The sequence below is a fragment of the Flavobacterium selenitireducens genome (assembly GCF_014748335.1).
GTDB classification, from domain to species: Bacteria; Bacteroidota; Bacteroidia; order Flavobacteriales; family Flavobacteriaceae; genus Flavobacterium; species Flavobacterium selenitireducens.
In genome coordinates this window covers 115,343-173,013 of record NZ_JAAVIY010000008.1, presented here as the reverse complement: position 1 = coordinate 173,013, position 57,671 = coordinate 115,343, and the positions used below count along the sequence as shown (strand labels likewise).

The following is a 57,671-nucleotide window of genomic DNA, read 5'->3' as shown; positions in this document are numbered from 1 at the left end:
TCGTGATTTGGTATCCGATCAATCCGAATCCCGAATCTGGAGTGGTCTCAGTTCCAGCAGGAACAGTAAACTCACGGAAGTTACCTGAAGCGGTAGACAACACGGAAAGTTTGAACTCCATTGCATTCTTAAGGGCGCGGTCCGTCGTCATCGTGATTTCGATCGGTTGGCCTTCAACTACATTTGTAGAAGAAACGGTAAACGTGACGTTTGCTTTTTCCGTACGCATCGTCTCAGTCGCATTGTCATCGTCGTTACAAGAAGCCAACGACATCAGCAATGCAGCTGCGAACATGAATTTATATCCTAATATTTTTTTCATTTCTTTATTATTATTTATTAGTCGGCTCTAGTGTAAGTGCTCACAACAGTAACGATACCGGTAGCTCCACCATAGTTAACCTGATAACGGATTTTGAATTGGTTGTCACTCATTACAACACCTTGAAGACCAGCAAATTCGCCTGAGTCGAAAGGCACACCAACCACGTTGTTAGGATAAGCGCCTTGGAACAATCCCTGTGATGGAACCGTAATCTCACCGCACAATACTTCAAAGTTGAAACCTTGAGGTCCTGCAATCTGGTTAGGCGTCAAAGTCGCTGTATTCTCAGTTACGAAATAGTTGACATCTACCTCATCAATTTGCTGATCAGTTTGGTTAAGAACCTGCCCTGTAGACTCTCTCAATGTACTTACATTGTAATTTCCTTCAAGGTCAGCCAAACATCCTACAAAGTTTACCGTAACAAGCCTGTTGTTGTAAGAAACGATATTTCCGTCTCCCGAAACCTGCGTAAGTTCAATTACAAGTCGAGTCGAAACGTCAGCGTTCAAATCACCTGTGTTGATAATGACAGGGAATTGAGTGAAGTTCTGTCCCGCAGGAATTGAAATGGTTCCTGTAGCATCCGGCAAATCGTACTCCAACCCTTCAGTTGCAGTAGATCCACCCGGTTCTGTTCCCGGAACAACACGCCAATTGATAACAAGCGGCTCATCTGAAGGGTTACCTTCGTTTCCGCCAATCAACACAATTGGCACTTCGCGTTGAACCGGACCTTCATCAGCAAAATAGCTGAACGTAGCGGAACTAGATGGGAATCCAACAATAAACTGATCATCCGGCTGAAGATTAGGACCTAGTGGTAGATCGTCATCCGAACATGCAATAGCTCCCGCCATTACAATTGCCAATGCTAATAACTTTTTCATCTTTATCAATTTTTTTATATTAATCTACGAACCAAAACGGACCTTGCGTGAATATCGCGTCCAAAGATAGAGGCGGTACATTTGCAGAGTTACCCACGATTTCAGAGTTCGGGTACAACAATCTTCTCATTCTGTTTGCTCTTGGAGGAATCTGACCGTTTGGCACTCCTGTTCCAGCTAGAGGAATTTCGTCGATGAATCCTGTACGTGTGTATTCGATGAATACTTCCATCGCGTTAACATGTGTTAGCGCAACGTTCTTTTGGTACATGATGGCTCTTAGGTTTTGCTCTTGTGTAAATCCTACGTTGAAGCCTTTGTTAGGGATACCGGAAATACTGCTGATGTAAGTTCCAGGCGCAACAGCCATTTGGTTGAAAGATGCAGCAACTCCAAGATTAAACAAAGCTCCAGCATCACCAGGAATGAAACCTCTCAATGCAGCCTCAGATTGCAACAAATAGCTTTCTGCAGCCAACATCATGTATCCGTCCATTGCAGCGCTTGATGTAGCAGCCGGTCCGAACTGGGAAATTGGGTTAGGCGCAGTTCCACCGTTGGTAGCTGAACTATCACCCTGAAGAACACCAACTACGTTACCTCCAATTAGCGTAAAAATTCTGCTTCTACGTGGGTCCGGAGCACTGGCATCATTCAAGTTATCTACGAAATAGCGAGACGCTGCAAACTGACGATAGAAGTTAGTTGGCTCACCGTTGATATCGCGCCACAAGTTGTAGTAAGGGTTCATTTGCTCAACATTCGAGTTTGAATACCCTGGATTGATCGTAGCATCAGTCGTTAGGAACGTCGCATCCTGTAGTTCAGAAAACTCCTGAGCAAGGTAAGCGGTAGTTTCGCCATCCGTCATTTCTGACTGACGCAAGAGGATACGCAATTTCAATGTGTTGGCGAATGTTTTCCAAGCGCCCATGTTACCTCCAAAAATGACATCTTCCGCACCAACTTGAATTGTAGCAGAAACCGGGTTGTCGATCGTATTGATCGCGTCCTCGATTTGAACTACCAAGTCACGGTATATCGCTTGGTCGTCATCGTATTCAGGAGTAAGGTTGTTACTTCCTTTGTGAGCTTCCGTGTAAGGAATATCACCGTACAAATCGACAAGATACTGGAAGTAAAAAGCCTTTAGGATTTTAGCGATTGCTTTGTGATTCTCGTAATTAGCAGCCGGGTGCTCGATAATGTTGGTAAAGTTCGCCGTGTTCACGTAGAGTCCGTCCCAAATACCTGCATACGTGTTATTCGTAAGAGACAAAGAGAATTCCTCCGGGTTTGTTACTGCGAATGCGTTTACGTTATATCCCCAGTTGTTCAAAAACAAGTTTCCGAATTGGTTTCCTGTACGGGCCAGTGTTCGGTAGGTCTGGGTTTGAGCCGCAGACAATGACAGGTTTGGAGTAACCTGGTCTCCTGTAGGGTTATCAACAGGAGAGTTCACGTCGAGATAGTCTTCGCAAGAGAAAAATGCGAAAGCTAAAGCAGGAACTATATATTTTAATTTTTTCATTGCGTTTTTATTAGAATGTTACGTTAATAGAGAAACCGTAAGTTCTTGTGTTAGGATATTGACCTGGTACAGCAAGACCGATGTCATTTCCAGACGATCTTGTTTGCTCAGGATCACTATAATTACGATTCTCTTTAGGAAGTACGATAAACGGGTTACGCGCGTTAACTCCCAATCTCAATTGTGCAAGACCCAAACGGTCCAATGTTTCTTTTTGGAAAGAATAGCTCAAAGACAACTCACGAACTTTAAATGCAGTAGCGTCCAAAACAAAGTTTTCAGCAGTTTCCGCATACTCATCCTGGTAGTACGAAATGTAGTTACCGTAAGTAGTACCTCCAGTCAAGATGTTTGTATTCGGAACTGAGTTTCCAGAACCATCAAGTGTTACGGAGTTAGGGAAAACAAATCCTGTACGTCCGTTAACGGCTGAGTCATACAAGTGACCTGACCATGACATCCATTGTTTTGTACCAGACCAGAACTGGTGACCTGTTCTGTAATCCATTGTAGCAGACAATTGGAAACCTTTGAACTGCAAAGACGTATTGTATCCCAAGATATAATCTGGAGTAGACTTACCAAGATTGATGTATTCAGTAGTCTTGACAGGATTTCCTGTAGCAGCATCAATGATGATACGACCTTCTCCGTCACGCTCATACCCGATACCTTTGATCAAAGGATACTCTTCTCCTTTAACAGCAAATACACCAACGCCATTTGCAGCGATGTTCGTGATAGGCACTTCATCAGCTTGGTCGCTTACCTTATCTACTTTAGTGATCGCTCTAGACCAGCTCAAACGGTTTGTCCACTTTAGACCAAGATTACCGAAGTCTTTAGTATCGATAGGTGTGAAGCCCAAGTCGATCTCACCACCAGTAACGTGTGATTCCCCGATGTTAGTTCTAAGCGAGGTAAGACCAGATGTGAATGAAGGCGCAATGTTCGTGATCAAATCTTCGTTATCAGAACGGAAGTATGCTGCATCAAGCGTCAAACGGCCACCGAAAAATTCAAGGTTGATACCGATTTCCTTACTTGTATAAATCTCCGGTCTCAAATAGCGGAACGAAACACTTTGATCTTGTATGAAGGAGTTTAGGTCGCCAAACGCATATCCGGTACCTTGAACATAGTTATCAAAGATGTCAGCGAAAGCAATACCACCGTCATTACCATTTCTTACGATGTTGGCATAGATTTTCGCACGGTTAAGGATACGATTGTCCTTAAGAGCCTCGAATGCTTCGGTCGGAACGAAAGACAAACCAGCCGATGGATAAAAGAAGTTGTTCTCAGATTCGTCCAAACGAGATGTCCAGTCATTACGTGCCGTCAAGTTGAGGAACAAGAAGTTTCCGTAATCCAAATCGACGTTGGCAAACAAAGCAGCTGTACGGATACGCGTACGCTCATTGGTGGCACGCGGAATACCTTGTACGTTACCTACGTTGTAAACTCCAGGAACAGTAAGGTTGTCACCACCAACAGAAACCGAGCTGAAATAGTTGTCCTGAACGTTGTTACCGACGTTGAACTTAAGCCCAAGCTTTTCTGTTAGATCGTAATCAAAATTCAAGATAAAGTCAGCATAGATGTTTCTCGCAGCAGAGTTAGTCGCGTCAAATGTAGAAACAACGGTATGGTTACCACCTCCGATTTGCAACTGATCCGTATAACCATTTGTGTAATTCAACTGGTTGGTATTGATGGTATTGATATTAAAGGTGTAACGAGCATTGATGTTGTCGTTAAACTTATATCCCAATTCCATTACACCGCGAAAACGATCCTGACGTTGCTCGTTGCGGATATTCTCTTGAGACCAATATGGGCTGTTGTAGTAAGACGTCCAGTGGTACTGGTTGAATGGTCTTGCAAAACGCTCAATAGGAATATTGGAAGCCGCCTGCAAAAGTTCAGTGTACAATGCTGAAGTAGTAGTTTCAACTTTTTGGGATGTATAGCTGGCGTTTCCGTCAATGCTCCATTTACCCAATTTTTTACCTGCCCTGAAAATAAAGGCATTTCTGTTTAGCTCATCACCATCAACAACGAAATTCGTGTTTTGACGGTTAGCGATGAAGCTTGCATAACCATTCTCATCTCCGGCAACAATACTCAAACCGTTCTGCATGATGGTTCCAGTCTGGAAAAACTCCTTGATATTATCTTTGATGCCTCGGTAAGGAGCCATAATGTAGCTTCCGTCAGCTTGAGCCAAACCAGTTGGTCTTGGCACGCCGTCGAATTCAGCACCCCAGCCACCGTTTTCATAGTTGATATGCTGACCGCTCCAGCCTTGTCCATAACGCATCTGACGTTGTGGCACAAATGAAACCTCTTCAAAATCGATAGATGATGTAAGGTTAACGGTAGGCTTAGAACCTTTTGCTCCTTTTTTAGTTGTCACGACAATTACACCGTTCCCACCTTGCTGTCCGTAAAGAGCAGCTCCCTGAGCACCTTTAATAACGTTTACGCTCTCGATCATATCCGGAGGCAATTGTTGGTAAGCCGCCAACGAAGAGATCGCGTTATCGATAACAACCAAAGCTTGGTTCTCACCAGTCAATGATCGGTTACCACGAAGTACGACACGCGTAGTGGCGTTAGCACCACTATTTGTAGTGTTGATCTGCAAACCAGACACTTTACCAACCAACGCCAATACAGCGTTTGGCTGCGCCGCCTTGGTCAACTCGTCGTTTTTGACAACCTGTTGAGCTGTAGTAATCGCATTGGCTTTCTTTTGGATACCCAAAGCCCCTGTAACGATAACTTCTCCAAGTGCGATTCCGCCTTCAGAAAGTTTAGCGTTGACCGTGTTGCTCGCTCCAACTTTCACTTCCTGATCGGACATACCGACGAAAGAGAAAACAAGAGTCTGCCCTTGATCAACTTTGATGGAATACTTACCATCAACGTCAGTTTGAACGCCAGCTTTGGTTTCTTTAACCACAACGTTGGCACCCGGAAGCGGACCTGAATTATCAGAAACCGTACCAGTGACAGTCTTTCCCTGAGCAAAAGAAAGCTGCATAGTTAACGCTAAAACAAGCGTAAAAATCCATTTAAACTTCGATCTCATATTAAATTTATTTGAGTTAGTTATTCCGCAAACTTCACAATTATTTCTTAATTAAACAAATATTACTTCGGATTAATATTATTTATTTTCAGTGAAATGACCACAAACAGTGGCATTTTTGCAAATAACTGTTACCAAGATGCCAACTTTTCGGAAAGGTTGCGTCATTTTTCTATTTTTGCTGAAATTTTAAATTAATGTTAATCAGGAGGTTCTCAGATCATTTGCACGAAGCCGGCACAGACGAAGCCGGACGCGGATGCCTATCCGGTCCTGTAACCGCTGCGGCCGTCATGCTTCCTGACAACTTCAGCAACGACCTGCTCAATGATTCCAAGCAATTGACCGAGAAACAACGGCAATACTTGCGACCTATGATTGAGGATCAGGCACTGTGTTTTTCGGTAACGCATCTCGACCACACCATAATTGACGAAATCAACATCCTCAACGCATCAATAAAGGCGATGCAGGAATGCGTATTGAAACTCACTCCGACACCATTACATATTATCGTAGATGGAAACCGCTTCAAAAAGGTTGGAAACATACCGCACGATTGTATCGTAAAAGGCGATAGCAAATACCTGAGTATAGCGGCGGCCTCTATTTTGGCCAAAACGTATCGGGACGAGTATATGGAACAGCTTCACGAAGAATTTCCGATGTACAACTGGAAACAAAACAAAGGCTACCCGACCTCAGAGCACCGCGATGCCATCAGGAACCACGGCATTACCAAATACCACCGCACTTCGTTCAGGCTTCTGCCCGATCAATTGGCTTTGGATTTTGAGGAGGACCTGAGTTTTGAAGGAGTTCGGCTGAGAATAACGCACTGAAATGTGTCAATATCCTGGACTTCACTTCGTCCATGTCAATTTCCGGAACGCCTAATTCCACATTCAGGGAAGTAACACCCTTACCGCGGATCCCGCAAGGTACGATATTGTCGAAGTAACCCAAATCCGCATTGACGTTCAAAGCGAAACCATGCATCGTTACCCAACGTGAAGCGCGAACGCCGAACGCACAGATTTTCCTCGCAAAAGGAGTTCCAACGCAGAGCCACACACCGGTTTCCCCTTCGCTTCTTTCCCCTTTGAGTCCATAGTCGCCCAAAGTCAGGATTATCGTTTCTTCAAGCAAGCGCAAATATTTGTGGATGTCGGTAAAGAAATTCTCAAGATCGAGGATCGGATACCCGACGATTTGTCCCGGACCGTGATACGTAATGTCGCCTCCGCGGTTGATTTTATAAAAAGTGGCACCTTTCGCTTCGAGCTGCGCCTCATTCAAAAGCAAATTTTGAAGATCGCCGCTTTTTCCCAACGTATAAACATGCGGATGTTCGACATACAAAAAGTAATTGGGCGTATCAAGATTCATCCCCTCGTTCTTATTGCGAAGTTTCACATCGACGATTGACTGGAACAACGACTCCTGATAGTCCCAGGTTTCTTTGTAATCCTTGCGACCCAATTCCTGCAAAATCACTTTTTTATTCATGAGGCAAAGGTACGAACAAACCGGCAAAGTTGGGTTTGGTTGCGAATTTTGCAGATTGTCCAAACCGACAAAAATTTAAGATTTTGTACAGTTTTTCTGTATGGCGACGGGTTGAAATCGCGTTATGTTTCGGATGGGTGAAGGCGGCAACTTTACGAATCGCCGCCATTTAACGGGGAGCAGAAATCTAAGTTTCAAAAATTCCGGACATTGTCTATCTTTGCCGCCTAAAAATTACGTAGTAAAATGGCATTATCAGAACAGGAAATACTGAGACGCGAAGCCCTTACGGAAATGCGCAACATGGGAATTGAGCCTTATCCGGCTGAACTTTTCAATGTAACGGCGCTTTCCAAACAAATCCAGTACGATTTCGACGCTTTCGACGGCAAAGAAGTTACCCTTGCCGGACGCCTCATGGGCAAGCGCATCATGGGCAAAGCATCGTTTGCCGAGCTAAAGGATTCCGAAGGCCGCATCCAGGTCTATATTTCCAGGGACGATATTTCAGACGACGAGGAAAAGACGGCCTACAATGTCATTTTCAAAAAACTTCTCGACATAGGCGATTTCATCGGCGTAACCGGAAAAGTTTTCAAGACACAGGTCGGGGAAATTTCGGTTCACGTCACATCGTTGAAAGTGCTTGCCAAGGCGCTTCGTCCGCTACCTGTCGTCAAGACCGATGCCGATGGAAATATCCACGACGCTTTCGCGGATGCCGAACAACGCTACCGTCGCCGCTATGTCGACCTCACCGTAAACGACCACGTCAAGGAAACCTTTGTCAAGCGGACGAAATTGTTCAACGCGATGCGCTCTTTCTTTAACGACCAAGGTTATCTCGAGGTGGAAACACCAATTTTGCAACCGATTCCGGGTGGCGCCTCGGCACGCCCGTTCGTGACGCATCACAATTCCCTCGACATTCCTTTATATATGAGGATCGCAAACGAGCTTTATCTCAAAAGGCTCATCGTCGGCGGATTCGACGGCGTTTACGAATTTTCGAAAAACTTCCGCAACGAAGGCATGGACAGGACCCATAATCCGGAATTTACCGCGATGGAAATCTACGTCGCTTACAAAGACTACAACTGGATGATGGATTTTACTGAACGCCTACTCGAACATTGCGCAACGGCGGTCAACGGCACATCCAAAACGACGTTTGGCGAACACGAAGTCGATTTCAAGGCGCCGTACGCCAGGGTCACAATGACTGATGCGATCATCAAATACACAGGATTCGACATTTCGGGCAAATCGGAACAGGAACTTTTCGAAGCCGCCAGATCGATGGGAATCGAGGTCGACGAAACAATGGGGAAAGGAAAGCTCATCGACGAGATCTTCGGAGCCAAATGCGAAGGCAACTTCATCCAGCCAACGTTCATCACGGATTACCCGAAAGAAATGTCGCCGCTGTGCAAATCCCACCGCGACAATCCCGAACTGACGGAACGCTTCGAACTTATGGTGTGCGGAAAGGAAATTGCCAACGCTTATTCGGAATTGAACGATCCTATCGACCAACGCGAACGCTTCGAAGCCCAATTGCAGCTTGCAGAACGCGGGGACGAGGAAGCCGGACAATTCATCGACCACGACTTTTTGCGCGCGCTTGAATATGGAATGCCGCCTACCTCGGGAATGGGAATCGGGATGGACCGCCTGATCATGTTTCTTACCGACAACGCATCGATACAGGAGGTATTGTTTTTCCCGCAAATGCGCCCTGAGAAAAAAGCGGTACAGTTGACAGACGAAGAAAAACTGGTTTCCGAAATACTCAAAACAACAAAGTCGCTCGCTTTGGATGCGCTAAAAACACAAGCCGGTTTGAGCGGAAAAAAATGGGACGCCGCGATGAAAGGCCTTTCCAAGCACGGACTGGTAAAAGTAGTCGTGGAGGGCGATACCAAGACCGTCATTTTCCAACAGTAGATTTTCGAAAACCACCTATATATCGGCAGATTAGAACTTTAACGTTTTAATCTGCCGATTTCGTTTACATTTGCGCCCAATAAAAACAGTTCATGAAAAAGATATTTGTTTGGTCGGTAGCGTTGTTTGCTCCTATCGCGATCCAAGCCCAGGCCTTCAGCTGGAACAATGCCGAAAGCGCGCGCAACGAAACGGCGAGCGAAGTCTCCCATGTCTACGACAACAACCGTCTTTACCGGATCGTTTCGCGTTACAACGACAACCTTTTCAATCGGGACGTTTCCGTCGATATGTATTCGGGCAGCAACTTCAGACGCGATAACAGCTTCAACCTCAGTGTCGAACAACCGCCGATGGGCAAAGCGATGTTGACGCATTTGGCCATGTTCCAGACCGACGGCGTCAATCATGTCGCATTTCTCGAGGAATGGATCGGAAAAGACAAAGCACTTGTATTGTTCGGCCAAAACATAAACGTGAATTCGGGAACAAAGTCCGATAAGTTCCGCATAACTTCGATTCCGATAAAAAATGCCGAATTTCTCATCGCACAATCGCAAGGGAAGAAAATGTTTGCCGTCATCAGGCGGTTCGCACTCGACAAAAAAGCAAACGAGACGATACACCTGAGTCTTTTGGACGCGTCGGGTAAACTGGTAAAGGAAATTTCGCATCAGACGCCCTACCTCAACAAGGCCAGATCGGATGAATTCGACATCTCGGTTTCGGACGACGGCAGAGTCTATATCGTCAGGAATGTCGATCTCTCAAAACAAAAACCGTTTCGCACGCTTTACTATTGGGACGGAAAATCGGATGCGATGACCGAAACTTCGCTCAAACTGGACAACGATCACCAATTGTATTACACAAAAGGATGGTTCGATAAAAGCGACTTCTATCTCCAGGGTTTTGCGACACGTGTCGGCGCCAAAGCCGTGCAGGTTCACCGGGGAAACAATCCTGCCTCTTCGGTTTATGCGGCGAAATTCGATGCGAACGGAAAAAATAGCTACACGGTTTCCAATGAGATTCCGGAAACAGGACTTCGCGTAAAGGAAATCGTTCACGAAAATGGTAAAACATGGCTGTTGGCCGATAGATTCGTCGAAAATAAAAAGACGCAGCCCGTAAAAGGGAATGCGTTCGAACTTAAAACCGATTACAGCTATGCCAATTTAGGGTTTGTTTTCGCAAGGCTTGACGATGCGTCCGGAAAACTTGATTTCTTCAATCAAATCCAGGACGAGCAGACCGGGACAGAAAACGACAATGGCCGCTATCTTTCGTGTTTGTATTTCATCCGCAAAGGGGAGCTTTCGATTATGTACCAGAACTTGCAGAAGTTTCAGTTTGACGAGAAAAAGAGCAAACTCGACCGCCACATCATTATGGAGACCTACGATGCAAGCGGAAAGCAAAAGAATAAACAGACGCTCTCGAAAACCGGGCTCGAACCGTTCTATGACTACAATTACAAGCAATGGCACGAAGATTTCGATCTTGATACATCCGTGCTGGTCAAGGTTTCCGAAGACAAATATATCGTTCGGGCCAGTTCCGGCTCGAATGAAAAATATGGATACCTGACATTCTGAAAATTTGGAGCTTCGGCTCCTTTTTTTGTGTTAATGCCGGCACAAATTGCCGACGATCATTAAACCCAATCCTTATCGTTGTGTCCAACCGCGAAACTTTAAACCGAAAGACATGAAAAATGTAGTTATGGCCGCTTTGCTCCTCGCGGGGACAATCGGGTTCAGCCAGGAAAAACCAGAGACCGTCAAACGCCAGCCCAAAGTCGAGTTGACGGCCCAGCAACGAAACGACCTTCGCGTCAAAGAACTGACGCTTAAACTGGACCTCACGGCATCCCAGCAAAAGCAAATGGCAACAATTATTGCCGATCAGGAAAAATCGAGGTCGGAAATGAAGGTAAAAATGAAGGAAAAGCGCGACCAGAAAATCACGCCTACCGCCGACGAAGTGTACGCCATGCGCAGTAAAAAACTCGATGCTCAGATCGAGAACCGGGCAAAGATGAAAAAGCTTCTCAACGCCGACCAGTTCGCGAAATGGGAAAAAATCCATTCGAAGCAGGAAAGAAACGCCAGAAACGGTTTTTACAAGCGTCCTAAAAAAACCGACGGATTGCAACAGCAAAACCCTAAATAAATTTTGAGTTTTGATAAGAATCCGTTAGATTTGGAATCTATTTTTCACGAATAACAAATTCCAAAATGAAAAAAATACTCTTTATTTTTGCCATGATGCTCGCATTTGGCGTTTCCGCGCAAGCTCAGGAGAAAAAAGCATCGGCTGCGTCAAAAGGCCGACAGGAAGCAGTTGAGCTTGCGGACTTCCTTAAGTTGAACAGCACGGAACTCGAAAACTTCTCGAAACTTTTTCAGATGAAACACGAGATGCTTGCAGATCCGAGCGTGACAGCCCAAAAGAAAAAAGAAGTTCCTGTCATCATGGAAAAGAAAATCGAGGGTAGCCTTGACGGAAATCAAGTCGAGAAATTACGCGCCAACAAAGTTCTCTGGGAAAAGTTGACCCATTAAGAGATTCCAGATAAAAAAATCCCGCCTTTCGAGCGGGATTTTTTATTTATAGCGTCTTCACAACTTCTGAAGCGGCGGCAATGGTCGCGTCGAGGTCGTCATATGTCAGGGCATCACACAAAAACCACGTCTCATAGGCCGATGGCGCGATGTAAACTCCTTTTGCCAGCAATCCGTGGAAAAACTTGCGGAAGCTTTCGTTATCGCCTTTAGCTGCCGAGACAAAGTCGGAAACGGGTTCAGCGTCAAAATGAACCGAAATCATCGATCCGACGCGGTTGATGGTAAACTCGAGGTCATTATCTGTAAAGACTTTCCGCAATCCGGATTCAAGATAAGCCGTCTTTTGCTCCAGCCGTTCGAAAATACCGGCATCGGCGTCAATAGCCTGCAACATAGCATATCCCGCGGCCATTGCCAGTGGATTTCCGGAAAGCGTTCCTGCCTGATATACCGGCCCGATGGGAGCCAGATAATTCATGATTTCGTTTCGCGAGGCAAATGCGCCCACGGGCAACCCTCCTCCTATCACTTTTCCGAAACAAACGATATCGGCACGGACTCCAAAGAGTTCCTGGGCGCCGCCTTTTGCCAATCGGAAACCGGTCATGACTTCGTCAAAAATAAGCAACGTCCCATTTTGGTCGCATAACGATCGGAGTCCTTCCAAAAAGTCTGGTTTTGGAGGAATGCAGCCCATGTTTCCGGCAACCGGCTCGATGATGATGGCCGCAATCTCCCCAACATTTTCATTCAGTATCGCAGCTACGTTATCCAAATCGTTATAACGCGCCAGAATCGTATCTTTTGCCGTTCCGGCCGTGACTCCCGGGCTGTTCGGTGTCCCGAAAGTTACCGCTCCGCTACCCGCCGCTATCAGGAATGAGTCCGAATGACCGTGATAACAACCGGAAAACTTGATGATCTTATCCCGTTTGGTGAAACCTCTCGCAAGTCGTACGGCGCTCATGCACGCTTCCGTTCCGGAATTCACAAAACGGATCTTGTCGATATTGGGAACCATCTTAACGGCAAGCTGCGCAATTTTCGTCTCGAGCCCCGTAGGCGCGCCGAAAGAAGTTCCAAGCCTGGCTTTCTCGACGATAGCATCTACTACAGGCTGGTAAGCGTGCCCGAGTATCATGGGCCCCCAGGAATTGATATAATCGATATAGCGGTTGCCGTCTTCGTCTTCAAGGTAAGCTCCCTTTGCGCTTTTCATGAAGACCGGAACGCCTCCAACTGCCCGAAAGGCTCTTACCGGAGAGTTGACGCCTCCGGGGATTACGTGTTCAGCTTCAGCAAAAAGCTGGCTGCTACGTTGGTATAGCATTTTTATTTGATTTTGAGGTTTTGACCTATTGAAATGGCGTTGTCCGGCAGGCTATTGAGCTGGCGAAGTTCGTCTACCGTTAGATTGAAGCGCTTCGAAATGGAATAAAGCGTGTCGCCTTTGCTCACGACGTAATAATTGGAATTGTCAGCGATCGCTCCGGATGGCGTAGCAACAGGAAGTTGGCGTGGCGAAGGAACATATTCTCTCCCTAACACCACCGCATCGTGCTTGTCGAGGCCGAAACGCTCAATGATCCCGATGAGTTTGTCCGGATATTTCGGATCGGTTGCATAACCCGCCGCTTTCAATCCTTTCGCCCATCCTCGGTAATCGTCTTTGTCCAACTGGAATAATGCGGAATATCGGCTACGACCGGTAAGGAAAAGCGAATGGTCGCGATAGGATTCGCTCGGGTCCGAGTACTTGCGGAAACATTCCTGTTCGGAATCGTCGTCATGGCGTACACTTTCGCCTGTCCAGCCGGTGTGGCATTTGATTCCGAAGTGGTTGTTGGCCATTGCGCTCAATGGACCGGTCCCGGCTCCGGATTCCAAAATTCCCTGAGCAAGGGTTATGCTCGCAGGAACGCCGTATTGCGACATATTGTTTTGCGCGATGCCTTTGTAGCGGTCGATGTAGGCGAAAATCATGTCGTTCGTCACTTTTACCCTTGTGGTCGCCTCAAGTGTCTGCGTTTCCGAACCTGAAGAGCTCCGAGTCTCGGACGGTCGTGGCGCGGGTTTGACCGTTCTCGGTTTGCGCGTGGCAACGGTAGTGGTCGGCTTGCGGTAAACCGGTCGAGACGAGCGTGAAGAATTTTGTTTTTGTGATCCGCAACTTGCTAAAAGCAGAATGGTTAAAAGAAAGAGGAGTTTCTTAGCCATGTTCAATTATGTGTAGGTTTTTAGTTTTTAGTTTTTGGTTCATTCCCGCAATTCCCTGCAGTCCGCCAGTGTGGATAGCAAGAATTCTCGAACCTTTCGGGAAGTAACCGTTTCGGATCAAATCCTCGATACCGAACATCATCTTCCCTGTATAAACGGGATCCAGCGGTATTTTATTTTTATTGTAAAAACAATTGATATAATCCACCAACTCGTTCGTAACCTTTCCGTATCCTCCAAAATGGTAATCCGAAATGATCTTCCAGTTGTGTTTGTCGACAAACTTCGCAATCCCGCTAATATCAAATGTGCCTTTGAGAGACGAAAACCCAATGATCTTATGATGGGTTTCGGACGAATTGATGATTCCGGCCAGCGTGCCTCCCGTACCGACAGCGCAGCAAATATAGTCAAAGCTGAAATCATCGCCCGAAAGAATTTCTTCACAACCTTTGACCGCCAGACTGTTCGTGCCGCCTTCGGGCAACAGATAAAAGTCGCCAAACCGTTGTTCCAGCTTACCTAAAAACGTTTTCTCAGATTTGTTTCTATAATCAGCCCTGTTGATAAATTCAAGTTGCATACCGCATTCTGCAGCTTGGGACAGTGTCGGATTTTGGAGATACGATTGCGTTAGCTCCTCGCCCCGGATAATGCCGATCGTGGCAAAACCGTGACGCGCTCCTGCCGAGGCTATCGCCGAAATGTGATTGGAAAAAGCGCCGCCAAACGTCAATATCGTGGACTTCCCTTCAGTCCGCGCCTGTTCGAGGTTGTACTTGAGCTTGCGCAATTTATTGCCCGGAATCGTTGGATCGAGCAAATCGTCTCTTTTCATAAAGAGTTCAACATCCGGATGAGAAATTATTCGCTGAAGTGTCGGCACTTCGCAAAAATACCCATAAAAAAAGCAGCCCGAAAGCTGCCGTATGTTAATTGTTGGTTCTAAAAATCGAAACCTTCTGGCCTATATCGCGGTTGTCAGCCGTCGTGACCTTTACGATGTAAACCGCTTCGCTTAGACCCGCAGTAGAAAATTGGTATTCCCCTAATGCGCCGAGATTCGTCCTATCCAAAACCAGTTTACCAGTCAGGTCGTAGAGCGCTACCGTCTTGACTTCAAAATGATTAGGATTCGATATCCTGAGTTCCTGTTTGGGATTATCCTGTAGGATCACAAAACTGTCGGCGCCCAAAACCGGCGCAGTTCCGAGTGAACTTTCTGTAAAGGTAAGTTCGAAACGATCCGTATTGACTCCGGCGGGCATCGTAACTTCATAAACCGCATTCGTAATTTCGAAATAGGTGTCGTTCAGTTTATCGTGAACATAGACATGTTGCGATCCGTTAAAATTGATCATTTCGTTCATCGTGATCTGGAACGTCGCAGGTGCGTTGACATTCCTCAAACCAAGCGGAATTCGCTTATCGATGGCAAAGTCGATCACGGAAATCAGGTACTCCCGACTGTCCATCGCAAAAAACATATCGATTGCGTTGCCGTCGCCGGACTGGGCGTCCATTGCGTGATCCGGTCCGTCAGTGGCCGCCGGATCGAACCCTAGCACCAGCGTGCGGATGCCGTTTCCGATCTTGGCCGAAAACCGAATCTGAGGAACGGGAGCCGAACTTACCTGCGTATAGTCGAATCCCGCAACGTTAGGGATATCGGGCATGAATTGTGAGGTCGTGGCCACGTCAGACCCAAAAGATGAAGGGCGCTCGAACTGTGAAAATGCAGGATCTTCCTTTTGGAATACACGATATTGATTGCGCATCGTCACCGTTCCATTGGCACTGCCCTTGATCAAAAATCCTTGTCCGACAGGACAGATATATCGCGTGTAATTACCTCCTACTCCGCTAGAACCAGGAATCAGGTCCCCGTCTACCTCGTAGTTATAAAAAACAGCGGGTGTATAAATTCCCGGACCCATCATGGTAACAGGCGCATATGCCCCGTAACCTCCGGAATAACTCACTAAAACATGGGTATTCAACGATTTTTCCTGCTCCCAAAAGTAGGCGATGCCCGTCGAATTAGTTGCATTTGTAAGGAACTGTGACAAATTTATCGCCGATGGATACGGATTCCCGGTCAGAGTAGACTGGCCTGCAGCAACGCTGATTTGTATGTCACCATCATTCGGCTTACCTCGAAAGTCATAGCGTTGATTGGCCCCCGGATTATTCTGGACGCCCTGAATCGTCGTGCCATCGGTACCAGCTGTACCTTTCATCGTAAAACCTTCGCCCGCCGCCAGCGAAGTTGCGGAATTTACCGCCACCCATTGCGAATAATTATTTGAGGTGATGAACTTATAAATCCAACGTTGGGAAATCGCAAGCGGATTGGATTGCCCATTCGTATTGTTCATTGGCAAAATCGACGCCGGGTTACTCGTAATCAAACCCGTAGGCTGGTTGAGCATCGTAATCCCGAAACTCTCGTTACCTGAGGCCGCCGAGGCATTCCCTACAGGCGAACACCAGTAATTATATTCAAAATTATCTACCGTACCTTCCTGATAAACCGACAATTTTCCTTGCCCCGAATTGGTAGACGAACCATTGACACCTTGAAGCAATTGAGAGCCATTTCTCAAATAAAGGTTTCCGCTATTGGCAAGATTGACATCTTGTTTCACATAAACGAATTGGTCATTCGAATAAACATAGCTGCCGGGACTCACGTAAAGCTGCGCGAATACACTGGCGCCCACAAGCATTGCAAAAAAAGTCAGCGTCGGTTTCATTCTGGAAAATTTTAGCCTAAAGGTACGATATTACCGCTTAAAAATCAGCAATTTCCGATACAAAATCCTTCTCCGTATGCATTTTTTATCCTTCATCGGTTTTTGATGCTGTTCGTCGATTATTTGCTGGAATATTTCTAGCATCCGATATATTTATTACAATTAGTCTAACGAATTTAACTGAATATGAAGAAGAACTACATGTTTTTGGCGATTATCACATTATATTCTATATTTTTTTCACAGGCTCAAGTTGGTATCGGGACGACCACTCCTGAAGGCGCTCTCGATGTCAGTTCTGCAACGAACGGGATTCTCGTGCCGAGAGTTGCCCTTAGCTCAAAAATCGTGTCGGCTCCCGTCGTCAATTCAAACGGAGGCGGAATCCCCGTCAACGGCACCTTGATATGGAATACGGCCACCACAGGAGTCGCGCCGAACAACGTCTCGCCCGGCTTCTACTATTGGCAAGGGACTTCGTGGAGGGAAATGGGAAGCAGCGCAACGGGAAACTTGTGGGCGCTCCCGGGAAATGCCGAAACCGATCCCGCAAATAGCTTCGTAGGCACCACAGATAGCCAGGAACTGCGATTTCGAACCGCGAACGTGGAAAGAGCCCGCATCGAAACCGACGGCGACATCGGGATTGGAGGCGCGCCTAACGCATCCGCAAAACTAGACATCTCCGCCACGAACAGAGGACTGTTGATACCACGCGTCGCGTTGACGGCAAAAAATGTTGCAGGACCCATTACAGGACCCGCCACATCGCTTTTAGTCTACAATACGACCGCCGCCGGAACGTTTCCTCAAAACGTCGTGCCGGGATTCTATTACTGGACGGGAGCAGCATGGAACGAAATCGGAAATGTGTCGACTACGCAATGGGCGCTACTGGGAAACTCCGGCACTACGCCTGCCACTAACTTTGTTGGGACGACTGACGCCCAGGACTTGAGATTCAAAACCAACAGTGCGGACCGCTTTAACATCGGGACAAATGGACAGCTTACTTCGTTCGGGACCGGTTCGGTCAACGGACCGACGTACAGCTGGAATGGAACAGGCAATGCCAATACCGGGATGTTTCTTGCCGCTACGTCTGCAATCGGCTTTGCGACCAACGGACAAGAGCGCTTCCGGATTCCGAATGCGGGACAGGTACACGCAATGACCGCCGGAACCGCCGCTCTCCCTTTTTATTCGTTCAACGGAAATACCGGGACGGGCGTTTGGAGTTCGGCAGCGAACATCCTCAACTTTTCCACGAACGGCCAGGAACGGCTGCGCATTCCGAATGCCAATCAGATACATGGCGTAAACGGCGGGACAGCCGGGCTCCCATTCTACTCCTTTGCTACCGGGACAACTACAGGAATGTGGTCATCGGCAGCGAATATCCTCAATTTTTCCTCGAACGGTACAGAACGCGCAAGGATTCTCGCAAATGGCAACTTCCTTATCAACACGGTCACCGGCAATTCAAAACTCGATGTGGACTGGGGAAGCGCAGCATACGATGTCGTGCTGGGAACGAATACAAATGTTGATGGAACAGGAATCAACGGAATAGGCGACAACGGCATTTGGAACGGGCTTGTCGATGGATCAGGAGGAGCGTTTTCCGGTGAACATACGGGCATCTTTTCCTACTTCGACACCTTGCTCGAAAGCGGGTCGGGTCTTATCGTCCAGGATGTTTTTGACGAACAGTGGAATGTAGGACACTGGGATGAAATCGGCGGACTGTATTTCAAGATACTCGGCACCGGCACCGTGAGCACGATCGTCAAAAACGTCGAAAATGAGCGCGTCGTGATGCATTGCGCGGAATCTCCGGAAAGCTTGTTCGAAGACTACGGTATAGGCGAGCTCGTGGGCGGAAAGGCGCATATTAAAATCGATCCGACATTATCCAAAAACATAAGGGTCGACGACACCCATCCGATGAAAGTCTTCATCCAGCTTGAAGGCGATTGCAACGGCGTTTATGTGACCAACAAGTCCGCACAATCGTTTGATGTCGTGGAGTTGAAAGGCGGAACCTCATCGGTAAAATTCTCCTATTCGATCGTCGCAACGCGTGCCGATGAAAAGCACGTTACCGACACAGGCGTGGTAAAAACGGCGCATTACGGCGGCAGGTTCATTCCCGCCCCAAAACAAGCTGAAACGAAACGTCAGCGAGTGAAGTAATTCAGATATAGTTCACGAAAAACCAAAAAGCCCGCGTCTTGAGATAGTCCGGGCTTTTTTCGTTTGCATAAGCCTCGCGCTCGAAACTGATGTTGCGGTAAGCTAACTTCCGGTCTTTGTAGTGCGCAAGGCGAATCAGGTATTCCAGACCGTACCAAACAAAAAACGGAACAACCAGCATTTCAAGTTGCTGACGCAGATGGATCCGCTCGTGAGCGATGGTCGACGGGTTGTTTTTTTGCACGTCGGACGCAAGCAGGACGAACGGCCACAGCGCAATCCCGACAAATCCCTTTGGAATTAAATATTTCGCAACCACAACTATCATTGGTTTCAAATATCCTAAATTTGTAGCTAATGAACGGGCAAAACCAGGCAAATAAATTGATTGAAGGCGAAGATTACTATCTGACGCCCGAAGGCTTTAAGGTTTTTACGGAGAAATTCCACCTCAAACGCGGCCATTGCTGCCGAAGCGGTTGTCGCCACTGCCCTTACGGATACGATAAAAACACCAACACATTCCGCAAAAAATGACATTCCAGGAACAGATTTCAGAAGGCATTCCTTCGACGTTGCCACATCCAAAACCCTACGAGGCGCATATCAACCACGCACCGAGACGGAAGGAGATTTTGTCCGGCGATGAAAAGAAACTCGCACTTCGCAACGCGCTTCGGTATTTCGACAAGAAAGACCACGCGCAACTTGCAAAGGAATTCCTCGATGAGCTCAGTACTTACGGACGCATCTACATGTATCGACTGCGCCCCGATTACGAGATGAAGGCGCGACCGCTTCAGGAATATCCGGGAAAAAGCGACCAGGCCAAAGCGATCATGCTGATGATACAAAACAACCTCGATTATGCTGTTGCGCAACATCCGCACGAATTGATTACGTATGGCGGAAACGGGGCGGTTTTTTCAAATTGGGCGCAATATCGGCTTACGATGAAATACCTGTCCGAAATGACAGATGAACAGACACTCGTGATGTATTCCGGACACCCGATGGGACTTTTCCCTTCACACAGCGAGGCGCCGCGCGTTGTCGTGACAAACGGAATGATGATCCCCAATTACTCCAAACCGGACGATTGGGAAAAGTTCAATGCGCTCGGCGTGACGCAATACGGCCAGATGACAGCAGGAAGTTATATGTATATCGGACCTCAGGGAATTGTGCACGGCACCACGATTACCGTAATGAATGCGGGCCGTAAAATCGCCAAAAACGGAGAAGACTTATCCGGAAAACTGTTCGTCACCTCGGGCCTTGGCGGCATGAGCGGCGCCCAACCGAAAGCCGGCAACATCGCCGGAGTCATTACCGTTTGCGCCGAAGTCAATCCCAAAGCGGTTCAGGTTCGGCATGCGCAAGGTTGGGTCGACGAAGTGATTTCCGACCTTGACGAACTCGTTTCACGTGTAAAATCCGCGAAAGCGAACAAAGAGACAGTGTCAATCGCCTACGAAGGAAATGTCGTAGAGGTTTGGGAAAAATTCGATACGGAAAAACTATACATCGATCTGGGTTCCGACCAAACCTCGCTTCACAATCCCTGGGCGGGCGGCTACTATCCTGTGGGCGTTCCGTTCGATGAAGCGGTCGTGATGATGGCCGAAAATCCCGACCTGTTCAAGGTAAAAGTGCAGGAGTCGCTGCGCAGGCATGCATCTGCAGTGAACAAGCACACCGCAAAAGGCACTTATTTTTTCGATTACGGAAATGCGTTTCTTTTGGAATGTTCGCGAGCCGGAGCCGATATTTTTGCGGAAAACGGCATCGATTTCAAATACCCGAGCTACGTCCAGGACATTTTGGGCCCTATGTGTTTCGATTACGGATTCGGGCCTTTCCGATGGGTTTGTACCTCGTGCGATCCTGAAGACCTGGCAAAGACCGACGCGATCGCACTTTCTGTTTTGGAAGAGATGGCCCTAAATGCTCCTTCGGAGATCAGGCAACAGATGGAAGACAATATCCGTTGGATAAAAGGCGCGCAGCAAAACAAACTCGTCGTGGGTTCCCAAGCGCGCATTCTTTATGCTGATGCCGATGGACGAACCAAAATTGCGGAAGCATTCAACCAGGCGATCTCGAAAGGGGAAATCGGTCAGATCGTTCTGGGCCGCGACCACCACGATGTTTCGGGCACGGACTCGCCTTATCGCGAAACTTCCAACATTTACGACGGTTCTCGTTTTACGGCCGATATGGCGATACAGAACGTCATCGGCGACAGTTTTCGAGGAGCGACCTGGGTAAGTATCCACAACGGCGGTGGCGTCGGCTGGGGAGAGGTCATAAACGGCGGATTCGGCATGGTTCTTGATGGTTCCGAGGCCGCTTCCAAACGCCTGAAATCCATGCTTTTCTGGGACGTGAACAACGGAATTTCCCGACGCAGCTGGGCCAGGAACGAAGAAGCGATCTTCGCCATCAAACGAGCGATGGAACACGAGCCGTTGCTCAAAGTGACGCTTCCGAATATCGTCGACGACGGTTTACTTGAAAACATCTGACATGCAAAAACTCAACAGCATATCGCTACTTGTAATGGGAACAGGATTTCTTCCGCTGGCAATGGTCATGGAGAATATGTTCCTCAAGTGCGCGGCCCTGTTGATTTCGATTGTGCTCAACATCATAGCGATCGTCAGGAATTTCAAGGAAAAGCGCGAAAACAACCTGTAAATTATCTGCTATGAAAACTATACATTTTTTACCCATTTTCCTGACGTTCGTCTTCTTTGGATGCTCGTCCGTTCGCGTCAACACGGACTACGACAAGAACGCCAATTTCACCGGTTACAAATCCTACGCCTTCTACAAGTCCGGGATCGATAAAGTCGAAATTTCCGACCTGGACAAAAAACGCATTATGCGCGCGATCGACGAAACCATGACCGCCAAGGGTTTTTCAAAAAGCGAAAATCCTGACCTTTTGATCAACATTTTTACAAAAGCCCGCCAACAAGTAGATGTCAATACGTTCAATTCTGGCTGGGGCTATGGTTGGGGATGGGGATGGAATCCGTGGATGTACGGCGGAAACACGTCCGTGAACACGTATACCGAAGGAACATTGTTCATCGACCTCATCGATGCCAAAAAGAAAGAACTGATTTGGCAAGGCGAAGGGGAAGGCGTCCTGACTAAAGACACGGAAAAAAAGGAAAAGCGCATACAGGAGTTCGTGGCGAAAATCCTTGCGCAATATCCGCCGAAGGAAAAATAAGAATGCGGTTGGACGCTACTATCGCGTGATTTTTATCTTTCTTTTTAGCAAACCTCAGAGGTTTTTAAAATCTTTGAGGTTTGTCATTTACGGCAATTTTCAACTTCGAAATGAGGTTTTTTATGATTTCATTTCTCGCGAACTCTTGAGGATTTCGTATTTTTACCGCAACCCAAGTGAGCATTTTTTATGAATACCGACTTTGAAAGCAATCCGTTGATTGACCGGCTTCCCGAACATCTCAAACAATTCATCAAACCGCAGGATTATCGCGATTATACTCCGATCAACCAAGCCGTTTGGCGATATGTGATGCGCAAGAATGTCGACTATCTTTCAAAAGTCGCGCACGAATCGTATCTCGAAGGGCTGCGAAAAACGGGCCTTGAAGTCGACTCTATTCCGAATATGTACGGCATGAACCGTATTCTCAAAGAAATCGGATGGGCGGCCGTAGCCGTAGACGGATTCATACCGCCGAATGCGTTCATGGAATTTCAGGCTTACAACGTTTTGGTGATCGCGTCGGACATTCGCCAGCTCGAAAACATCGAATACACACCGGCTCCCGACATCATCCACGAGGGTGCGGGTCACGCCCCGATCATCGCCAACCCGGAATATGCGGAATATTTGAGACGCTTCGGGGAAATCGGTTGTAAGGCGATATCGTCAGGCAAGGATTATGAATTATACGAGGCAATCCGCCTGCTTTCGATCCTGAAAGAGGCAGAAGGTACGCCTCAACAGCAAATCGATGCCGCCGAAAAAGCGGTTGCGGACCTCCAAAACAACATGGGTGCCGTCTCCGAAATGGCGCGCATACGCAATCTGCATTGGTGGACGGTGGAATACGGTCTCATCGGGACGGTGGAACACCCGAAAATTTATGGAGCGGGTCTCTTGTCGTCAATCGGCGAAAGCGCCTGGTGCATGACCGATGAAGTCATCAAAATTCCATACGACATCGCAGCCGCAGACCAAAGTTTCGACATTACGAAGCCCCAACCTCAGTTATACGTCACACCTGATTTTGCCCACTTGAACCTCGTGCTCGAGGAATTCGCGAACGGAATGGCGCTGAGAACCGGTGGCCTGACGGGCGTTCAAAAACTGATCGACTCGAATGCAATAGGCACGATCGAACTTAGCACAGGATTGCAGGTTTCAGGCGTGTTTACGAACGTGATCGAAAATTCCGGGAAACCGGTCTACATACAAACGACGGGCAAAACCGCATTGTCTTACCGCGAGAAAGAACTCGTAGGCCACGGAACCGATACACATAAAGACGGATTCGGGTCGCCAGTGGGCAAATTGAAAGGCATCAACCTGTCGATAGAAGACATGAGCCCTCGTGACCTGCGGGCATACGACATATACGAAGCAGAAACCGTCACCCTCGAATTTGAAGGCGACATTACCGTAACCGGCGAAATCATAACGGGTTCGCGCAACCTCCAGGGCGAAATCATCCTGATCAGTTTCCGAAACTGTACCGTGACGCATAACGACCAGGTACTGTTCCGTCCTGAATGGGGCATTTATGACATGGCCGTCGGTAAAAAAATAGTCTCGGCATTTTCCGGACCGGCCGACGTGAAAAGTTTCGACCTGGTCACGCACGTTCCGTCCTCCAAGACGATAAAAGCCCGGGAATCTGCCGAGAGAAGTCAGCTTGAAGCACTTTACCAATCGGTTCGTGACATTCGCGAAGGGCGTGATTCGTACAAGAACCTATCGGACATTTTCGAGGATTTGTACGCCAATCATCCTGGCGACTGGTTGCTTCCGATAGAAATCGTCGAGCTTTTGCACCACTCCGATCAGGATGGACTGAAGCAGCAAGTCCTGCTCCATCTGGAGAACATCAGTGAGAAGCGTCCGAAAGTTGCTCATCTGATAAGTGACGGCCTCGAACTGATACTCGAAAACCAAAAAGTATAAGACTGAAAGTCATCCCGAAACGGATGGCTTTTTTTTTAACCTTTGATGCCGGCCGTCAGTTGTTCTTCGGTGGCAATTTCGGCTCCGTCGTATCGCAACGTCCAGCCCATGGTGTTGGTAAGGATCAACATTTTTGACAACTCGCTTACCAATCGGTTTTTGGCATTAGACTTTAGCGTTGAGTTGTTTATTTTCTTTTCCAGGCTCGCCTTGACGGATTTGTTGATCTTGTTGTAATCGTCGCCCGTGAACGGATTCATGCTGCTTTGGTCGATATCGTAAAACTTGATGTCAGGTGAAATCTTGATTTCCTCTTTGGGAATGTTTGTGATCGTGACGGTTTTGGACTTTTCGTCGATCTGATATTTGACCTGGCGCAAATCGTAAGAGACAGTCACGTCAGCATTCACGACCAACAACGCCTTCTTTCGAAACGAAAGCATGTTCATAAAATAACTTTGCTGGTCTTTGTAAGTGAGGACTTCGGAAAAATGGCCTTCCGTAACCACCAATTTACCGACGTTCACTATTTGTTGCTGGATCAGGTTCGTATCCGATTCCAAAGACGAATCTTCACCTTTGAAATCGCAATAACGGTAGGCGAGCAAAAAACCTATAATACAACAACTGATAAACAAAATGCGGCGGACGGTCATCTTTTTTTCTTAAAGATACGAAATCCCTGACGTCCGAAAAACTAAATCAGGTTGCTTCGCTTGGCTTTCTGCACTGCCTCGAGCTTGTTGTGCACCTGGAGTTTGGTGTAAATATTTTCGATGTGTTTGCGCACCGTCCCCGGCGAAAGAAAAAGATTTTCGGCAATATTGTGGTAGTTCAGCCCTTTGGCAAGCTGTTCCAAAACCTCAATTTCCCTTGTCGAAAGTTTAACGTCCGCCACCTCGGACCGACTTCCGAAGTCAACCGGATTGCGCAACAATTTCAAAGTCTTCAACGCAATCGACGGGTTCATTGCCGCGCCTCCATTCAACGTTTCGAGAATCCCCTGGTGCAAATCATTTGGGTTGACTTCCTTTAACAGATAGCCGTCGGCACCGGCCTTTATGGAATTGAAGATATTTTCGTCGTTGTCGAATACCGTAAGCATGATGATCTTCACATGCGGATATTTTGCCTTTACCGCCGCGGTTGCTTCCACGCCGCCCATTACGGGCATTTCGATGTCCATCAGGATAAGGTCGACATTGTGGTTGATTTCCAGTTTTTCGAGCAATTCCACACCGTTTGATGCGGTAAGCTTTACGTGCAGATCCTCAAAAAACGAAAGCTTTTCCTGTATCGCCCGGATCAGGAAATTGTTGTCATCCGCGATAGCGATTTTAATGTTCATCAGAACTAAGGTAAGGTTTCAATCAATAGAAAAGCACGTAGGCCAAATGGAGCGCAATAACGAAAAGCACCATAAAAACTAGGCCCCAGAACTTGACTCCGATGATTTGCTGTTGGGATTTCATAACTTGGGATTTGGCTACGAAAGTCCAATAAATCAAGCAGCTGCGCAATACGCCATTTGACGTATTTAATTTCCATCAAACGAATGGATATTCATTTACTAAAAACAACTATTTCTTGCAAAATCCCGGAATCTCGATCGTGATGCGGGTTCCACTTCCGGAAGATTCGAGCGACAGGAATCCGCCCAAGGCCGCGATGCGCTTCTTCATATTGACGAGCCCGCTTCCTTTTGATGTCAGGGCGGTGTCGAAACCCACACCGTTGTCCTCGATGCGCAGCTGAAGATCGTCTTGCTTACAAGCGATGTATATCGCGATCTTGGTCGCATTCGAATATTTCATCGCGTTGTTCACGCCTTCCTGAACACTTCGGTAGAGGTTCATTCCGCCAACCGAAGTCAGCCGCAGGTTGTCGAGCCGCTCGTCGATGTTGAATTCAAATTCGATGTCTTCTTTGGCGCCCCTGGCCTTCTCTATGAAATTGAAGATCCGGATGCGCAAATCCTCGAGCGCGATTTCGGCCATGTCCATCGCCCAGATCGTGTCCCTCAACTCGACAATCGTCGATTTCGTGAAATTGTTGATACTGTTGAGTTTTTGCTCGAGCCTGGAATCTTTTAAGTCGAACGCGTATCGCAAATTGTCCACCGATGAAATGATGAACGTAAGCTGGGCGCCGATATTATCGTGAAGGTCGCGCGAAATCTCGAGACGTTGCTCCTGGAGCTTGTTTTGGGTTTCGATCTGGGCAATGGCAGTTTTGAGTTCGTGTTCCTGTTCCATTTGACGGTTGCGAAGGCGCTGTTGACGGTAGATAAAAAATCCGACGAGGCCGATGAACAAAGCGGCAAGTGAAATGACGCCAATGAGGTTGTTGCGCCTGTGAACTTCCTTTTCCTTTTTGAGCAGCTGGAGATGGTTTTGGGCGATGATCTTTTCTTTCTTCTCCGTTTCGTGCACGATCTTGAACTCCGCCATGGCCGCTTCCCGCTTTTCGTTCATCAGCGTTTTGTACAAGTCGAGATAGCGGTTTTTGGCCGCGAGGGCCTGCGGATATTTCCCCCAACCCTGATACAATTCTCCTAAAATTTCCACCGACTTGATCAGGTTTACCTGGTTGTTTATGGTTTCCAGCATCGAAATGCTTTTCAGCGCATAACGTTCGGCTTTGGCGAAATTCCCTTTTTTGGACTCGAGGCTCGCCAGATTGCTGTAAGTATCGGCAATTTGCTTGTCGTCACCGATGACGAGGTCGATTTTAAGCGTTTCGTTGAAATAAAATTCGGCGCTGTCAAGCCTTCCTCCGAACAAATGGCACATCGCCTTGTTGTCAAGGAACGGCACTTTCAGTTTGGGCGATTTGATACTGTCCGAAATTCGGATACCCTCTTCATCTATCCTGAGCGCTTCCGGATATTCTCCCGATATTCCATGCACGTTGGCCAACGTATGGGCAGCGTTGAGATAGGTCGGCTGCCATTTTTGGTTCGCATAAACATCCATTGCCTTGCGCAAGTGCTCCTTTGCGAGGGCGATGTCGTTCTTTTGCATATAAACCTGGCCGATGTTGCCATTGGTCATCGACATGCCGCGCAAATCCCCATGCGTTTCGAAGATGCGGAGCGCCTCAAGCAGATTGTTGAGCGCTTTGGGATAATCGCCGGTTTGTTTGTAGTAGTTTCCGAAACCTGTGCGAACGCGTCCTTTTAGCGTATCGGTATCCGAATTTTTAAGCAACCGCATGGCGTTCTCGAACGATTTGTAACCGAGTTCATACTGGGCGCGGTTCATTTGCTCGGAACCTCTTGCGATAAGCGCCATCGCTTTAAATTCGTTTTGTTCGGACTTCGTCATCGATTCGAGTTTACCGGCGAAGACCGACATCGAATCGACGGGTAACTTGCTAACGTCCTTCATTCGCCTGAACTCGGCTATGACCGCTTTTTGGTTAGCGGTGAAACCTGTCGCTTTAGACGCTGTCTTTTGCTGGCATCCGAATATCAGCAACACTAATCCGATAATTCCCAAATTCTTCATCCGGCCGAAATTTAATGCAATATAGAAAATCTTGGATATGCGCTTCGATACAGCCTCAGGCAGAGTGTGATTGCGGTTCCGACAAATCAGGTCCGGGAAAAGACGGTGTCCGGAAAACGCAAAAAACCGGGACGAATCCCGGCTTATAACAAATGGCAATTTGCATTAGTTCTGCATAAAAATCCCGCGGAATTTCCCTGTCGTCACCGTTTTCGAGGACGCGCAATTTTCATCTTGTTTCCCCGTAAAGCTAAAAGTGCCCTCGATCATTTCTTCGTCCAGTTTGGTAACCGTGACGGTTCCGGTGGCTCCGGCGCAATCGCTGGTGTCGTAACTGATGTTGTTTTCAAAAAACGACAATACGTTGTCTGTGTCGGGCCCGACTTCAAAAGTACCTTCGCCGGTAACGTTGAACAATCCTATGGTCATGTTCTGCAGCTCGGCGTTCGAGCCGCCAATTTGGTAAAACGTGCCGTTCCTGACCGCTACAACGGTAGATTGGCCCATCACGGCGGCCTTAAAGTTTGCCCCGTCAACCTTCGATGTCAAAAAAGACCCGGAACCGCCTCCGGATCCGCCGGCATCATCGCTGCTGCAGGCCGCGGCGAGTGAAACTGCCAATGCGATACATGTCGTTTTGGCGATGAACTTGATTTTCTTCATAATGGTGTTGGTTAGGTTAATTACAGATTCGTTTAAATTTCTACAAATCTGCAAGTAACCGGAACCGCCTGCAATACGACATCTGCCGTATTTTAGCCCAAATCGAGAAAAGGCAGCCGCTTGCGAAGCGTTTCGATCTTCTCGCGTACCGTCGACCGGAATTTATTGTGCTGTTCGGAATCGGGTTCGAACGGACGATGGGCAAGCGCCTTGCGGATGGCGTCCACCTCCGACATATCGTCGGCACACGCATCAGCAATCCAGGAAGAAACGAACCGTTCCCAAATGTAATCGATCGCGACCTGGTTCGGGTGTATCATATCTGAAGCATAAAATCTATAATCGCGTAATTCGTCCATTACAATTTCGAAAGAGGGAAAATAATGGCAATTTTCGCGTTTTTCGATGGAGGCGTGCAAACCGGAAATCAGGTGGGACTTACTCCTCTGATTTTCGACGAACCCATCTTTTAGATGCCTTACAGGAGAAATCGTAAAAATAACGTGCGCACCCGTGTTCAGGTTGGCGATCACATCACACATGGCGCTGACGGATCGCGAAACCGCTTCCGGCGCGAGCAATTCCTTCGAAAATTCCCGTTGGGGCACTTTATGACAATTGGCGACGAATTCACCCGAGCCGTTGTTTCGGTACACCCAGGCAGTTCCAAGCGTGATGACGATATGAGTCGCTTCCCTTAGTGTTTCGGATGCGTCCGACGTGATCTGATTCAGTGTTGTGATCAGGCTTTCCTTGTCTGGTGAAGACAGCCCGGAATGGACGTCGAAGCAATGCCAGCGCCCGTTGTGGAAGAAAACATCCGATCCATCGAACACTTTTCCGTCACAAAAAAACCCGAACGCCTTTTCCAACGCAAGCGGATGAAACAAAATCCCGAACGGATTCACGACGTTGCGAAACTGGAAATGATCGAGCTTTTGCGCGATGTTTTCAGCAAAACACGATCCCATGGAAAATAGGCGGGAATCGTAGGAGATCGGGAAACCAGATTTACTGATTGGAACCGGAGTGGTAAATTGCATAAAAAAAGCCGTCTTAGAATGTATCGTCGGACGGCAAAAATAAGCATTTCCGGACCAGGCTTACTGGTAAAAATAATTTGTAGTCCAACCCGTAGGCTGCCAATTGTTGTCCATTTGCATCATCGTGATCGGATAGCCGAGTGAGTTGTAAGTATATTCGTAACCGTAAGTCGCCTCTTCCCCATTGAATTCCTGGCGGATGGTCACCACGTTGTGATGTACGGGATAGGTGTCGCTTCCCAAGCTTTTCAGGTAATTGAAAATCCATCTCCCGACGCCTTGGTCCGGAACGTTTTTATCGTCGTGGGTAAAAAAGAACGAACTCGATTCCCACTGTTGCGTATCGGAATTTTTTCGGGTGATGTCTTTTCGGACGACTTCTTCGTTTTCAAAATACAGACGGCGCATTTCGTTGACCTCCCCATTGGTTTTCTCTTCGCAATCGACGGTTCCGTCAGCATTGTAGACGTAATCCGTGCGGTATTCATTTCCGCCTCCCGAATAGTAAGCGGCAAGCAAACGATCCTGGGAATCGTACTCGAAATGCTGGAAGTTATTGCCGGAACCCAATTTTGTAATCAGGTTTCCTGAGAAAAAATATGATGTCGATCCCGATCCCGTAATTTGCTTGACCTGTTTATTGCCGCTGTATTGCAGACGGACGGTCTCGATCTGGTCGCCAAAATCCAGCACCACTTTTTTGAGGCGCGAGCCTTCGGTTGAAACGCTTGAGGAATCGTCGGACGTGCACGCGGTCAATGCAGCGGAACAAATCAAAAATAACAGTAGTTTTTTCATGGTTTAGGCTTGGCCGAAAATAAGATTTTTCCTTAAACTGCAAAAGCAGCCGCAATAAAAAAATCCGACCTCTTTCGAAATCGGATTTTTATATTTTTAATTGACGTCCTGTATTTTATCGGACAAAGTCCACTGCTTTTTCCAACGCCTCCGGAATTCCCAATACGTCTTTTCCGCCAGCGGTCGCAAAGAACGGCTGACCGCCTCCGCCGCCTTGGATGTACTTACCTAGTTCGCGCACGACTTGTCCTGCATTCAATCCTTTTTCGGCGACGATTTCTTTCGAAATGTAGACCGTCAACAGCGGTTTGTCTTCGTTGGCCGTGGCCAGGACGATGAACAGGTTGTTGTCTATATTGCCAAGTTCGTAGGCGAGGTCTTTTGCGCCTTCTGCCGTGAGATCGACTTTTTTGGCCAGGAAATTTACGCCGTTGATCAATTCGAATTCCGATGCCAGTTCGCCTTTGAGCGCTTTCGCCTTGTCTTTTAGCAACGCCTCGACCTGCTTCTTTAACTTCGCATTTTCGTCCTGAAGCGACAAAACGGCCTTTATCGAATCCTGAGGATTTTTGAGCGCCGTTTTGATTTCGGACAACGTCTTTTCCTGAGCAGCGAAATACGCCTTTACCGCGTCCGAAGTAATGGCTTCGATGCGTCGGATGCCGGCTGCTACGGCTCCTTCGGAAACGATTTTGAAATGCCAGATCTCGGCTGTGTTCTGGACGTGGATTCCTCCGCACAATTCAACGCTTTCGCCAAACTTAATCGCGCGTACCGAATCTCCGTATTTCTCGCCGAACAACGCCATGGCGCCCTCTTCGATCGCCTGCTGGAACGGGATGTTGCGTCTTTCTACAAGCGGCAAGTGCTCCTGGATTTTTTCGTTTACGAAATCTTCAACCTTTTTTAGTTCGTCGTCGGTGACTTTTGCGAAATGCGAAAAATCGAAACGCAAATAATTCGGACTCACGAGCGACCCTTTTTGCTCGACATGCGTTCCCAAAACCGAACGCAACGCCTGGTGCAGCAAGTGAGTCGCCGAGTGGTTGCTCGCCGTATGGTCGCGCAGGTCGCGGTCGACTTGTGCAATGAACGCGGCATTGAGATCCTGCGGCAATTTCTGTGTGAAATGCAAAATCAGGTTGTTCTCTTTTTTGGTGTCGATGATCGGGATGACTTCGCTTCCGTTGGTCAACGTTCCCTTGTCGCCAACCTGCCCGCCTCCTTCAGGATAAAATGGTGTGTGATCAAGGACGATTTGGTACAAACGGCCGTCCTTTTTGGAATCAACGGTCCTGTATCGCGTAATTTTCACTTCGTTGACGAGCAAATCGTATCCGACGAACGTCTCGACATTACCGTCGACCAAAACCTGCCAATCGTCCTTGGAGATTTCCGAAGCCGCGCGCGAACGCGTCTTTTGCTCGAACATGGCCTTTTCAAACGCATCTTCGTCATAAGACATTCCTTTTTCCTTTAGGATAAGTCCCGTCAAATCTTTGGGAAACCCGAAAGTATCGAACAATTCGAACGCCTTTACGCCCGAAACGGTCTCTCCCTCTGTAGATTTTATCACATCGTCAAGTAGTTGCAACCCTTGATCGAGCGTGCGCAGAAACGCATTTTCCTCCTCGCGGATCACGTTTTCGACCAATTTCTGCTGCCTCCGGATTTCAGGAAACGCGGTTCCCATCTGCTCGGCCAGCGTTTCGACAAGTTTGTAAATAAACGCCTCTTTTGTATTCAGGAACGTAAAACCGTAACGGATCGCCCGTCTCAATATGCGTCGGATCACATAACCTGCGGCCGTGTTCGACGGCAATTGGCCGTCGGCGATCGCAAACGCTACGGCTCGAACGTGGTCGGCAATGACGCGAATTGCGATATTGGTTTTTTCTTCGTCTTCGGACGCGTTGTCTTTCGTATATTTTTTGTGGGTAACGGCCTCGATCTTTTGGATCAAAGGGCCAAAAACGTCTGTGTCGTAATTGGACCGGACGCCTTGCAACACCATGCAGAGACGCTCGAAGCCCATTCCGGTATCTACGTGTTGAGCAGGCAATTTCTCGAGTGAACCGTCGGCTTTCCGGTTAAATTCCATGAAGACGTTGTTCCAGATTTCCACGACGTGCGGATGATCTGAATTCACGAGTTCGCGACCCGGTTGTTTCGCCTTTTCCGCTTCCGACCTGATGTCGACATGAATTTCCGAACACGGGCCGCACGGACCTTGGTCGCCCATTTCCCAGAAATTGTCTTTTTTGTTGCCGAGCAAAATCCGGTCTTCGGCTATAAGTGTTTTCCAGATGTCGTACGCTTCCTGGTCAAACGGAACATTTTCTTCTTTCGAACCTTCGAAAACGGTGACGTACAGGATGTTTTTGTCGATTTTGAAAACTTCGGTCAACAATTCCCAAGCCCAATGGATCGCCTCTTTCTTGAAATAGTCGCCAAACGACCAGTTGCCGAGCATTTCGAACATCGTGTGATGGTACGTATCGATGCCGACTTCTTCAAGATCGTTGTGCTTCCCGGACACGCGAAGGCATTTTTGCGTATCGGCTATGCGTTTGGATTTAGGCGTTCCATTGCCCAGGAAATACTCCTTGAACTGCGCCATTCCGGAATTGTTGAACATTAACGTCGGATCGTCCTTGAGCACGATGGGCGCCGACGGCACGATCAAATGCCCTTTCGATTGAAAAAAGTCGAGGAACTGCTGGCGGATTTGCTGGGAAGTCATTTTAATTCAATTAGCGAATTTGAAAATTAGCGAATTAGCGAATTTGTTCGCAGAACTCGCTTCGCTCGGGAATGAGTGTTTTTCAGTCAACGTCTCATTCGCTAATTCGCTAATTCGCTAATTCGCTAATAAAGTTTCGGTTGAACCCGCCTATTCCAAACATTTAGCTAAATTTGTTCAGAAGGCGAAGTTGCCGGAAACCCTGTTTTTAATCGGCAAAAATAGGATTTTTTGAAACATGAAGAAGGTAAAATATTATTACGATTCCGAAAATCTGGCGTTCAGGAAAATCAAGGTCAAAAAGCGCACTAAACTAGCGTACGCCGCCTTGTTTTTACTGGCTTCGGCATTGTTCGGGACACTGGCTTTCATCGTGCTTCTGAACACGCCTTATTTCGAGACGCCAAAAGATCGGTTGATGGCGAGGGAAATCGAGAATTTCAAGATTCGCTACGCTATACTGAACAAGCAAATGGATCAGATCAATGAGGTCTTGGGAAGCATAGAGGAACGCGACAACAACATTTACCGCACTTATTTCAACACCTCCCAAATTCCCGAGGAACAAAGAAAGGCCGGATTTGGAGGCGTCAACCGATACAAGGATCTCGAAGGTTTCGACAATTCGGAACTTGTCGTGAATACCTCGAAACGCGTCGATGTGATTTCAAAACAATTGGCAATCCAATCGAAATCGCTTGATGAAATCCTGAAGCTGGCTAAGGAAAAAAACAAATTACTGTCGGCGATTCCCGCAATACAACCCGTAAAAAACGAGAATTTGCGCGCGGTCGCTTCTGGTTTCGGATACCGCACCGACCCGTTTACGAAAGTCCGGAAATTTCACGCCGGAATGGATTTTTCGGCCAAGAGCGGGACGCCGATTTTCGCGACCGGGGACGGCGTTGTGCAACGGGCTGACAATACTGCATCGGGTTATGGCAATCACATCGTGATCCGCCACGGATACGGATATGAAACGCTTTACGGACATTTGAGCAAGTACAAAGTGCGCGCCGGACAACGGGTCAAACGAGGCGACATCATCGGATTCGTCGGAAGCACGGGACGATCGGAAGCGCCCCATTTGCATTACGAAGTCCACAAAAACGGGGAAGTCGTAAATCCATTGAATTTTTATTACGGAAATATTTCGGCCGCAGAATATGTTCAGATCGCAAAAGCGGCGAATCAGGAAAACCAATCTCTCGATTAATGCACATAGAGCTTTCACCAGATAAACGATATTACAGCATTGGCGAAGTCGCCAGGGCATTCAACGTCAACGCATCGCTGATTCGGTTTTGGGACAAGGAATTCGATATTCTCAAACCCAAGAAAAATGCAAAAGGAAACAGACTTTTTACGCCTGAAGATGTCAAGAACCTGCAACTCATCTACCATTTGGTAAAAGAGCGCGGATTCACGCTCGAAGGTGCAAAAACGCATCTGAAGCAAGACCAGAAAAAAACGCTTGACAAATATGAGATCGTCTCGAAACTCGAAGCCATCAAAAAACAGCTGACAGATTTGAAGAACAATTTGTAATCAGGCACGCGATTTGATGAAAACGCGCGGCTCGGTTTCAAAACACCAATGACTATCTGACTTTTGAGATTCGACTTACAATAACCAATAACAATTAAAATCAAACATCATGAAAAGATTTTTGCCATGGATTATCGGAATCGGGGTTATCCTGATCCTAGTTTTTTACTTCTTCAGCGTTAAGAATACCGCGCTTCGCAAAGACCAGGCATCACAGAAAGAGTGGGGAAATGTCGAAACCGCCTACCAACGCCGTAACGACCTTATCGGAAACCTCGTCAACACGGTCAAAGGCGCCGCAGATTTCGAAAAGTCAACATTGACGGCCGTTGTGGAAGCCCGCGCAAAAGCCACTTCGGTACAGGTCGACCCTTCCAATATCACACCGGAACAATTTGCCCAATTCCAACAGGCGCAGTCGGGCGTTTCCTCGGCACTCGGACGTCTTTTGGTAAGCGTTGAGCGTTACCCGGAACTCAAAGCCAACCAAAATTTCCTCAAATTACAAGACGAATTGGCGAGCACTGAAAACCAGATTTTGACGGCCCGAACCCGTTTTAACGAATCGGTTCAGGATTTCAACGGGTATATTTTGGCCGCTCCTCAGAGTTTTTTCCTCGGAAGCTACAAGGAGAAACCGTATTTCAAATCTGTTGAAGGAGCCGAAAAACCGGTAGAAGTTAAGTTTTAACCATGACAGAAGTCAGCGATTTGCTCAGCCCCGATGACGAACTCGAAGTAATCGAGGCGATCCGTTTGGCGGAAAGGGAAACATCGGGTGAGATCCGTGTCCATATAGAAAAACACACGAATGCCGACCATTATAAGCGGGCGTCCGAGGTTTTTCACGAATTGGGAATGGACAATACCGAACTCAAGAACGGCGTCCTGATCTATCTCGCGATCGACGACCGTCATTTCGTCATTCTCGGCGACAAAGGTATAGACGCGGTGGTCGAAAACGATTTTTGGGATTGTACTAAAGACGTGATGCAAAACCATTTCAAGAATCGCGATTTCAAGACCGGCCTCATCGAAGGAATCACGCGCGCCGGCGAACGGTTGCGACAATTTTTCCCTTGGCAGGAAGGCGACACGGACGAATTGTCTAACGAAATTTCAAGAAGCTGATGACAAGATTTTTTAAAATGGCGCTTTTGCCGACGCTCTTGTTGTTGACCTCTATCGGATTCGCCCAGTTCGACATTCCTGAAAAGCCAAGTTTCCAGACCAGCGTTTACGATTACGCCAACTTGCTGAGCCCGACCGAAAAAAGCCAACTTGAAGAAAAACTGATCCGGTATTCGGATTCGACGACCACACAGATCGTGGTGGTCACGACGCCGACGATAAAAGGAGAAGACATCGGAATCCTGTCGGTAAACTGGGCCCAGAAATGGGGAATCGGTCAAGCCAAGGAAGACAATGGCGTTTTCATATTGCTCGCGGCAAAGGAACGACGGATATGGATCGCACCAGGCTATGGCGTAGAAGACAGGCTTTCCGCGGGCATCACGGGCGAGCTTACGCGCAATGTCATCATTCCCGAGTTTAAGGCCGGAAGTTACTACCGAGGCCTCGACAAAGGAGCCGACGCTATTTTCGACGTACTCAAAGGCAAATACAAAGGCACGCGAAAAGGCGATGGAGACGGCCCGGGTGGTTTTATCGGGATCATCGTGATTTTCATCGTCATCATCGTCATCATCAGCATTTTTAAAGGCAGAGGTGGCGGACGCGGCGGCAACGGTCGTTTCTCCGGCCCGGATCTCGCTGATATCCTGATTCTTTCCAGCCTTGGACGTGGCGGTTTTGGCGGCGGTTCTTCGGGAGGCTTTGGAGGCGGCGGCGGCGGCTTTGGCGGTGGCTTCGGAGGTGGAGGATTCTCCGGAGGTGGCGCAGGCGGAAGCTGGTAATACAAAAGCTATCAAAAAAGAATCGCGGTCGAATTGGCCGCGATTTTTATTTAGCTTTGCCGCAAAAACCTAAAATGAGAAGCCTGACAAACTTACTGTTGCTGATCGTCGCTTGTTGCGCCAATGCACAAAAAATCAATCCGGGAGACAAAGAAAGCCTACGCGAAGCCATCCGTATGAGCGACTCCATCCTGGCGAATAATCCGGGTGCCGAGACCTACTTCATGAGAGGTTTCTACAAGACGGAATTGTCGGAATTCGAAGGTGCGATCGCAGACTTCGACGCCGTACTACAATTAAATCCCAACCACTACGACGCCTATTATTCCAGAGGGCTTACGTTTCAAAAAATCAAGCGGGAAAATTCGGCCATAGCAGACTTTTCGGCAGCTATCGCGCTTAAACCCGACGTAGCGAAAGCCTATGTGGGACGCGCATTTTCGTATTTGACGAAAGGAAACCTGAAAATTGCCTTATCCGATTACGACAAAGCCCTTTCGATCGACGGCAACCTGACAGACGCACTGCTGAACCGAGGCAAAATTTACCATGAACTGGGACAAACCGAAAAGGCTATTCGCGATTTCGACGCTGCGATAGCGCAGAATCCGAAAGATGCGGCGGCGTATGCCAACCGGGGCCTGTCCAAAGCGTCGACTGGAAATAAATCGGCCATGCTCGATTTCGACAAAGCCATTGCGCTCAATCCTAAAGATGCCGCGAGCTACTTCAACAGAGCGTTGTTCCGGCTCAACCATAAAATGCCCGGAAACCACTGCGCCGATCTTCGCAAAGCCTTGGAACTCGGAATGCCAGAAGCCAAACAAATCATTGTCGAAACGTGCAAGTGATTTTGTTTTTTTTCACCAATTTTGCACTCTAATTCATTCCCCAAATGAAACGAAACCTACTGCATCTGTTCTGGATGTTGATTTGCTGTGCGCCTACCGTTCTAGGGCAGGGCTTCACGCGCGAACAAGTTCTCAAGAACATAGCCGAGCTTGACGAAAAAATTTCGGTCAACGATAAAAATGGCGATCATTACCACAAACGCGGTTATTGGAAGGCAAAACTTCCTGATCTCGAAGTCGAGGCGTTAGCCGACTATGCGAAAGCCATCGCGATCAATCCCAACGCATTCCAGAGTTTTTTCAGCCGTGGCATGCTGTACGAGAAACGCAACCAACTCGACCTGGCCATTGCCGATTATGCGACGTGTGTAAAATTGAATTCCAAGGAATACAAAGCGCATTTCAACCTGGCGTTCGCGCGTTCGCTGGCCGACGACAAAAAGGGCGCGATTACAGGCTATACGGCGTGTATCGGGTTGGAGCCGATGAATGGACAAGCTTACATAAACAGGGGATATCTCTATTTCCAGCTAGGGCTTTTCAAGGAGGCGGTTTCGGATTTCGATCGCGCGCTGACCATCGACCCAAACGACGGCGACCTTTATCTCAGCCGCGCGTTGTGCAAGGAAAAACTCAAAGACAAAACCGCGTTGGCCGACTTCGACATGGCCGTTAAGCTGCGGCCAAACGACCCGGAAGCCGTTTACGACCGTGCGCTTTATCGCATCAACACCAAAACATCCGGCGATTATTGCACGGATTTGAGGAAGGCTTACGCGCTCGGTTATCAGGAAGCCGGAAACTTGCTTTCGGAAAAAAAATGTCCTTAAGATCGTGGGACAGGAAATAAAAAGGGCCGCAATCTTATCGAGTGCGGCCCTTTATTATTTTGTGCGAAAATCAGACCGCACCCAGGAATGCTGCGCCCAATGCGACGGAAAGCCGTTTGGATCGCGATGCATATAAGTGGTAGTAAAGCGTTGACATGACCATTACGGGCTCGGTCTTTTCGTAAACGGTGATTTCGATCGCGGGTTCGGACATTTCGTTGGTCATTACCGCGACAACATCCTTGTCGTCGGCGTCGATGAGTCGCGTTCCTGCACGAAACCAACGCCCTTTCACCTCGTATCCGGTTTGGTTGCCTTCCGAAAGGATCTCGGCTCCGCCCCAAACTTTGTCGAATGCGAAAGAGAATACGGGAACGTCAGCCTTGGTAAGCACGATGTCTTTTTCTGTCGCGCTTTTCGGCCCGATGTGAAACCGGTCCGCATAAATGAAAATATCGGCGTGAGCAGGCAAATCCCTGTTGAAATCTATAGATCCGTAAAGGATATCGCCATCGTAAACCCTTATCGTATTCTTGTCGAAACTACCCGTGTACTTTTTCATGCTTTGCTGTTAGTTGATGATGAAGCGGCTTCGTCCTTCGCCTTCTTTTTTCTTACCTGCGAATTTATCAAGTTTATACGTAAGTGAAAACATCGCATAGCGTTTTAATACGGTATTTTCTTCATCGCGGATGTACGTCGGCGAAATGCTGCGCGTGGTGTTCTGGTTTTGGTTGAGCAAATCGTACACTTTCACTTTGAACAGCAGGTGGTCTTCGAGGAAATTGTAGCCCAGGCTCATGTTCCATAAATAGAAGTCCTTTTTGAAACCATCCGCTATATTCGAGTTGTAGGTGTAACTGAAATCGTTCCCGAAAACGACGTGTTTAGGCCAATAACTCGTGGTTTGCAACGTAAAGCGATGAGTCACGTTGGTTTGCCTGTCGGTAACGAAATTGGTGTATTGGCTTTCACTATAGGTGAAATCATACTTCGGACCGATCGAAAGCAACTCGCCGTAATCATAGTTGAAGCTTACACGAGGCGTTATCCTATACGATTCGGCTTCGTACAATTTTCCTTCCACGAAACCCTGGTTGCGGTTATAACCTCCGTTGAAGCCAAGCCCGAAGCGGAACGAGTGAGCGTCTCGCTTGATCGTCTTGTTGTAATTTCCTCCGAACCACGTATTGGCGTTGCCGGAAAGACTGATGTATTCCGTCGTGCTTTTTCGGCTCGAGTCGTAGGTTGTCGACGAAACCACCTGGCTTTCAAAAAGGTTTCCTCCCGCGTAAATGCTCCAGCCGGATTTGGTCGCATAATCATAGTCGCGGAAACTCAAATACATATAGTGAGATTTGTTCGGGTCTAGGTTGGGATTTCCGATCCTGGTGTTCAAAGGATCCGAAACATCGAGCACCGGCAATACCTGAGCCGCCGATGGGAAATTCACGTCAAAGCTGTAGTTGATCCAGATATTGCGCGACTTGGTGAAGTTGTATCCGCCCCAAAGATTGGCCGTCGGGTAAATTTTTTCCCGGCTCAGTGAAACCCGTTCGCCGAGATAATTCGAATTAGCTTCGAACAGGTAAACGGCGGTTCCGAAGTTCATGCTTAGGTTGAGCTTTTTCTTGTTGATCGAAAATCCCGCCTGCGGATTGATGTTGCGCGTGGACGACCTCAAATAGTTCGTGATCGAATCGTTGAGGATCGAATACTCGTTCGTGGCCGCGTCGAAGTCGTAAGTGCTGCGATCGGCTATATTTTGTTGTTTTTCAAAATTGAGGCTGACTTTCAAGCTTATCGAATCGCGCAAAGGTTCAGAGAATTCTATGCCGGAGTTGAACCGGTCGGTACGATTGCGGTCGAGTCGCTTCTGGTTTCGGTTATCGGTTTCGACGAGATCGGTAACGCCATCCTGATCCTGGTCGCGGTAAAAGGTGTTGAGCGAGAGATTTCGGCTGACACCGTCGGACTTTGTATGTTCGTCATCGACCCAAACACTTAGAAAACGTCCTTTCCGCTTGAAGCCGCGATTGAAATAGAAATTTCCGCCAAGGCTTTGGTTATCCGAATCATCGAAGTTGTCGCGCGAGCTTTCTCGGGAAATACGCCCGTTTTCCTCGGTTGTTACCGAATTTCCTTTGTTTTCGCTATACGAATGGCCTTTGACGAATTTAGGCGAAACGGAAATCGTCGTCAGCGAATCGATTTTATACTCGAGTTCAAAGTTCAGGTTGTGGGCCGAGCGTTCCTCGATTGTCCTTGCGTTGGAATCTGTCGTAAAGCTTCCCGTACTCAAAAACGTTTGCTCTTTGGTGCGGTTGCGGTTTTCCGTTTCCGCCCCGTTGTAAAAATAGCTTCCGTTCGTGGTGAAGTTCTTGAAGGGTTCGTCCCCGTAGTTGAGTCCGACGAGTTGGGAAGTCGTGATCCCGTTTCCTCCGCCAAAGCGCATCCCGTTGATGCCGAAAGAGCCGTTGTCGTTCGTCCAGATCGAATAGTTGCGGCCGCCGCCCATGGAATCGAAAATCTCATTCATCGAAAACCCTGACGAGTTGATGTTATTGGCCGAGGCAAGCAACGAAATCTTGCGTTTGTTGTTGAAATAGTTGAGCATCAGCGACGACTCGTATCGGTCGTCAGTGCCGTATCCGCCCATGACTTTTCCAAAAAAGCCTTTGTTTTTGTCTTCGTCTATCGTCAGGTTGATACTCGCGTTGTTCGAGCTTGCTTTTTCGCCCGAAAGCTCCTCTTTCTTGCTTTTCGTGTCCGTGATCTGGACCTTGTTGATGATGTCGCTCGGGAGATTTTGCAGTGCGACTTTGCCGTCTTTGTCAAAAAAAGGCTTTCCGTTGACCAAAATTTGGTTGACCTCTTTTCCGTTGACGGTGATCTTGCCTTCATTATCGATCTCGACGCCCGGCAACTGCTTGAGCAACGTCTCGACATTGGCATCCGGCCTTACCTTGAATGAAGAAGCGTTGAACTCCAACGTATCGTTTTTGATCCTTATCGGAGGCGCTTCGTTCTTGACGACGACTTCTCCAAGCATGGTCTCACTCTCCTCCATTTTGAGCGTGCCGTAATCGATGTTGTTGGCGATTCCCTTGTCGTAACTTTTTTCGATTGATTTAAATCCGATGAAGGAAACCTTGAAAAAAACCGGTTTGTCGGACTTCCTCGTCGTGAACGAAAACGCCCCGTTTTTGTCGGTGACGGTGTAATCTACCACGGTCGAGTCTTTGGCCGAAGCGACGTAAACCGTCACGGCCTCGATGGGAAGTTGGGTTTTAGCCTCAAGAATTTTGCCCTTGATGGTCACTGAGTTCTGGGCATACGCGCCCAGACCGGCCAGGATGGCCAATACGGAAAAATAGATTTTCAGCATCTAAAGATTAGTTTGTTTGAGTGATTTAACGCCAAATAACTGAAATAGTATGTGCGAGGTAAAATTTCTTACAAATTTTTTAACATTCCGAATGGGAAGCCTGACATTTTTTCACAGTGGCCGTCATTTGCAATCGGGTTTACACTCAAAAATCATTTGGCCCTTCGTGATAAAGGCGCGTGAGACGGAAGAAACTATAACATCTGTTACAATTTAATTTCCTTTACCAATCTGTAACAAATCCATACGAAAAAACCCTGGCGTCAACCAGGGCTCATTTTATTTCTCGCGAATGTAAATGTCCATCGGCACACCCGAATAGTCCCACTTTTCGCGAATCTTGTTCTCCAAAAATCGCTTGTACGGCTCTTTCACGTACTGCGGGAGATTTGCAAAAAACACAAACTGAGGGACTGGAGTCGGCAGTTGCATGCAATATTTGATCTTGACGTATTTGCCCTTAAGTGCCGGAGGCGGCATGTGCTCGATGATCTTGAGCATGTACTCGTTGAACTTCGAGGTCGGGATACGCTGCTTGCGGCTTTCAAAAACGCCAACTGCTGTTTCAAGCGCCTTGAGCAATCGCTGTTTGGTCGTTGCCGATGTAAAAATGATAGGCACATCCGTAAACGGTTCGATTTCCTTGCGGATTTTGGCTTCGTAATCGCGTGTCGACATCGTGTCCTTTTCAACGAGATCCCATTTGTTCACGACGATCACAACACCTTTGCGGTTTTTTTCGGCAAGCCAGAAAATATTCTGGTCCTGGCTTTCGAATCCGCGTGTGGCGTCGATCACCAAAATACAGACGTCGGCATTCTCGATGGCGCGCACCGAACGCATCACGGAGTAGAATTCGAGATCTTCCTTGACTTTTGCCTTGCGGCGGATTCCGGCCGTATCGACCAGGTTGAAGTCGAATCCGAAACGGTTGAATTTGGTGTCTATGGCGTCTCGCGTCGTTCCCGCGATGTCGGTTACGATATAGCGATCTTCGCCTATGAGTGCGTTGATGATGCTCGATTTCCCTGCATTCGGGCGTCCGACGACTGCAAAACGCGGCAAAGCGATTTCCTCTTGCGTCGGTTCCGGCTTTTCGGGAAACGCATCGATGAGCGCGTCGAGCAACTCGCCCGTTCCGCTACCGGAAGTCGAAGCGAACGTGACGTAATCGCCCAAACCGAGGTTATAAAACTCAATCGCATCTTTTTCGCGCATCGCGTTGTCTACCTTGTTTACTCCCAAGATTACCGGTTTGGTGACCTTTCGGAGCAACTTGGCCACTTCGTCGTCCATTGGCGTGATGCCTTCCTCGACGTCTACTATAAAAAGGATGACGTCCGCTTCGTCGATTGCGAGTTCCACCTGTTTGCGGATCTCACCTTCGAAAACATCATCCGACCCTTTTACGTAACCGCCTGTATCGATAACAGAAAATTCCTTTCCGTTCCATTCGCTTTTGCCGTAATTGCGGTCGCGCGTTACTCCTGCTACCGAATCGACGATGGCTTCCCTCCTCTGGATCATGCGGTTGAACAACGTCGACTTTCCGACATTTGGCCTACCCACGATCGCTACGATATTGCCCATACTTAAGAATTTTGCGGCAAAGGTACGTTTTCTTTTAGTTTCCTGAGCCATTTACATTTGCGTTGTCGTTGGCAAACCTTTAACCGTCTTTAACAAATAATGCGGCAACTTCGGACGTTATCCGATAAATGAAGACGCAGATGAAAGCCCGTATCTCCTATCCCGACCACTTCCACAAATCGACGATGAAGTCCGCCGACGAAATCAAGCGCACTTGCCGCTCATTCGAGTCGCACTCAAATCGCGACTACATAGTAAAGCAGAATGGAAACCATATTTGGCTGGAGGTGGCCGAAGACCAGCAACAGGTCTGGTCGCCATTGCTGCATTTGGAAGTCAGCGACCGGTCCGGGCAAACCGTGGTAAAAGGCCAATATGTCGAGAATCCTGTTTTATGGGTCTTCCTGCTCGTCATGCGGACGGTCGCCTTTGTCTCATTTGTGGCGAGCGTCCTATTTCTATACGTCAAGATCTCGGCGTCAGAACCTGCCGGAAAGGAATTGCTGTTTATGTTCGGTGCGATCTCGTTATGGTTTGGGCTGGCCTTGCTAGCACAATGGAACCGCCGGATTTCGTATAAGCAGGCTGCGCGCTTGCACGACCTGATGGAAAATATCGTAGCTTAAACCTGGGAATCGACTGCTTTGCCAATAAGTTCGGAAAACGACGCGGCAATGACAATCGGCTCATCCAGACCGGGTGCGTCGGCTGCTGATTTATCGGCGAGAATCTCGTACACTTTTGGATCAAAACCAGCGTCGAGGCGGAAGTAAAGATAACGGCCGTTGCGGAAAGCGAACGTCACCAATGGCGTCTGCTCGTAAAAATCGGCATCGAGCGCCTTTATCTTTTTGCGCAGTTCCTTGTTCCGGCTTTCCAGTTTCGACAGACCGAAAAATTCAATGTCCTGGTAGCGCATCCTATTGGCACCTCCCGCAATCGCCAAGTATTCGAAATACGATTTCGGAAAAACCAAGTCCAATTCTTTTTCGACTTCCTGGATTTCGGGCAATTCCGACCAGTCGAAAGTAGGGGGATGAGCGTCGTAAAACACTGCCAATTTGCTTTGATGCTCTATCTTCAGATTTTCATACGGAATACCGGAAACCGCAACGCCATCCTGTACCAGAATACCCTCAAGAGTCAGGATTCGTATTGCATGGCGCGCCTCGGCATCTCCGTGTTTGAGCGAACCGCGGAGTTCGACCCTCATGTCTTGCTTTTTGCGATAACGCCTGTATTCGATGTCGAGATAGGAATTTTTGTAAACCGAACTATGTCGCGTGAGCTTCATCGAGACGATATCCTGACGCTTCAGAACGTCAGCGTCCCGGCTGTTCCAACTGTTGTAAAGACAAAAAGTGGTGAAAAGTGCGCCGAGCAGCCACATCGATCCCGCAAAATAATGGCCGTCGATAAAGTTTCCGAAGGCCGCTTTCGCGAAAAAAAGCGACAAAATCGCAAAGACGAACAAGGCGCAGCCGGTATAGTCCTTCTTATCTTCTGCCGAAATTTTCCCATCTTCGTTTTTACTGAAAACAAGGCGGTCCGGAAAAACCAGGCAAAAGCCTTCTTTGGTCTTGAAAATTTGGGGAGAGACGCGACTATTTGTTGTCATACCCAAAACGCTTGAGTTGACGCGCGTTCGACCTCCAGTCTTTGTTGACTTTCACATACGTTTCAAGGTGGATCTGCTTGTCGAAGAATTTTTCGAGATCGGCGCGTGCCTGGATCCCGACGCGTTTCAACGCTTCTCCTTTATGCCCGATGATAATGCCTTTTTGGGTATCGCGTTCTACCATGATCACGGCCCGGATCCTGATGATCGTCTCATCTTCGAAAAATTCCTCCGTCTCGATTTCAACCGAATACGGAATCTCCTTTTTATAGTTCAGCAATATTTTCTCGCGGATGATCTCGTTCACAAAAAAGCGTTCCGGCTTGTCCGTCAACTGGTCTTTAGGATAGAACGGCGGCGAGGCCGGAAGCAGTTCCACTATGCGGTTGAACACTTCAGGGACGTGGAAGTTATTGAGGGCCGAGATCGGATAGATTTCCGCATTCGGCAATTTTTCTTTCCAATATCCGATTTGTGTTTCCAGCTGTTCCTGGTTCGAAGTATCGATTTTGTTCAGCAGCAGCAAAACCGGGATTTTGGAATGTTCGATTTTTTTAAAGAATGCCTCGTCTTTTAGCGCCTGCTCCCCAATTTCGACCATGTAAACCAAAACGTCTGCGTCTTCAAAAGCCGATTTCACGAATACCATCATCGCTTCCTGCATTTCGTAAGCAGGCTTGATGATGCCGGGCGTGTCCGAAAAAACGATCTGGAAATCTTCTCCGTTGACGATGCCCAGAATGCGATGGCGCGTCGTTTGGGCTTTGGAGGTAATGATCGAAAGTCGCTCACCGACAAACGCGTTCATGAGTGTCGATTTTCCTACGTTCGGGTTTCCGATGATATTGACGAAGCCAGCTTTGTGCATAATGCGAGTTTTGGCAAAGATAATTCTCTTTATCGGGAAATGGGAGAAATCAGATGTAGAACTGCTGTTTTACCGAAACAAAAAATCCATCGGATAAGATGGACTGATTTGCATTATTCGGCGTTTGCGACGATCTTCTGGGCGCTTCTGTAGAGATAGGTGCCGTAAATGTGGCGTCTGGCGAAACGGGCCGGGGATTCAGCATTGATCATTTTGATATAAATGGCCTTCGGAACACCGAAATATTCGTAAGTGCTGCCATCAGCAAACGTGATGTAAAGCGCCTGATTCTCGTAATAAAACTCGAAAATAGGAGAAGCCGATGTGGTCTTGGCATACGCTTCCTTGTTTTTCTCGGCCGTCTCCGGCGCAACACTCACCAGGAAGTGGTACGCTTCGATGATATGCTTGCTTTTTTCCTCAGCCAGGTGACGTTCGTCGGCATCTGCAATCGTATCCGGATGGATGTCTTTCATGCTGTTGCGGTAAATCGTCTTGAGCTCTTTCAGCGTGGCGGTTTTCGTAACACCGAGTAATGCGCGGTATTCGACAATCTTTTTCATGTTCATGTGCAAGCTTTTTTGGCAGATTTCTGAATGATTACCACCGATATAAAAAGAAAAAGCTCCCAATTAGGAGCTTATCTAGTAGCGGGAACAGGACTCGAACCTGTGACCTTCGGGTTATGAGCCCGACGAGCTGCCTACTGCTCTATCCCGCGCTGTTTCGGTTGCAAATATACGACCATTATGCGAACGTGCAAGTAAAAATTGATAAAAATTACGTTTCATTCGCATTGGCGTGATATGAAAGTGGTTACCACAAATAGCGATTCATGTTATCGGTGTCTTCGTAAAAGTCCGGATACCCTAATCCGGCATCGTCTTCATCTGATTCCCTTACGTAATTCAACGTCGAAGGTAACGTGACAAAAAAGTTTTCGTTTTCAGATGGGTTGCTCTTTTCCGTCATTTCCTGTTTTCTGGTTTCCTTTGTTCTCATGACTGTGGCTTTTTTACAAAGTTCATGAAAGTCAGCCGGTTATAATTTACAGGATTCTTATTTCGGCTTGTATCATTCCGATAATGATAAAGTGCAATTTTCTGACGAAATGCTATAAGGCAGATTAGTATCCGAAAACCAAAATTTGTAAACTATAAATCGATACAAAAATGAAAACCACTACTTATAAAACGCAGTCCAAGCAACGCGCTTCCTTTGAAGACCTCGAAGATGAAACTTTCGGGAGAATGCTTTGGAACCCGTCGGTCGTCAATCGCGCGGTACCGAAAGAAAACAACAAAGTTAAAAAAATGCGATCCCGTTAATTTTTTGAGTGATGAAAAATCTGAACATTCCAAATGCATTGAAACGTCAAAGCGACAATTGCAACAAGGTGATTGCTGAAAACATCGGGAAATTTTATGTAAAGGCATACGACTGCATGTTGGTGCTGCGGCTCTTTATTTAATGTATAATCGTGCAACTTTCGCAAATCCTGCTGTAAAAGTATCGGAGCCAATATCCTGAAATTTGGTAATATCAATGCCGATATGATTATGAGAACCAAAACACCTTCAAAGTCCCCTCAAAATCCCGCCCCTAACCCTCAATCTGTCTCCAGGCAGGAATTGTCAGATCGATTCGACGAAGAACTCAAACGTCGTTATTGGTCTGAAAAGACACTGCTCGACCTGCTCCCTAATTTAGAAAAAACCGCCACCTCTTACGAACTGATCCTCGCCTTGCAATCACATGCACGCGTTACCGAGCACCAGATCGACAGGTTACTGCACATTTTCGACACATTGGGCGAGCGCGCACTACTTTCGAAGGATCAATCGATAGCGGACCTGTTCCAAAACTCCGAATCGGCGGTAGCCGCGGCGAAGTCCGGGTACGAAAGAGACGAGGCGATTACTATGGCGTGTCGCCGCATCATGCAATACGAGATAAGCGTATACGAACAACTGCTGTCTGTGGCCGATGCCCTCGATCAAAAAATCGCTTCGGGCCATATCAGTCAAGCCATAACCGAAGAACGTGAGGCACACATTGTCTTCAACCAAATCGAGCTCAAGTCGATCTATTCCGATTAGCGATATACAAAAAATAAAAAAAGCCGCAATTTAAACATTGCGGCTTTTTTAGTTGCGGACGTTATAATCCGTCGTTGTGCTCGTTGGTGTCGATTTCTTCATCTGATGAAATCGACTGAGATTGGTCTTCATCGAGATCGATGTTGTCCCGAAGTATGTATTCGTCCTGGCTGAACGCCTCGGCATTGCGGCTGTTCCGATTGTTGAGGTCAAACTCATCCGAGAGTTGCCCATGTTGGCGAAACTCTATATTGTCAGGATTGAGCGCCATCGGATCGGCATCGGGCGTGAACGAAACGCCTTTTTGTTCCATCGCGAGGTATTTGTCTGGAGAAGAAAAATCGAAATCGTCTCCTTTTCCGTTATCGAGATCCACAGCGCGGATTTTTTCATCTGCATGTTCCCTGAGGTTGCGCGATTCGTCATTGTCGCTCTCGAGATTATTGAGGTCGTTGTTATAGTCTTTATTCGGATTCATGGTCAAAATAATAATAAAGTGTTGATGTTGTTGTACTTCAGGCAATTGCTATTGGTCACCATGAGATTGCTCATGTATTGGTCACTTTTAAGCGAAACTTTTCGGTATTCGACAAATAGTCTTTTGGCGAACTCCCTGCGCGCCTTAGGTTGTGGTTGGTGTAGTTTTTGGGCTTTCATGGCGAAAAGGATTTTAATTAAACGAACCCTTAAGTTACGCAATCCGTTTGTAAAAACCTTACACGATTGCTACACTTTTGCCTGAAACTCAAATTGTTTTTTCCGAAACCCAGTCGACGGCATGGTCAAATTCTTCTTTTGGGAAACCTCGGAATTCACCCGGCATCACCTTGCTGAATGCATCGGTAAAGGTGCGTACCGCATCGGAATCCGAAACGATCGCGGCCCTGTTCCATTTCGTGATGTTTTTGATTCCTAGCAAGGCATCCTGCAACCACGCGCCCATCGTAAAGTTCGACGGAGACGTTTCCAATTCCAGCAAATAGTTGAGTTTGCCTGTTCGCTCCACTAACGCCTCGACTTCAGGGAACACGTTTTCAAAATCTTCTTTCGTCACTTCTCCCGAAGCGCGAAAAGCTACCATGTTTGCAGGTACTTCGTTTATCTTCTGTATCATAATTTCGTATTTAGGTTACTCTAAGTTACCGAAACGAATAAACCCGTCCTGTTAGCGATATACTAATACTTTGTGAAATCGGCCGCCGTGTTTTTAAGGTTTGTTTATTTTTATCTCATGAAGAACCTTTCCCTTACGTTGTTGTTGGTTTGCGCGGCGTGTGCACAGAATTCGAGATTGGAAACCCTTGGTGGATTGCCGTCGGCTCTGGCCGAAAATTCCGCTTGTGAGGTCGTAGGCAATACGATTTGGACGGCCCAGGATCACGGGAATGAGCCGATAGTATATGCACTTGACCGCTCCGGAAAATTGCTGAAATCCGTAATGGTGACAAATGCGAACAATGAAGATTGGGAAGAATTGACGTCCGATGATGCCGGGAACCTATACATCGGAGACTTCGGAAACAACGACAACAAGCGCCGTGATCTGGCGATCTTTAAGATATCAGCATCGGAATTAAGCGACAGGAAAGCAAGCGTCTCCCAAAAGACGACGTTTCATTACCTGGAGCAGACCGAATTTCCTCCCAAAAAAAGTGAGCGTTTTTTTGATTGCGAAGCGTTTTTTGAAAAAGACGGTCACTTTTACCTGTTCACCAAGAATCGAAGCGCCAATTTCGACGGTACGACATTTCTTTATAAAATACCGAACAAGCCGGGCCACCACGTCGCAAAAAAATTAGGGGAATTCAAGACCTGCTGTAAATTCAACCGTTGCGCGATCACGGCGGCCGACATCAGTCCCGACGGACGCAAGGTCGCATTGCTTACGGGAGACAAAGTGTTTTTGTTCACCGGATTTTCTTCAGATGCGTTCTTCGACGGAAAAGTGGAAACGATCGAACTCGACCATTTCTCCCAAAAAGAAGGCCTTGGATTCGCGACGAACGACGAGATCTTGATTACGGACGAGAAAACGAAAAAAATCGGCGGCACTCTCTACCGCCTCGATTTGTCAGAAGCCAAACCCTAATCCTACGAAAACACGACCGCCATCGGTAGAATGAAAATAGGAAACGCGGCCGGTGACTAGGTTGACGCCGTTGATCCAAATCCCGCCTCCAAACGTTTGGTGCCATTTATCGGAATCCTCTCCTTCAAGCCAGACGCGTCCGTAATCGAACCCGCCTAAAATTCCGTAGCTGAACGGGGCGATACCCGTCCTGAACTTGCCGATGTCCCAACGTAGGTCGGTGCTTTGGTAAAACGACTTTTGGCCCGCGAATCGCTGGTTGCGGAACCCTCTCATATCCATATCGCCTCCTACGGTCGCGGCCTGGTAAAATTCGTATTCGTCGTTGAAAAGGAACTTCGCCTTGGCAAACGTGGCGAGTACGACTTTGCCTCTCGGCGTAAGCTTGTACGTAATTCCCATCCCGGTTTCGGCATACGGCAAGTTGCGTTCGGAATCCTTTAGGTTGAATTTGTAACCCGCCAAAGCCGAGAACGTAAATCCCAAAGTGGGCTTCGAGACGTTGTCGTAGTTGTCGAATCGGTATTCCCCGTTGATATCAATGAAGTCTTTATAGTCGAAAACATCCGGATTGATCGCGCCCGGCTCCGCGATAAAACGGCCTGCGGTACGGTCGACGGAAATGCGCTCGAAGCCGGCCTGCAAATTCGCCGAAGCCCCTTGTTCGCCAACCCACTGCAACGTAGGTGCCGCTTCTACCGTCCGGATTTTGACGCGGTTGTAGTCGAGGCCTTCATCGTTATCGTTGTTTTGGGTTTCATTGCCGAACCCGAAGAAGTTTTGGCTGAAATTCGGGCTCGTATATCGCGCCTCCACGAGTAGATTCCAATGCCCGATCGTTTTTGGGAAAATGCCTTTGTAATATAGTTCGTAACCGCTCGTTGCGAAGAAATAATTGGCTCCTATGCTGTGTTTTTGCGTGAACGGATTACGGTCGAACCCGAATACCGTATAATTTACAACCGCTCCAATTTTTACGCCGTCGTCAGGATTGAAACCGGCCATCGGATAGCCTGCAAAAACGTTGTATCTCGGCTTCAGGAAGTCATAGGTATTCACCTCGTAATCGTCCGAAATGGACAGGCATGCATTGCCCGCTTTGAGCAAATCGTCGCTTTTTGATTTGAAATCGTAGATCGTTACCTTGTTTCCGTTTTCAACGATATAGGTATCGGAATCGTTGCCGCCAAGCAAGCGCAACCTGATCTTACGGCTCCCCTTGCCTTTTACCTCTATCGTATCTTTATCGCCGAGCCCATATACCCAAATTTCTTTGGTGTCCGAGCGCGAATACGTCTTTTCGTACGTTTTTTCGTTGCTTCCATCTTTCTTTAGTCGGAACACTTCCACTTTGGTATCGCGGCCTGACCGCGTCAGTTCGATCTTATCCTGCTTTTCGGTTCCTACGACAAGTACCGTGCGCTGCAATACTTTGTAATATTTTCGGGCGTACTTCTCAAGATGGGTCCGTCGTATCTTGAGTTGTTGTTTTATTTTGTCGACGGTTTCGTCCTGTACCTCGTTAGGCATGGTTTTGAACGCCGCGTCGATTTCGGCATCGGTCAGATTCTCCGCTACCCATTTGGCTTCACGCACCCAATCTTCTTCATTTGCGAGCGGAACGAACGCCAGGTCGAGCGCATAAGCCTGTTTGTTGAGCCATTTCACGTTGCGGACATCTTCGTCGAAACGCTTCATGTGCCGTAGCGCCGGAATGTTCATGAGGATGGATAAAAGCGCGCCGTCTACCTTGCTGAATGCCTGGTCGCGGTCTCGGGCAATCGGGCGGTAGACCACTTTTTTGTCCGACTTGTACTCGCCCCATCTCCATTGATCGGGATGGCGGTCCCAATCTCCGATGAGCATGTCAAACATACGGACGCGTATCCACGAGTTTTTGTCGATCGAATATTTCGCATCCGACCTGAGATTGGCCAAAACGTCGTCCGTACTTACAAATTTATCCGGTTGGCCGAAGCTCTTGAGGTCTTTGAATTTGTCCATCGGACGCTCTTCTACCAAATAAAGTTCACCTCCGTATTCGTCGTTGTAAATCCCGAGCGCATTCTGTTTCGGGATAAAAAGCAACTCCGGATTGGAATGTGAGATCCCGATACTTTCGGACATATTGGCCACCGCAAATGCAGAATACGGATGCGATGTCGTATAAAAATCCATGAGGAAACTCTCGGTATAGGTATTTTGGAAATCCTTGGCAATGGCCTGATCGCGAAACGCCGCCGTTTGAAGGAAACGCGTCGCACTTTTCTTGAGCGCGCGCATCACGTACTCTTTCCCGTCCTTGTCTACGAGCCTCAGCGACATCGATTGGTTTCCGCCACCGGATTGGGTTGGCGTCAATCCGCCGTGTAGCGAATCGAGAGAAGCTTGGCTCGCGCGCACCAATTTGCTGTAATATTCCCTGTAGTGTTTTCCCCAGAGAAAGCGATAAAAGCCGCTTTTTTTGGTCATTTTCTCCGAATACACAGCCGTATCCTTAGTCGGCGCAAACGTCGTCGGATACTCCCTGATCGCGGGAATCCGTCGCGCCGGAAGTGCCTGCGTCCTGAAAATCATCTTATCGGGCTTATCGGAATCGGGAGCGAAATAGGAAACGCTCGTCGCCCCGTTTTTTAGTACGCGAACTTCGGCAAAGCCGTTTCCGCCGAATGAAAAATCGCGCTTGTCGATGATGCGCGCCGCCTCCTGTTTGGAACCCGAGCCGCTGATGACCTGTTTTATCCCTTCCCTGTCGATATATTGCAGGTTGTGGTCGTGACCGGATACGACCAGGACGTTATCGCTTCCGCTGACCAACGTCTTGACACGCTTCACGAACGCATTGTATTTCTTGTTTTGCAAATCCTGCGGACTGAGCCCCGAAGTTTTCCTGAGCACGTTGATCACCGTTCCCACGGTCGGCAGCGGTATTTTGGCGGCAAACGGAAAAATGTGCTTCCGTGCTGAAAATTCCCCACCGTGGGCGCCGTTGCTCATCAGCGGATGATGCATGGCCAGAATGACCGTCTTGTTCTGGTAATCGTTGATTTTGTCTTTCAGTTCCTTGAAAAAAAGTTCGCGCGTTTTGATATCGCAATCTTCGTTAATGGTAGGATGATCGTCCCAATCTTCGAGGAACCACTGGCTGTCGACGACGATCAGCGCGGTCGATTCGTCGATGTCCATCTTGTCGATGCCGCAGCCTTTTCTTGGCATGAAGGCGCGTTTGTGATTCAATGCCGAAACGACGAATTTAGCCTGGTCCTGGACGCCTGCCAACCCTTGGTAATAATCGTGGTTGCCGGGAATAAAAATTGTCTTGCCTTTAAAGTCGCGCGAAAGGTCGATCTGTTTTTGCAGCCTCGCGATAGCGTCGGCATAATTTGGCGCATCGGGTTTCGGAAGCCCAAGCGGATACACGTTGTCGCCCAGGAAGAGCAATGTGCTTGCGCTATCGGCAGCTTTCAGTTTTTCGGACAATAAAGAAAACACTTCGGGCGTTTGAGTACCGGTCCAGTTTCCGGCGTCACCTACAAGAAAAAACTTATGTGCAACGGCAGATGAGTCGAAGTCGTCGTTTATCTTTCCGGATTCTTCCCCGAACCTGGCAGAATGCGTGGCGCAAGACTGGAACATGGCGAACACGGCCAGAATCGCCAAAAGCCTCATATTTTGCCGTACGCTCGCGGCAACCGAAAATAATTTCATAATTTGGTAAGGTAAAATGGTGACAATGACACTTCCCGAGACAGCCGAAAAATTCGTGCGCAACCTACTCAAAGATAAACTTTCTGATTCATATACTTACCATAATTTTGAGCACACCAAACGCGTAGTCGCATCGGCTTTGGAGTTGGCGGAAAGCGAAGTGTTGTCTGACGAAGAAAGGTCAGCGTTGGAACTCGCGGCCTGGTTTCACGACACCGGCTACATAAACGGGCCCGACAAACACGAAAACAACAGTGCACTGATCTTCAATGAATTTGCTTCAGAAAACCGCGTGCCTCCGCAAACCGCCGCGTTGGCGGAAAAGCTTATCCGAATTACCGAAATGTGCCTCGAGCCCGACACTACTCCCGAGAAAATCATTCGGGATGCCGACTGTTCGCATTTCGGAAGCGAGAAGTACCAAAAAATCGCGTCCTTATTGAGAGAAGAATGGGCGTCGCAGGGCCGTGTCTACAGTGATTCGGAATGGGCCAAAGGCAATCTCGAGATGCTCACCAAGTGGCACAAATTCCACACCGATTACGCCAGAAACCATTGGCAGTCCCAAAAAGAAAAAAACATAGCGTCCATACAACAAAAACTCAAAGAAATGGAGTCTGAGGAAAACCCTGGAAACGAAAAGAAAAAGGACAAAAAAAAACCTGATCGGGGTGTCGAAACCCTATTTCGGGTAACGCTCAACAACCACACCCAATTGAGCCAGATCGCAGACAGCAAGGCCAACATCCTGCTTTCGGTCAACGCCATCATCATTTCGATCGCGTTGTCGACACTGATCCCAAAACTCGACAGCCCGAGCAATGCGCATTTGGTAACGCCTACCTTCATCATGCTGATGTTCAGCGTCATATCGATCATCTTCGCGATTTTGGCCACGCGTCCCAAGGTGAGTTCGGCTACCTATAATCCTCAGGACGTAGCCAATCGCAAGATCAATTTGTTGTTCTTCGGAAATTTTTCGAAAATGCCGCTCGCCGATTATCAAAACGCGATGAAGGAAATGATGGATGACCGCAATTACCTTTATGAATCCCTGATAAAAGACCTTTACTTGCTGGGAACCGTGCTCGAGCGCAAATACAAGCTGCTGCGCATCACGTATAACATTTTCATGTTCGGCATCATCAGTTCGGTGGTCGCGTTCGTGGTCGCGTTCAAATCGTATTAAGCTTTTAGGCTAAGTTCCCTGACGAGGTCGTCGAAAGTGTAATTTTCGCCTTCTTCGGTGATTTGATACAGCACTTCGACGCGTAGCGCACGCAATCCCGTAACGCCCTGAAGATCTTCTACCTCAAACGATTCGACATTGTTGCCAAGCCTGTTCTTGAATTGCAAAAGTCGGATGTAACGCCTGTACTCCGCTTCCTCCTGGTTTTGCGAGAACACGATCGTAATCTTTCCGGCTTGCGCGATACGTTCCTCACTTCCCTTTATGCGCGATTTGTCGATGCGTTTCTTGACGACCTCGTAACGGGCGTTATAAGTTCCGTCCACGTCGAAGCGCTTCTCGTCCATTCGGAAACGGATCGAAATCGGCGTGCTGTAAACCAGGATCAGCGAGGTAACGTCGAGTTCGTATGGCAAGGTCGGACGCAACTTGAAATATTCGATCTCGAGCTCACACATCGCCTGTAGTTGCCAAAGCCGCAAGTTCCCGAGGAAGATCGGGTTATAGGATTTCTTTGGCGCTATCGAAGCCCCGATATACAGGCTGTGTTCGACGCCGTCGGTTTTGAACCTCTCGTAATAATGAGGGAAAAATTCCTGGGCTTCTTCCTGCTTTTTATCGAGTACGGCCGCCATTTTTTTGTTGATCAGCGAAAGCGTTTCGTCGAAATTCTTGCGTTCGTTGTAAACCATCCCGTAGGCCGGATCGAGCATTCTGCCGTAAGCCGCGATCTTTTCCGCCATGTCCGGATAGGAATTGAAGTGATCGAGCATCGGATGGATCTCGCTCAAGATATAATTCTGGGCCACAGACTCAGAGTCAGCCTTGAGGTTTTCGAGGATTTGGCCCTGCAATTTCTCGAGTTCGAAAACATGCTGTTCGAGCACGGGCAGCTTGTGAGCCGAAGCCAGGTCGGTCAGTATCGACAGTAACAGTTCAATTTGCTTTTTGAGATCGGCCTGGATGGCTTGGTTTCGGGCCACGGACGAGCCTTTTACGTCGATTTGGCCGTACATCGGATACACATCCTTAAAGATGATTTCGCGGAACGGCTTGTCGGAATTTTCAGGAATCGTATGCAAATCGGCTTCCTCGCGAAACTTCCAGTAAACGCTCGGATGGATCGCCGTATACTCCTTCTGGATGATGGCGTCTATGTAATTTTGCTTTTCGGAATAATAGCGGTCCATCGTATCGGTAATGAATGGCAGGATGAAGTCGAGCTTGTTGGCGTTGATGCTGTTGAGTTGCTTCGGCACTGACGAAACCAACTCGAACACTCCCAGGACGCGTCCGTTTTTCATAATGGGTGCAAAAATCGCACTGCGGACGTCCTGCGTAAGCAAATGGTCGGCAAAATCTTTTTCCGTAGGATACTCCTGCCCAAATGCTTCGACATCTGAGATCGCGAAATATTTCTTATCCTCGACTAGGCTATCCATCGAGCAGCCGCAAATGTCGTTGTAATCGCGCTCTTGCCTGTCGGCCAGCAAAACACTCGGAACATGGGCGCCCAGCGTGGCAGAACGGAACTTTTGCTCTTCGGAATGGTATTCTGCAAAACCCAGCCTTAAATTAGGAATGCGGTAAATCGACCTGAAAATACCCTCGAGCACATCGTTTTCCTTGTTTTTCTTTTTCTTGTCCGGGGCCAACAGGTTTTCCTTGAGCAGCGAAACCGCGCTTTCGACGGTGTTGTCGTAAAGCGTCATAATGCCGAAACCGCTGAGTATCCAGGAATTTATCGGGAATTTTGCCTTCCAGAGTTCGAAGTTGTCGAAGTTGTCAAGCAACAGGTTGATGTCTTCGGGCGTAATTTCAGGCGCGTCGCCGGTCTTGAGGATTTCGAGGAAATCGGCATTATACAGGATGCGATAGTGTTTGATGCTGCCGTCGGAATCAGGAATGTCATAAAAAACCGGGCGAGCGAAATCCACGTCGTGGCCGTAATAATATTTGAGGATCATGCAACAGCTCATCACATAAAACTGGTGCTCGCTGAAATCGCGTATGCTGATGTCAAAACCGGGGCCGGCGTTGAGCAGGATTTGCTGGAAACGCTCGGTATGGTTGAATATGATGTGGTGGAAAGGGATCGTTATGGCCTTGATCTCGTTTTTGGTGAGTGCCGTCGGAAAGAGATCGGCTAGCAAATGGCGGATCAACACGCCGTGGTCCGAAATAAGCTGATGGTCTGTGATGCCTGTCCGGAGTTCGGGAACTTCTGCCGCAGCGGCGAGCAATCCCTTTGCATAGTTGGCGCGAAAGTCTACGTCCGACTCAGCGATCGCTTCCAAAGCTTCCAACACTTTGTGAAACGAAATCCTGATTTGGAACGGATTGTCAAACTGCTTCTCGAAAATCATCCCCATTTTTTTAATTACGCAAAATTACGAATTTTGGCTGTTCGCAAAACTTGAAGCAGAACAAGATTTTTTGGTAATTTTAGCCAAATATCTGCCAATGGAAGCCAACCTGAATCACAACCTTTCGCGTTATGTCTCGTTTACCGAAGCCGAGTTTTCCGTGCTGCATGGGTTGATCGAGCCCCAATTCGTGCCGAAAAAGACCATTATGTTGCGCGAAGGGGAAAAGTGCAATTTTGAAGCCTATGTCCTGAAAGGCTGCGTGCGTAAATATTACATCGACGAGGAAGGGAACGAGCTCGTGCTGCAATTTGCGGTCGAAGACAATTGGTTGTCCGATATTTCATTCAGCATTTACGAAACGAGGCCAAGCCGCGTGTTCATTGAAACGCTTGAAGATTGCGAATTCCTGGTTTTTACGCCAGAAAGCAAAGAGGAGCTTTTTGCCCGTGTACCAAAGTTCGAACGCGCCTTCCGGATTTTGGTGCAACGCAACCTGTCAGCGACCCAACACCGACTTTTCGATTCGGTCTCCAAAAACGCTACCGAAAAATACCTGGAATTCCTACAGCTTTACCCGACGATACCGCAGCGCGTCGCCCAACATTACATTGCGTCTTACCTTG

The 57,671-nt window shown here is 47.9% G+C and carries 54 protein-coding genes and 1 tRNA gene (2 of these 55 running past the window's edge); 25 read left to right on the top strand and 30 right to left on the bottom strand.

Annotated features, from left to right (window positions below; all coding sequences use genetic code 11):
* The 4 genes in view from HC229_RS12825 to HC229_RS12810 are tightly spaced (at most 19 nt apart) and all read right to left on the bottom strand, a layout consistent with a single transcriptional unit that may run on beyond the window.
* On the bottom strand, positions 1-322 hold the start of the coding sequence (locus HC229_RS12825; protein WP_191020895.1) for a hypothetical protein. It extends 710 nt beyond the left edge of the window; 322 of the gene's 1,032 nt are visible here — the first part of the coding sequence; the start codon lies at positions 320-322; its stop codon lies off the left edge, out of view.
* Between the two features lie 17 nt (positions 323-339).
* The gene (locus HC229_RS12820; protein ID WP_191020894.1) at positions 340-1,215 is read right to left on the bottom strand and encodes a hypothetical protein; all 876 of its coding nucleotides are present in this window, start codon (positions 1,213-1,215) and stop codon (positions 340-342) included.
* Positions 1,216-1,234: 19 nt separating this feature from the next.
* Positions 1,235-2,746, bottom strand: coding sequence for a SusD/RagB family nutrient-binding outer membrane lipoprotein (locus tag HC229_RS12815; RefSeq protein ID WP_191020893.1), 1,512 nt, complete (start codon positions 2,744-2,746; stop codon positions 1,235-1,237).
* A gap of 10 nt (positions 2,747-2,756) precedes the next feature.
* Positions 2,757-5,843 carry a SusC/RagA family TonB-linked outer membrane protein gene (locus HC229_RS12810; protein ID WP_191020892.1) on the bottom strand — a complete coding sequence of 1,029 codons (3,087 nt, stop codon included), beginning with the start codon at positions 5,841-5,843 and terminating at the stop codon, positions 2,757-2,759.
* Positions 5,844-6,040: 197 nt separating this feature from the next.
* Here HC229_RS12810 and HC229_RS12805 point away from each other — a divergent pair, with 197 nt between their 5' ends.
* Positions 6,041-6,685 carry a ribonuclease HII gene (locus HC229_RS12805; protein ID WP_191020891.1) on the top strand — a complete coding sequence of 215 codons (645 nt, stop codon included), beginning with the start codon at positions 6,041-6,043 and terminating at the stop codon, positions 6,683-6,685.
* Here HC229_RS12805 and lipB read toward each other — a convergent pair.
* Positions 6,603-7,352 carry a lipoyl(octanoyl) transferase LipB gene (lipB, locus tag HC229_RS12800; RefSeq protein ID WP_191020890.1) on the bottom strand — a complete coding sequence of 250 codons (750 nt, stop codon included), beginning with the start codon at positions 7,350-7,352 and terminating at the stop codon, positions 6,603-6,605. The two genes, HC229_RS12805 and lipB, sit on opposite strands and share 83 nt — an antisense overlap.
* A 246-nt stretch (positions 7,353-7,598) precedes the next feature.
* On the opposite strand from lipB, the gene lysS reads away from it, so the two are divergent.
* From lysS to HC229_RS12780, 4 genes are all read left to right on the top strand, one after another.
* Positions 7,599-9,299 carry a lysine--tRNA ligase gene (lysS, locus tag HC229_RS12795; protein ID WP_191020889.1) on the top strand — a complete coding sequence of 567 codons (1,701 nt, stop codon included), beginning with the start codon at positions 7,599-7,601 and terminating at the stop codon, positions 9,297-9,299.
* Positions 9,300-9,391: 92 nt separating this feature from the next.
* Positions 9,392-10,897 (top strand): hypothetical protein, encoded by a 1,506-nt coding sequence (locus tag HC229_RS12790; RefSeq protein WP_191020888.1) that lies wholly within the window; start codon positions 9,392-9,394, stop codon positions 10,895-10,897.
* A 112-nt stretch (positions 10,898-11,009) separates the two neighbouring features.
* Entirely contained in the window at positions 11,010-11,474 is a 465-nt protein-coding gene (locus HC229_RS12785) for a hypothetical protein (RefSeq protein WP_191020887.1), read from the top strand.
* Between the two features lie 65 nt (positions 11,475-11,539).
* Positions 11,540-11,866 (top strand): hypothetical protein, encoded by a 327-nt coding sequence (locus HC229_RS12780; protein ID WP_191020886.1) that lies wholly within the window; start codon positions 11,540-11,542, stop codon positions 11,864-11,866.
* 46 nt (positions 11,867-11,912) lie between these two features.
* Here HC229_RS12780 and hemL read toward each other — a convergent pair whose 3' ends face one another.
* From hemL to HC229_RS12760, 4 genes are read right to left on the bottom strand one after another with little or no spacing between them, the layout of a single operon-like run.
* Positions 11,913-13,199, bottom strand: a complete 1,287-nt coding sequence (hemL, locus tag HC229_RS12775; protein ID WP_191020885.1) for a glutamate-1-semialdehyde 2,1-aminomutase — start codon at positions 13,197-13,199, stop codon at positions 11,913-11,915.
* 2 nt (positions 13,200-13,201) lie between these two features.
* Positions 13,202-14,086 carry a glucosaminidase domain-containing protein gene (locus HC229_RS12770; RefSeq protein ID WP_191020884.1) on the bottom strand — a complete coding sequence of 295 codons (885 nt, stop codon included), beginning with the start codon at positions 14,084-14,086 and terminating at the stop codon, positions 13,202-13,204.
* Positions 14,079-14,972 (bottom strand): 1-aminocyclopropane-1-carboxylate deaminase/D-cysteine desulfhydrase, encoded by an 894-nt coding sequence (locus HC229_RS12765; RefSeq protein ID WP_332871651.1) that lies wholly within the window; start codon positions 14,970-14,972, stop codon positions 14,079-14,081. Before HC229_RS12765 ends, HC229_RS12770 begins: the two co-directional genes overlap by 8 nt.
* Positions 14,973-15,018: 46 nt before the next feature.
* Positions 15,019-16,842, bottom strand: coding sequence for a T9SS type A sorting domain-containing protein (locus HC229_RS12760; protein ID WP_191020882.1), 1,824 nt, complete (start codon positions 16,840-16,842; stop codon positions 15,019-15,021).
* A gap of 186 nt (positions 16,843-17,028) precedes the next feature.
* Between HC229_RS12760 and HC229_RS12755 the strand changes: the two genes are divergently transcribed.
* Positions 17,029-19,038 carry a hypothetical protein gene (locus HC229_RS12755; RefSeq protein WP_191020881.1) on the top strand — a complete coding sequence of 670 codons (2,010 nt, stop codon included), beginning with the start codon at positions 17,029-17,031 and terminating at the stop codon, positions 19,036-19,038.
* A 1-nt stretch (position 19,039) separates the two neighbouring features.
* Here the strand turns inward: HC229_RS12755 and HC229_RS12750 are convergent, their stop codons facing one another.
* Positions 19,040-19,366, bottom strand: a complete 327-nt coding sequence (locus HC229_RS12750; protein WP_191020905.1) for a hypothetical protein — start codon at positions 19,364-19,366, stop codon at positions 19,040-19,042.
* 29 nt (positions 19,367-19,395) lie between these two features.
* On the opposite strand from HC229_RS12750, the gene HC229_RS12745 reads away from it, so the two are divergent.
* The 5 genes from HC229_RS12745 to HC229_RS12725 all read left to right on the top strand — a co-directional run bounded on the left by HC229_RS12745 (position 19,396) and on the right by HC229_RS12725 (position 24,229).
* On the top strand, positions 19,396-19,575 hold the full coding sequence (locus HC229_RS12745; protein WP_191020880.1) for a DUF5522 domain-containing protein: 180 nt from the start codon (positions 19,396-19,398) through the stop codon (positions 19,573-19,575).
* Entirely contained in the window at positions 19,572-21,566 is a 1,995-nt protein-coding gene (locus tag HC229_RS12740; protein ID WP_191020879.1) for a urocanate hydratase, read from the top strand. Before HC229_RS12745 ends, HC229_RS12740 begins: the two co-directional genes overlap by 4 nt.
* Position 21,567: 1 nt before the next feature.
* Positions 21,568-21,738: a hypothetical protein gene (locus HC229_RS12735; protein WP_191020878.1), complete on the top strand. Its 171-nt coding sequence runs from the start codon at positions 21,568-21,570 to the stop codon at positions 21,736-21,738.
* 10 nt (positions 21,739-21,748) lie between these two features.
* A complete protein-coding gene (locus HC229_RS12730) occupies positions 21,749-22,282 on the top strand; it encodes a DUF4136 domain-containing protein (protein ID WP_191020877.1) in 534 nt (177 codons plus the stop codon).
* 189 nt (positions 22,283-22,471) lie between these two features.
* A complete protein-coding gene (locus HC229_RS12725) occupies positions 22,472-24,229 on the top strand; it encodes an aromatic amino acid hydroxylase (RefSeq protein ID WP_191020876.1) in 1,758 nt (585 codons plus the stop codon).
* 35 nt (positions 24,230-24,264) lie between these two features.
* Here HC229_RS12725 and HC229_RS12720 read toward each other — a convergent pair whose 3' ends face one another.
* From HC229_RS12720 to alaS, 7 genes are all read right to left on the bottom strand, one after another.
* Positions 24,265-24,885: a DUF4230 domain-containing protein gene (locus HC229_RS12720; RefSeq protein WP_191020875.1), complete on the bottom strand. Its 621-nt coding sequence runs from the start codon at positions 24,883-24,885 to the stop codon at positions 24,265-24,267.
* Positions 24,886-24,926: 41 nt separating this feature from the next.
* The gene (locus HC229_RS12715) at positions 24,927-25,577 is read right to left on the bottom strand and encodes a response regulator transcription factor (protein ID WP_191020874.1); all 651 of its coding nucleotides are present in this window, start codon (positions 25,575-25,577) and stop codon (positions 24,927-24,929) included.
* 232 nt (positions 25,578-25,809) lie between these two features.
* Positions 25,810-27,738 carry a tetratricopeptide repeat-containing sensor histidine kinase gene (locus tag HC229_RS12710; RefSeq protein WP_191020873.1) on the bottom strand — a complete coding sequence of 643 codons (1,929 nt, stop codon included), beginning with the start codon at positions 27,736-27,738 and terminating at the stop codon, positions 25,810-25,812.
* 165 nt (positions 27,739-27,903) lie between these two features.
* Entirely contained in the window at positions 27,904-28,401 is a 498-nt protein-coding gene (locus tag HC229_RS12705) for a DUF6252 family protein (RefSeq protein WP_191020872.1), read from the bottom strand.
* Between the two features lie 92 nt (positions 28,402-28,493).
* On the bottom strand, positions 28,494-29,444 hold the full coding sequence (locus tag HC229_RS12700; protein ID WP_191020871.1) for a GSCFA domain-containing protein: 951 nt from the start codon (positions 29,442-29,444) through the stop codon (positions 28,494-28,496).
* 60 nt (positions 29,445-29,504) lie between these two features.
* Positions 29,505-30,242, bottom strand: a complete 738-nt coding sequence (locus HC229_RS12695) for a hypothetical protein (protein WP_191020870.1) — start codon at positions 30,240-30,242, stop codon at positions 29,505-29,507.
* A 115-nt stretch (positions 30,243-30,357) separates the two neighbouring features.
* The gene (alaS, locus tag HC229_RS12690; protein ID WP_191020869.1) at positions 30,358-32,985 is read right to left on the bottom strand and encodes an alanine--tRNA ligase; all 2,628 of its coding nucleotides are present in this window, start codon (positions 32,983-32,985) and stop codon (positions 30,358-30,360) included.
* A 238-nt stretch (positions 32,986-33,223) separates the two neighbouring features.
* On the opposite strand from alaS, the gene HC229_RS12685 reads away from it, so the two are divergent.
* The 7 genes from HC229_RS12685 (at position 33,224) to HC229_RS12655 (ending at position 38,130) form a co-directional block, all read left to right on the top strand.
* The gene (locus HC229_RS12685) at positions 33,224-34,201 is read left to right on the top strand and encodes a peptidoglycan DD-metalloendopeptidase family protein (protein ID WP_191020868.1); all 978 of its coding nucleotides are present in this window, start codon (positions 33,224-33,226) and stop codon (positions 34,199-34,201) included.
* Entirely contained in the window at positions 34,201-34,533 is a 333-nt protein-coding gene (locus HC229_RS12680) for a MerR family transcriptional regulator (RefSeq protein ID WP_191020867.1), read from the top strand. Before HC229_RS12685 ends, HC229_RS12680 begins: the two co-directional genes overlap by 1 nt.
* Before the next feature lie 109 nt (positions 34,534-34,642).
* On the top strand, positions 34,643-35,224 hold the full coding sequence (locus tag HC229_RS12675) for a LemA family protein (protein ID WP_191020866.1): 582 nt from the start codon (positions 34,643-34,645) through the stop codon (positions 35,222-35,224).
* 2 nt (positions 35,225-35,226) lie between these two features.
* Positions 35,227-35,664 (top strand): TPM domain-containing protein, encoded by a 438-nt coding sequence (locus HC229_RS12670; protein ID WP_191020865.1) that lies wholly within the window; start codon positions 35,227-35,229, stop codon positions 35,662-35,664.
* Positions 35,664-36,449: a TPM domain-containing protein gene (locus HC229_RS12665; protein WP_191020864.1), complete on the top strand. Its 786-nt coding sequence runs from the start codon at positions 35,664-35,666 to the stop codon at positions 36,447-36,449. The genes HC229_RS12670 and HC229_RS12665 overlap by 1 nt, the downstream gene beginning before the upstream one ends.
* Positions 36,450-36,523: 74 nt before the next feature.
* Complete coding sequence (locus tag HC229_RS12660) at positions 36,524-37,300, top strand: tetratricopeptide repeat protein (RefSeq protein WP_191020863.1); 777 nt, start codon at positions 36,524-36,526, stop codon at positions 37,298-37,300.
* A gap of 44 nt (positions 37,301-37,344) precedes the next feature.
* Complete coding sequence (locus tag HC229_RS12655; protein WP_191020862.1) at positions 37,345-38,130, top strand: tetratricopeptide repeat protein; 786 nt, start codon at positions 37,345-37,347, stop codon at positions 38,128-38,130.
* A 70-nt stretch (positions 38,131-38,200) separates the two neighbouring features.
* Here HC229_RS12655 and HC229_RS12650 read toward each other — a convergent pair whose 3' ends face one another.
* From HC229_RS12650 to der, 3 genes are all read right to left on the bottom strand, one after another.
* Complete coding sequence (locus HC229_RS12650; protein WP_191020861.1) at positions 38,201-38,692, bottom strand: hypothetical protein; 492 nt, start codon at positions 38,690-38,692, stop codon at positions 38,201-38,203.
* 9 nt (positions 38,693-38,701) lie between these two features.
* Complete coding sequence (locus HC229_RS12645) at positions 38,702-41,518, bottom strand: TonB-dependent receptor (RefSeq protein WP_191020860.1); 2,817 nt, start codon at positions 41,516-41,518, stop codon at positions 38,702-38,704.
* A 279-nt stretch (positions 41,519-41,797) separates the two neighbouring features.
* Positions 41,798-43,108, bottom strand: a complete 1,311-nt coding sequence (gene der, locus HC229_RS12640; RefSeq protein WP_191020859.1) for a ribosome biogenesis GTPase Der — start codon at positions 43,106-43,108, stop codon at positions 41,798-41,800.
* Positions 43,109-43,248: 140 nt separating this feature from the next.
* On the opposite strand from der, the gene HC229_RS12635 reads away from it, so the two are divergent.
* On the top strand, positions 43,249-43,734 hold the full coding sequence (locus HC229_RS12635; protein WP_191020858.1) for a hypothetical protein: 486 nt from the start codon (positions 43,249-43,251) through the stop codon (positions 43,732-43,734).
* Here the strand turns inward: HC229_RS12635 and HC229_RS12630 are convergent.
* From HC229_RS12630 to HC229_RS12610, 5 genes are all read right to left on the bottom strand, one after another.
* Complete coding sequence (locus HC229_RS12630) at positions 43,731-44,726, bottom strand: SMI1/KNR4 family protein (RefSeq protein ID WP_191020857.1); 996 nt, start codon at positions 44,724-44,726, stop codon at positions 43,731-43,733. The genes HC229_RS12635 and HC229_RS12630 overlap by 4 nt on opposite strands.
* On the bottom strand, positions 44,713-45,597 hold the full coding sequence (gene era / locus HC229_RS12625; RefSeq protein ID WP_191020904.1) for a GTPase Era: 885 nt from the start codon (positions 45,595-45,597) through the stop codon (positions 44,713-44,715). The genes HC229_RS12630 and era overlap by 14 nt, the downstream gene beginning before the upstream one ends.
* A gap of 110 nt (positions 45,598-45,707) precedes the next feature.
* Complete coding sequence (locus tag HC229_RS12620) at positions 45,708-46,157, bottom strand: KTSC domain-containing protein (protein WP_191020856.1); 450 nt, start codon at positions 46,155-46,157, stop codon at positions 45,708-45,710.
* Between the two features lie 85 nt (positions 46,158-46,242).
* Positions 46,243-46,315, bottom strand: a tRNA-Met gene (locus HC229_RS12615).
* A 95-nt stretch (positions 46,316-46,410) separates the two neighbouring features.
* Complete coding sequence (locus HC229_RS12610; RefSeq protein WP_191020855.1) at positions 46,411-46,596, bottom strand: hypothetical protein; 186 nt, start codon at positions 46,594-46,596, stop codon at positions 46,411-46,413.
* Positions 46,597-46,766: 170 nt separating this feature from the next.
* Here HC229_RS12610 and HC229_RS12605 point away from each other — a divergent pair, with 170 nt between their 5' ends.
* From HC229_RS12605 to HC229_RS12600, 3 genes are all read left to right on the top strand, one after another.
* Positions 46,767-46,922, top strand: coding sequence for a hypothetical protein (locus HC229_RS12605; RefSeq protein WP_191020854.1), 156 nt, complete (start codon positions 46,767-46,769; stop codon positions 46,920-46,922).
* Between the two features lie 11 nt (positions 46,923-46,933).
* Positions 46,934-47,065 carry a hypothetical protein gene (locus tag HC229_RS16670; RefSeq protein ID WP_255508184.1) on the top strand — a complete coding sequence of 44 codons (132 nt, stop codon included), beginning with the start codon at positions 46,934-46,936 and terminating at the stop codon, positions 47,063-47,065.
* Positions 47,066-47,153: 88 nt separating this feature from the next.
* Positions 47,154-47,693, top strand: a complete 540-nt coding sequence (locus HC229_RS12600) for a DUF892 family protein (protein ID WP_191020853.1) — start codon at positions 47,154-47,156, stop codon at positions 47,691-47,693.
* A gap of 61 nt (positions 47,694-47,754) precedes the next feature.
* Here the strand turns inward: HC229_RS12600 and HC229_RS12595 are convergent, their stop codons facing one another.
* From HC229_RS12595 to HC229_RS12585, 3 genes are all read right to left on the bottom strand, one after another.
* On the bottom strand, positions 47,755-48,171 hold the full coding sequence (locus HC229_RS12595) for a hypothetical protein (protein WP_191020852.1): 417 nt from the start codon (positions 48,169-48,171) through the stop codon (positions 47,755-47,757).
* A 2-nt stretch (positions 48,172-48,173) separates the two neighbouring features.
* Positions 48,174-48,350, bottom strand: a complete 177-nt coding sequence (locus tag HC229_RS12590; protein WP_191020851.1) for a hypothetical protein — start codon at positions 48,348-48,350, stop codon at positions 48,174-48,176.
* A gap of 88 nt (positions 48,351-48,438) precedes the next feature.
* Positions 48,439-48,807, bottom strand: coding sequence for a SpoIIAA family protein (locus tag HC229_RS12585; protein ID WP_191020850.1), 369 nt, complete (start codon positions 48,805-48,807; stop codon positions 48,439-48,441).
* Between the two features lie 117 nt (positions 48,808-48,924).
* Here HC229_RS12585 and HC229_RS12580 point away from each other — a divergent pair, with 117 nt between their 5' ends.
* The gene (locus HC229_RS12580) at positions 48,925-49,782 is read left to right on the top strand and encodes a hypothetical protein (protein WP_191020849.1); all 858 of its coding nucleotides are present in this window, start codon (positions 48,925-48,927) and stop codon (positions 49,780-49,782) included.
* On the opposite strand, the gene HC229_RS12575 is transcribed toward HC229_RS12580, so the two are convergent.
* The gene (locus HC229_RS12575; protein ID WP_191020848.1) at positions 49,765-53,490 is read right to left on the bottom strand and encodes a metallophosphoesterase; all 3,726 of its coding nucleotides are present in this window, start codon (positions 53,488-53,490) and stop codon (positions 49,765-49,767) included. The two genes, HC229_RS12580 and HC229_RS12575, sit on opposite strands and share 18 nt — an antisense overlap.
* Positions 53,491-53,515: 25 nt before the next feature.
* Here HC229_RS12575 and HC229_RS12570 point away from each other — a divergent pair, with 25 nt between their 5' ends.
* On the top strand, positions 53,516-54,679 hold the full coding sequence (locus HC229_RS12570) for a Pycsar system effector family protein (protein ID WP_191020847.1): 1,164 nt from the start codon (positions 53,516-53,518) through the stop codon (positions 54,677-54,679).
* On the opposite strand, the gene HC229_RS12565 is transcribed toward HC229_RS12570, so the two are convergent.
* Entirely contained in the window at positions 54,676-57,045 is a 2,370-nt protein-coding gene (locus HC229_RS12565; RefSeq protein WP_191020846.1) for a GAF domain-containing protein, read from the bottom strand. The genes HC229_RS12570 and HC229_RS12565 overlap by 4 nt on opposite strands.
* A 97-nt stretch (positions 57,046-57,142) precedes the next feature.
* Between HC229_RS12565 and HC229_RS12560 the strand changes: the two genes are divergently transcribed.
* Positions 57,143-57,671, top strand: partial view of a Crp/Fnr family transcriptional regulator gene (locus HC229_RS12560; protein WP_191020845.1) — the 5' portion only. It continues 53 nt past the right edge of the window; only the first 529 of its 582 coding nucleotides appear in the window; it begins with the start codon at positions 57,143-57,145; its stop codon lies beyond the right edge, outside the window.

What these genes read in the sequence shown, in the direction of transcription:
- lysS (WP_191020889.1), top strand. Translation starts at nt 7,599, where the DNA reads ATGGCATTATCAGAACAGGAAATACTGAGACGCGAAGCCCTTACGGAA.
- HC229_RS12755 (WP_191020881.1), top strand. Translation starts at nt 17,029, where the DNA reads ATGAAGAAGAACTACATGTTTTTGGCGATTATCACATTATATTCTATA.
- HC229_RS12565 (WP_191020846.1), bottom strand. Translation starts at nt 57,045, where the DNA reads ATGATTTTCGAGAAGCAGTTTGACAATCCGTTCCAAATCAGGATTTCG.
- HC229_RS12610 (WP_191020855.1), bottom strand. Translation starts at nt 46,596, where the DNA reads ATGAGAACAAAGGAAACCAGAAAACAGGAAATGACGGAAAAGAGCAAC.
- HC229_RS12630 (WP_191020857.1), bottom strand. Translation starts at nt 44,726, where the DNA reads ATGACAACAAATAGTCGCGTCTCTCCCCAAATTTTCAAGACCAAAGAA.
- der (WP_191020859.1), bottom strand. Translation starts at nt 43,108, where the DNA reads ATGGGCAATATCGTAGCGATCGTGGGTAGGCCAAATGTCGGAAAGTCG.
- HC229_RS12600 (WP_191020853.1), top strand. Translation starts at nt 47,154, where the DNA reads ATGAGAACCAAAACACCTTCAAAGTCCCCTCAAAATCCCGCCCCTAAC.
- HC229_RS12650 (WP_191020861.1), bottom strand. Translation starts at nt 38,692, where the DNA reads ATGAAAAAGTACACGGGTAGTTTCGACAAGAATACGATAAGGGTTTAC.
- HC229_RS12770 (WP_191020884.1), bottom strand. Translation starts at nt 14,086, where the DNA reads ATGGCTAAGAAACTCCTCTTTCTTTTAACCATTCTGCTTTTAGCAAGT.
- HC229_RS12805 (WP_191020891.1), top strand. Translation starts at nt 6,041, where the DNA reads ATGTTAATCAGGAGGTTCTCAGATCATTTGCACGAAGCCGGCACAGAC.
- HC229_RS12645 (WP_191020860.1), bottom strand. Translation starts at nt 41,518, where the DNA reads ATGCTGAAAATCTATTTTTCCGTATTGGCCATCCTGGCCGGTCTGGGC.
- HC229_RS12580 (WP_191020849.1), top strand. Translation starts at nt 48,925, where the DNA reads ATGAAGAACCTTTCCCTTACGTTGTTGTTGGTTTGCGCGGCGTGTGCA.
- HC229_RS12740 (WP_191020879.1), top strand. Translation starts at nt 19,572, where the DNA reads ATGACATTCCAGGAACAGATTTCAGAAGGCATTCCTTCGACGTTGCCA.
- HC229_RS12605 (WP_191020854.1), top strand. Translation starts at nt 46,767, where the DNA reads ATGAAAACCACTACTTATAAAACGCAGTCCAAGCAACGCGCTTCCTTT.
- HC229_RS12670 (WP_191020865.1), top strand. Translation starts at nt 35,227, where the DNA reads ATGACAGAAGTCAGCGATTTGCTCAGCCCCGATGACGAACTCGAAGTA.
- HC229_RS12590 (WP_191020851.1), bottom strand. Translation starts at nt 48,350, where the DNA reads ATGAAAGCCCAAAAACTACACCAACCACAACCTAAGGCGCGCAGGGAG.
- HC229_RS12665 (WP_191020864.1), top strand. Translation starts at nt 35,664, where the DNA reads ATGACAAGATTTTTTAAAATGGCGCTTTTGCCGACGCTCTTGTTGTTG.
- HC229_RS12810 (WP_191020892.1), bottom strand. Translation starts at nt 5,843, where the DNA reads ATGAGATCGAAGTTTAAATGGATTTTTACGCTTGTTTTAGCGTTAACT.
- HC229_RS12595 (WP_191020852.1), bottom strand. Translation starts at nt 48,171, where the DNA reads ATGAATCCGAATAAAGACTATAACAACGACCTCAATAATCTCGAGAGC.
- HC229_RS12660 (WP_191020863.1), top strand. Translation starts at nt 36,524, where the DNA reads ATGAGAAGCCTGACAAACTTACTGTTGCTGATCGTCGCTTGTTGCGCC.
- HC229_RS12760 (WP_191020882.1), bottom strand. Translation starts at nt 16,842, where the DNA reads ATGAAACCGACGCTGACTTTTTTTGCAATGCTTGTGGGCGCCAGTGTA.
- HC229_RS12750 (WP_191020905.1), bottom strand. Translation starts at nt 19,366, where the DNA reads ATGATAGTTGTGGTTGCGAAATATTTAATTCCAAAGGGATTTGTCGGG.
- HC229_RS12730 (WP_191020877.1), top strand. Translation starts at nt 21,749, where the DNA reads ATGAAAACTATACATTTTTTACCCATTTTCCTGACGTTCGTCTTCTTT.
- HC229_RS12585 (WP_191020850.1), bottom strand. Translation starts at nt 48,807, where the DNA reads ATGATACAGAAGATAAACGAAGTACCTGCAAACATGGTAGCTTTTCGC.
- HC229_RS12685 (WP_191020868.1), top strand. Translation starts at nt 33,224, where the DNA reads ATGAAGAAGGTAAAATATTATTACGATTCCGAAAATCTGGCGTTCAGG.
- HC229_RS12655 (WP_191020862.1), top strand. Translation starts at nt 37,345, where the DNA reads ATGAAACGAAACCTACTGCATCTGTTCTGGATGTTGATTTGCTGTGCG.
- HC229_RS12635 (WP_191020858.1), top strand. Translation starts at nt 43,249, where the DNA reads ATGAAAGCCCGTATCTCCTATCCCGACCACTTCCACAAATCGACGATG.
- HC229_RS12735 (WP_191020878.1), top strand. Translation starts at nt 21,568, where the DNA reads ATGCAAAAACTCAACAGCATATCGCTACTTGTAATGGGAACAGGATTT.
- HC229_RS12820 (WP_191020894.1), bottom strand. Translation starts at nt 1,215, where the DNA reads ATGAAAAAGTTATTAGCATTGGCAATTGTAATGGCGGGAGCTATTGCA.
- HC229_RS12705 (WP_191020872.1), bottom strand. Translation starts at nt 28,401, where the DNA reads ATGAAGAAAATCAAGTTCATCGCCAAAACGACATGTATCGCATTGGCA.
- HC229_RS12675 (WP_191020866.1), top strand. Translation starts at nt 34,643, where the DNA reads ATGAAAAGATTTTTGCCATGGATTATCGGAATCGGGGTTATCCTGATC.
- HC229_RS12715 (WP_191020874.1), bottom strand. Translation starts at nt 25,577, where the DNA reads ATGAACATTAAAATCGCTATCGCGGATGACAACAATTTCCTGATCCGG.
- HC229_RS12700 (WP_191020871.1), bottom strand. Translation starts at nt 29,444, where the DNA reads ATGCAATTTACCACTCCGGTTCCAATCAGTAAATCTGGTTTCCCGATC.
- HC229_RS12725 (WP_191020876.1), top strand. Translation starts at nt 22,472, where the DNA reads ATGAATACCGACTTTGAAAGCAATCCGTTGATTGACCGGCTTCCCGAA.
- HC229_RS12785 (WP_191020887.1), top strand. Translation starts at nt 11,010, where the DNA reads ATGAAAAATGTAGTTATGGCCGCTTTGCTCCTCGCGGGGACAATCGGG.
- lipB (WP_191020890.1), bottom strand. Translation starts at nt 7,352, where the DNA reads ATGAATAAAAAAGTGATTTTGCAGGAATTGGGTCGCAAGGATTACAAA.
- alaS (WP_191020869.1), bottom strand. Translation starts at nt 32,985, where the DNA reads ATGACTTCCCAGCAAATCCGCCAGCAGTTCCTCGACTTTTTTCAATCG.
- HC229_RS12695 (WP_191020870.1), bottom strand. Translation starts at nt 30,242, where the DNA reads ATGAAAAAACTACTGTTATTTTTGATTTGTTCCGCTGCATTGACCGCG.
- HC229_RS12575 (WP_191020848.1), bottom strand. Translation starts at nt 53,490, where the DNA reads ATGAAATTATTTTCGGTTGCCGCGAGCGTACGGCAAAATATGAGGCTT.
- hemL (WP_191020885.1), bottom strand. Translation starts at nt 13,199, where the DNA reads ATGCTATACCAACGTAGCAGCCAGCTTTTTGCTGAAGCTGAACACGTA.
- HC229_RS12780 (WP_191020886.1), top strand. Translation starts at nt 11,540, where the DNA reads ATGAAAAAAATACTCTTTATTTTTGCCATGATGCTCGCATTTGGCGTT.
- HC229_RS12790 (WP_191020888.1), top strand. Translation starts at nt 9,392, where the DNA reads ATGAAAAAGATATTTGTTTGGTCGGTAGCGTTGTTTGCTCCTATCGCG.
- HC229_RS12620 (WP_191020856.1), bottom strand. Translation starts at nt 46,157, where the DNA reads ATGAAAAAGATTGTCGAATACCGCGCATTACTCGGTGTTACGAAAACC.
- HC229_RS12710 (WP_191020873.1), bottom strand. Translation starts at nt 27,738, where the DNA reads ATGAAGAATTTGGGAATTATCGGATTAGTGTTGCTGATATTCGGATGC.
- HC229_RS12720 (WP_191020875.1), bottom strand. Translation starts at nt 24,885, where the DNA reads ATGACCGTCCGCCGCATTTTGTTTATCAGTTGTTGTATTATAGGTTTT.
- HC229_RS12570 (WP_191020847.1), top strand. Translation starts at nt 53,516, where the DNA reads ATGACACTTCCCGAGACAGCCGAAAAATTCGTGCGCAACCTACTCAAA.
- HC229_RS12815 (WP_191020893.1), bottom strand. Translation starts at nt 2,746, where the DNA reads ATGAAAAAATTAAAATATATAGTTCCTGCTTTAGCTTTCGCATTTTTC.
- HC229_RS16670 (WP_255508184.1), top strand. Translation starts at nt 46,934, where the DNA reads ATGAAAAATCTGAACATTCCAAATGCATTGAAACGTCAAAGCGACAAT.
- HC229_RS12745 (WP_191020880.1), top strand. Translation starts at nt 19,396, where the DNA reads ATGAACGGGCAAAACCAGGCAAATAAATTGATTGAAGGCGAAGATTAC.
- HC229_RS12680 (WP_191020867.1), top strand. Translation starts at nt 34,201, where the DNA reads ATGCACATAGAGCTTTCACCAGATAAACGATATTACAGCATTGGCGAA.